General features: G+C 62.3%; 50 protein-coding genes and 3 pseudogenes (1 of these 53 running past the window's edge). 30 read left to right on the top strand and 23 right to left on the bottom strand.

The features are described 5' to 3' along the window. The first annotated feature begins 964 nt into the window (after positions 1 to 964). Positions 965 to 1,576: a hypothetical protein gene (locus tag FJ424_RS10355; protein WP_140645661.1), complete on the top strand. Its 612-nt coding sequence runs from the start codon at positions 965 to 967 to the stop codon at positions 1,574 to 1,576. A 471-nt stretch (positions 1,577 to 2,047) separates the two neighbouring features. Here the strand turns inward: FJ424_RS10355 and FJ424_RS10360 are convergent, their stop codons facing one another. The 3 genes and pseudogenes from FJ424_RS10360 to FJ424_RS10370 form a co-directional block, all read right to left on the bottom strand. Further along, entirely contained in the window at positions 2,048 to 2,512 is a 465-nt protein-coding gene (locus FJ424_RS10360; RefSeq protein ID WP_140659985.1) for a hypothetical protein, read from the bottom strand. Positions 2,513 to 2,922: 410 nt separating this feature from the next. Beyond that, positions 2,923 to 3,123 (bottom strand): annotated as a pseudogene (locus FJ424_RS10365) (transposase zinc-binding domain-containing protein); the annotation flags it as partial. Positions 3,124 to 3,125: 2 nt separating this feature from the next. Continuing rightward, positions 3,126 to 4,033 (bottom strand): annotated as a pseudogene (locus FJ424_RS10370) (tyrosine-type recombinase/integrase). Between FJ424_RS10370 and FJ424_RS10375 the strand changes: the two are divergent. After that, positions 4,032 to 5,303 carry a diguanylate cyclase gene (locus FJ424_RS10375; RefSeq protein WP_140659986.1) on the top strand — a complete coding sequence of 424 codons (1,272 nt, stop codon included), beginning with the start codon at positions 4,032 to 4,034 and terminating at the stop codon, positions 5,301 to 5,303. The pseudogene FJ424_RS10370 and the gene FJ424_RS10375 overlap by 2 nt on opposite strands. A 310-nt stretch (positions 5,304 to 5,613) precedes the next feature. Here the strand turns inward: FJ424_RS10375 and FJ424_RS10380 are convergent, their stop codons facing one another. Continuing rightward, positions 5,614 to 5,934, bottom strand: a complete 321-nt coding sequence (locus FJ424_RS10380; RefSeq protein ID WP_246677200.1) for a YdhR family protein — start codon at positions 5,932 to 5,934, stop codon at positions 5,614 to 5,616. Between the two features lie 220 nt (positions 5,935 to 6,154). Here FJ424_RS10380 and FJ424_RS10385 point away from each other — a divergent pair, with 220 nt between their 5' ends. Next, entirely contained in the window at positions 6,155 to 7,108 is a 954-nt protein-coding gene (locus FJ424_RS10385) for a LysR family transcriptional regulator (protein WP_140786353.1), read from the top strand. A 722-nt stretch (positions 7,109 to 7,830) separates the two neighbouring features. On the opposite strand, the gene FJ424_RS10395 is transcribed toward FJ424_RS10385, so the two are convergent. The 3 genes from FJ424_RS10395 to FJ424_RS10405 form a co-directional block, all read right to left on the bottom strand. Then, entirely contained in the window at positions 7,831 to 9,114 is a 1,284-nt protein-coding gene (locus FJ424_RS10395; RefSeq protein ID WP_246677201.1) for a tyrosine-type recombinase/integrase, read from the bottom strand. A gap of 12 nt (positions 9,115 to 9,126) precedes the next feature. Continuing rightward, positions 9,127 to 9,375 (bottom strand): hypothetical protein, encoded by a 249-nt coding sequence (locus tag FJ424_RS33980; protein WP_140655517.1) that lies wholly within the window; start codon positions 9,373 to 9,375, stop codon positions 9,127 to 9,129. A 590-nt stretch (positions 9,376 to 9,965) separates the two neighbouring features. Next, positions 9,966 to 10,187 (bottom strand): hypothetical protein, encoded by a 222-nt coding sequence (locus FJ424_RS10405; RefSeq protein WP_140655792.1) that lies wholly within the window; start codon positions 10,185 to 10,187, stop codon positions 9,966 to 9,968. A gap of 694 nt (positions 10,188 to 10,881) precedes the next feature. On the opposite strand from FJ424_RS10405, the gene FJ424_RS33985 reads away from it, so the two are divergent. Further along, the gene (locus tag FJ424_RS33985) at positions 10,882 to 11,241 is read left to right on the top strand and encodes a hypothetical protein (RefSeq protein ID WP_246677202.1); all 360 of its coding nucleotides are present in this window, start codon (positions 10,882 to 10,884) and stop codon (positions 11,239 to 11,241) included. A 136-nt stretch (positions 11,242 to 11,377) separates the two neighbouring features. Here the strand turns inward: FJ424_RS33985 and FJ424_RS10420 are convergent, their stop codons facing one another. Together FJ424_RS10420 and FJ424_RS10425 are read right to left on the bottom strand one after the other, a co-directional pair. After that, complete coding sequence (locus FJ424_RS10420; RefSeq protein ID WP_140655798.1) at positions 11,378 to 11,653, bottom strand: hypothetical protein; 276 nt, start codon at positions 11,651 to 11,653, stop codon at positions 11,378 to 11,380. A gap of 165 nt (positions 11,654 to 11,818) precedes the next feature. Continuing rightward, complete coding sequence (locus FJ424_RS10425; RefSeq protein ID WP_095769174.1) at positions 11,819 to 12,028, bottom strand: cold-shock protein; 210 nt, start codon at positions 12,026 to 12,028, stop codon at positions 11,819 to 11,821. Between the two features lie 654 nt (positions 12,029 to 12,682). Here FJ424_RS10425 and FJ424_RS10430 point away from each other — a divergent pair. From FJ424_RS10430 to FJ424_RS10465, 8 genes are all read left to right on the top strand, one after another. Then, on the top strand, positions 12,683 to 13,906 hold the full coding sequence (locus FJ424_RS10430) for a DUF3991 and TOPRIM domain-containing protein (RefSeq protein ID WP_348640114.1): 1,224 nt from the start codon (positions 12,683 to 12,685) through the stop codon (positions 13,904 to 13,906). 44 nt (positions 13,907 to 13,950) lie between these two features. Further along, the gene (locus FJ424_RS10435) at positions 13,951 to 14,550 is read left to right on the top strand and encodes a DUF1419 domain-containing protein (RefSeq protein ID WP_140655521.1); all 600 of its coding nucleotides are present in this window, start codon (positions 13,951 to 13,953) and stop codon (positions 14,548 to 14,550) included. 11 nt (positions 14,551 to 14,561) lie between these two features. Then, entirely contained in the window at positions 14,562 to 14,960 is a 399-nt protein-coding gene (locus FJ424_RS10440; protein ID WP_140655524.1) for a DUF3085 domain-containing protein, read from the top strand. Between the two features lie 83 nt (positions 14,961 to 15,043). Then, positions 15,044 to 20,173: a DEAD/DEAH box helicase family protein gene (locus FJ424_RS10445; RefSeq protein WP_140655529.1), complete on the top strand. Its 5,130-nt coding sequence runs from the start codon at positions 15,044 to 15,046 to the stop codon at positions 20,171 to 20,173. A 295-nt stretch (positions 20,174 to 20,468) separates the two neighbouring features. After that, on the top strand, positions 20,469 to 22,139 hold the full coding sequence (locus FJ424_RS10450; RefSeq protein ID WP_140655532.1) for a ParB N-terminal domain-containing protein: 1,671 nt from the start codon (positions 20,469 to 20,471) through the stop codon (positions 22,137 to 22,139). A gap of 506 nt (positions 22,140 to 22,645) precedes the next feature. Further along, positions 22,646 to 23,233 (top strand): hypothetical protein, encoded by a 588-nt coding sequence (locus FJ424_RS10455; protein WP_095769173.1) that lies wholly within the window; start codon positions 22,646 to 22,648, stop codon positions 23,231 to 23,233. A gap of 584 nt (positions 23,234 to 23,817) precedes the next feature. After that, entirely contained in the window at positions 23,818 to 24,003 is a 186-nt protein-coding gene (locus FJ424_RS10460) for a hypothetical protein (RefSeq protein WP_095769172.1), read from the top strand. 275 nt (positions 24,004 to 24,278) lie between these two features. After that, complete coding sequence (locus tag FJ424_RS10465; RefSeq protein WP_140655804.1) at positions 24,279 to 25,208, top strand: zincin-like metallopeptidase domain-containing protein; 930 nt, start codon at positions 24,279 to 24,281, stop codon at positions 25,206 to 25,208. Positions 25,209 to 25,359: 151 nt separating this feature from the next. Here the strand turns inward: FJ424_RS10465 and dinB are convergent. Beyond that, positions 25,360 to 26,444 (bottom strand): annotated as a pseudogene (gene dinB / locus FJ424_RS10470) (DNA polymerase IV). A gap of 143 nt (positions 26,445 to 26,587) precedes the next feature. Here dinB and FJ424_RS33990 point away from each other — a divergent pair. Beyond that, on the top strand, positions 26,588 to 27,367 hold the full coding sequence (locus FJ424_RS33990; protein ID WP_140655535.1) for a hypothetical protein: 780 nt from the start codon (positions 26,588 to 26,590) through the stop codon (positions 27,365 to 27,367). An 865-nt stretch (positions 27,368 to 28,232) separates the two neighbouring features. Here the strand turns inward: FJ424_RS33990 and FJ424_RS10490 are convergent. Beyond that, positions 28,233 to 29,309 (bottom strand): IclR family transcriptional regulator, encoded by a 1,077-nt coding sequence (locus FJ424_RS10490; protein ID WP_140655538.1) that lies wholly within the window; start codon positions 29,307 to 29,309, stop codon positions 28,233 to 28,235. Between FJ424_RS10490 and FJ424_RS10495 the strand changes: the two genes are divergently transcribed. From FJ424_RS10495 to FJ424_RS10515, 5 genes are all read left to right on the top strand, one after another. Further along, on the top strand, positions 29,300 to 30,409 hold the full coding sequence (locus FJ424_RS10495) for an extracellular solute-binding protein (RefSeq protein WP_140655541.1): 1,110 nt from the start codon (positions 29,300 to 29,302) through the stop codon (positions 30,407 to 30,409). The two genes, FJ424_RS10490 and FJ424_RS10495, sit on opposite strands and share 10 nt — an antisense overlap. Before the next feature lie 96 nt (positions 30,410 to 30,505). Continuing rightward, positions 30,506 to 32,143, top strand: coding sequence for an ABC transporter permease subunit (locus FJ424_RS10500; RefSeq protein WP_140655544.1), 1,638 nt, complete (start codon positions 30,506 to 30,508; stop codon positions 32,141 to 32,143). A gap of 7 nt (positions 32,144 to 32,150) precedes the next feature. Then, complete coding sequence (locus tag FJ424_RS10505; protein WP_140655547.1) at positions 32,151 to 33,248, top strand: ABC transporter ATP-binding protein; 1,098 nt, start codon at positions 32,151 to 32,153, stop codon at positions 33,246 to 33,248. 2 nt (positions 33,249 to 33,250) lie between these two features. Further along, positions 33,251 to 34,414 (top strand): Xaa-Pro peptidase family protein, encoded by a 1,164-nt coding sequence (locus tag FJ424_RS10510; protein ID WP_181182092.1) that lies wholly within the window; start codon positions 33,251 to 33,253, stop codon positions 34,412 to 34,414. After that, positions 34,414 to 35,739: an FAD-binding oxidoreductase gene (locus FJ424_RS10515; protein ID WP_140655553.1), complete on the top strand. Its 1,326-nt coding sequence runs from the start codon at positions 34,414 to 34,416 to the stop codon at positions 35,737 to 35,739. The genes FJ424_RS10510 and FJ424_RS10515 overlap by 1 nt, the downstream gene beginning before the upstream one ends. A gap of 338 nt (positions 35,740 to 36,077) precedes the next feature. Here FJ424_RS10515 and FJ424_RS10520 read toward each other — a convergent pair whose 3' ends face one another. The 10 genes from FJ424_RS10520 to FJ424_RS10565 form a co-directional block, all read right to left on the bottom strand. Beyond that, positions 36,078 to 36,290, bottom strand: a complete 213-nt coding sequence (locus tag FJ424_RS10520) for a LysR substrate-binding domain-containing protein (RefSeq protein ID WP_246677203.1) — start codon at positions 36,288 to 36,290, stop codon at positions 36,078 to 36,080. Positions 36,291 to 36,337: 47 nt separating this feature from the next. Beyond that, a complete protein-coding gene (locus FJ424_RS10525; RefSeq protein ID WP_140655559.1) occupies positions 36,338 to 36,694 on the bottom strand; it encodes a cupin domain-containing protein in 357 nt (118 codons plus the stop codon). Between the two features lie 12 nt (positions 36,695 to 36,706). Continuing rightward, positions 36,707 to 38,146: an FAD-dependent oxidoreductase gene (locus FJ424_RS10530; RefSeq protein ID WP_140655562.1), complete on the bottom strand. Its 1,440-nt coding sequence runs from the start codon at positions 38,144 to 38,146 to the stop codon at positions 36,707 to 36,709. Positions 38,147 to 38,171: 25 nt separating this feature from the next. Then, entirely contained in the window at positions 38,172 to 39,656 is a 1,485-nt protein-coding gene (locus FJ424_RS10535) for an aldehyde dehydrogenase family protein (RefSeq protein WP_140655565.1), read from the bottom strand. Between the two features lie 105 nt (positions 39,657 to 39,761). Then, a complete protein-coding gene (locus FJ424_RS10540) occupies positions 39,762 to 40,862 on the bottom strand; it encodes a histone deacetylase family protein (RefSeq protein ID WP_210239405.1) in 1,101 nt (366 codons plus the stop codon). An 11-nt stretch (positions 40,863 to 40,873) separates the two neighbouring features. Beyond that, on the bottom strand, positions 40,874 to 42,025 hold the full coding sequence (locus FJ424_RS10545; RefSeq protein ID WP_140655570.1) for a Xaa-Pro peptidase family protein: 1,152 nt from the start codon (positions 42,023 to 42,025) through the stop codon (positions 40,874 to 40,876). A gap of 23 nt (positions 42,026 to 42,048) precedes the next feature. Then, positions 42,049 to 42,816, bottom strand: a complete 768-nt coding sequence (locus tag FJ424_RS10550; RefSeq protein ID WP_140655573.1) for an ABC transporter permease — start codon at positions 42,814 to 42,816, stop codon at positions 42,049 to 42,051. Continuing rightward, positions 42,813 to 43,727: an ABC transporter permease gene (locus tag FJ424_RS10555; RefSeq protein WP_246677204.1), complete on the bottom strand. Its 915-nt coding sequence runs from the start codon at positions 43,725 to 43,727 to the stop codon at positions 42,813 to 42,815. The genes FJ424_RS10550 and FJ424_RS10555 overlap by 4 nt, the downstream gene beginning before the upstream one ends. Beyond that, entirely contained in the window at positions 43,720 to 44,733 is a 1,014-nt protein-coding gene (locus FJ424_RS10560) for an ABC transporter substrate-binding protein (RefSeq protein ID WP_210239406.1), read from the bottom strand. The genes FJ424_RS10555 and FJ424_RS10560 overlap by 8 nt, the downstream gene beginning before the upstream one ends. Before the next feature lie 103 nt (positions 44,734 to 44,836). Further along, positions 44,837 to 45,991 (bottom strand): ABC transporter ATP-binding protein, encoded by a 1,155-nt coding sequence (locus FJ424_RS10565; protein WP_140655579.1) that lies wholly within the window; start codon positions 45,989 to 45,991, stop codon positions 44,837 to 44,839. A gap of 84 nt (positions 45,992 to 46,075) precedes the next feature. Here FJ424_RS10565 and FJ424_RS10570 point away from each other — a divergent pair, with 84 nt between their 5' ends. Together FJ424_RS10570 and FJ424_RS10575 are read left to right on the top strand one after the other, a co-directional pair. After that, the gene (locus FJ424_RS10570) at positions 46,076 to 46,948 is read left to right on the top strand and encodes a LysR substrate-binding domain-containing protein (RefSeq protein WP_140655582.1); all 873 of its coding nucleotides are present in this window, start codon (positions 46,076 to 46,078) and stop codon (positions 46,946 to 46,948) included. 734 nt (positions 46,949 to 47,682) lie between these two features. Further along, positions 47,683 to 47,997, top strand: a complete 315-nt coding sequence (locus FJ424_RS10575) for a DUF736 domain-containing protein (protein WP_181182093.1) — start codon at positions 47,683 to 47,685, stop codon at positions 47,995 to 47,997. A gap of 76 nt (positions 47,998 to 48,073) precedes the next feature. Here FJ424_RS10575 and FJ424_RS10580 read toward each other — a convergent pair whose 3' ends face one another. After that, positions 48,074 to 48,259, bottom strand: a complete 186-nt coding sequence (locus FJ424_RS10580; protein WP_140655818.1) for a helix-turn-helix transcriptional regulator — start codon at positions 48,257 to 48,259, stop codon at positions 48,074 to 48,076. 170 nt (positions 48,260 to 48,429) lie between these two features. Between FJ424_RS10580 and FJ424_RS10585 the strand changes: the two genes are divergently transcribed. From FJ424_RS10585 to FJ424_RS10595, 3 genes are all read left to right on the top strand, one after another. Next, complete coding sequence (locus tag FJ424_RS10585) at positions 48,430 to 49,095, top strand: hypothetical protein (protein WP_246677205.1); 666 nt, start codon at positions 48,430 to 48,432, stop codon at positions 49,093 to 49,095. 130 nt (positions 49,096 to 49,225) lie between these two features. Beyond that, positions 49,226 to 49,420, top strand: coding sequence for a DUF6499 domain-containing protein (locus tag FJ424_RS10590; RefSeq protein WP_140655585.1), 195 nt, complete (start codon positions 49,226 to 49,228; stop codon positions 49,418 to 49,420). Between the two features lie 55 nt (positions 49,421 to 49,475). Next, the gene (locus FJ424_RS10595; protein WP_140655588.1) at positions 49,476 to 49,976 is read left to right on the top strand and encodes a DUF2285 domain-containing protein; all 501 of its coding nucleotides are present in this window, start codon (positions 49,476 to 49,478) and stop codon (positions 49,974 to 49,976) included. A gap of 161 nt (positions 49,977 to 50,137) precedes the next feature. On the opposite strand, the gene FJ424_RS10600 is transcribed toward FJ424_RS10595, so the two are convergent. Further along, the gene (locus FJ424_RS10600) at positions 50,138 to 50,782 is read right to left on the bottom strand and encodes a GntR family transcriptional regulator (RefSeq protein ID WP_181182094.1); all 645 of its coding nucleotides are present in this window, start codon (positions 50,780 to 50,782) and stop codon (positions 50,138 to 50,140) included. Between the two features lie 336 nt (positions 50,783 to 51,118). Here FJ424_RS10600 and FJ424_RS10605 point away from each other — a divergent pair, with 336 nt between their 5' ends. The 7 genes in view from FJ424_RS10605 to FJ424_RS10635 are tightly spaced (at most 21 nt apart) and all read left to right on the top strand, a layout consistent with a single transcriptional unit that may run on beyond the window. After that, positions 51,119 to 52,246, top strand: a complete 1,128-nt coding sequence (locus FJ424_RS10605; RefSeq protein WP_140655591.1) for a BMP family ABC transporter substrate-binding protein — start codon at positions 51,119 to 51,121, stop codon at positions 52,244 to 52,246. Between the two features lie 21 nt (positions 52,247 to 52,267). Next, a complete protein-coding gene (locus FJ424_RS10610) occupies positions 52,268 to 53,392 on the top strand; it encodes an ABC transporter permease (protein ID WP_140655594.1) in 1,125 nt (374 codons plus the stop codon). Beyond that, positions 53,392 to 54,318, top strand: coding sequence for an ABC transporter permease (locus tag FJ424_RS10615; protein WP_140655597.1), 927 nt, complete (start codon positions 53,392 to 53,394; stop codon positions 54,316 to 54,318). Before FJ424_RS10610 ends, FJ424_RS10615 begins: the two co-directional genes overlap by 1 nt. A gap of 15 nt (positions 54,319 to 54,333) precedes the next feature. Next, positions 54,334 to 55,035 carry an isochorismatase family cysteine hydrolase gene (locus tag FJ424_RS10620; RefSeq protein WP_140655600.1) on the top strand — a complete coding sequence of 234 codons (702 nt, stop codon included), beginning with the start codon at positions 54,334 to 54,336 and terminating at the stop codon, positions 55,033 to 55,035. A gap of 10 nt (positions 55,036 to 55,045) precedes the next feature. Then, positions 55,046 to 56,578, top strand: a complete 1,533-nt coding sequence (locus FJ424_RS10625; RefSeq protein ID WP_140655603.1) for an ABC transporter ATP-binding protein — start codon at positions 55,046 to 55,048, stop codon at positions 56,576 to 56,578. Next, positions 56,578 to 57,246 carry an isochorismatase family cysteine hydrolase gene (locus tag FJ424_RS10630; RefSeq protein ID WP_140655605.1) on the top strand — a complete coding sequence of 223 codons (669 nt, stop codon included), beginning with the start codon at positions 56,578 to 56,580 and terminating at the stop codon, positions 57,244 to 57,246. The genes FJ424_RS10625 and FJ424_RS10630 overlap by 1 nt, the downstream gene beginning before the upstream one ends. After that, positions 57,239 to 57,314, top strand: partial view of a cupin domain-containing protein gene (locus tag FJ424_RS10635; RefSeq protein WP_140655608.1) — the 5' portion only. It continues 275 nt past the right edge of the window; 76 of the gene's 351 nt are visible here — the first part of the coding sequence; its start codon is at positions 57,239 to 57,241; its stop codon lies beyond the right edge, outside the window. The genes FJ424_RS10630 and FJ424_RS10635 overlap by 8 nt, the downstream gene beginning before the upstream one ends.

The raw sequence follows: 57,314 nt of genomic DNA on the forward strand, positions 1-57,314 counted from the left end.
CCCCCCCCCCCCCCCCCCCCCCCCCGCCCCCCCCCCCCCCCCCCCCCCCCCCCCCCCCCCCCCCCCCACGTGCAGGGCAAATATTTGGGGTACACCATATGAGAAAGTTTCGATAACCTAAATGAAGACTACTCTCTGACGTTATTGATAAGTTGAAAGAAGATAAAATGAATGACCCGCCTGAAGTGCAAGACTTCGTTGTTGAGGATGTTCTGGAACTCACCGATTATTCCGAGTATGGAGCTGTAGTTACCATAGTCGACGTAGGAGGGAGACGTGTTCGCCTTCATGTCAGCATCATCAGAGGTGAACTGCTTTGCGAGCGGATTGCTGACGCGCTGGAGTGCCGGTACGGGACATAAACCTTCGAACACCGAGCGAATGCCCCGATCATTGAATATCCGGATGCGAGTTCAATGGCAAAACAGCGTCCCCGAGACGATCTGTGCTTGCAGGACTTGGCAGACGCGGCGGAGTCCGGCGCCGATAAGGCGCCCGGAGCTGCTATTGGTCGGTCCCGGCCTGACACTTAGCCGAACACCACCTTGTGCTCATGCTCGTTCTTGGCAGTTCCCGCCGTTTCGAAACGCACCCCAAAATGGCTGCTTATGGCGCGACGCGGACCGTACTGCGTTGGACGCATCGGTCCGCTCTTCAGCACGTTCCCCAAACGGACAGTCAGTTGTCGGCCCCATTCCGGTCGAAGCAGGGAAACCGATGCATTGAATCAGCTTTGCCGCTGCTTAAACGCGCACATCGTTTGGGGATGCGGATCTCAGGCGGAATTTCCCCTTATCGTCAATGTCCAATTCCGGGCCGGGCTCCTTTGCAACCAAAACCTCACGGGCACGTTGTGTTTCGGTCCGCAATCAGGAGGAGGATGCCGTGAACGGAATAATCTATCTTGTTGGCCTCGTCGTGATCGTTTTGTTCATTCTATCATTTTTTGGACTTCGGTAAGATCATGGCCAAAATAGCCCCCACGGAAAGCGCTGCAGTAACCCCAAAAGTGGCTACATCGTCCTATCTTGAGTGGGGAGGCATATTTGGTGGGGGTGTCATCGCTTGCGCCATTTCGGTGGTTCTTCTGCAATTCGGGTCGAGCGCTGGTTTGGCGCTGGGTTCTCCGACTCTTCCCAACGGTGGCGCCTCCTGGAATGTGCTGGTGGCCGGGCTGTGGGTAGTTATCGTTGCTATAGCAAGTTCCGCAGCCGGCGGTTATGTAGCTGGACGGATGCGCACGCGCTGGGAAGATAGCAACCAAAGTGAAAGCGAATTCCGCGACGGCATACACGGCATCGCAGTCTGGGCCCTAGCGACACTTGGAGCAGCGTTTTTCTTGGCAATGATTGGTGGGCACGGCGCAGCCGCCGTGGTCAATCGCCCCGACGCGCAACTCAACGAAAGCACGGTGCGCCTTTCAGCCCACATAACTGCCATTTTTAGCTTTGCGACTGCTGCAGGCTCCGCGCTTGGCGCTGCGGCAGCATGGTTTGCAGCGATTGCCGGGGGTGAACACCGCGATGAGGGGATCGCTTTTCACCACGTCGTACCGGTTTTCTTACGCAAGCGTTAGTGCGCAACAATGCACTCGCCCGGCCGGCAAAGCCAAACCGCAGCTGTTCCAAGGTCATTGAGATCATCCGTTGGAGAGTGTCTACTTGTCGCCAAGCTTGGCCAATACCGGACGGGCTGAAAACGGTCCCGGAGCCGACGATATCATCCCGGTCTGTTTCTCCGCCGTCCTTCCAAAGACCCTCGCCGGCGCCTGCGAAGCGGGTCGCTAGTTCTTCTTTCAGACGATCGAAATCCCTTCCGGGGAAGAGTTGACCTTGGTTGTAACAGCATTTGACGAGGTACATAGTAATCACCGCTATGCTGCGGATCTGAGGGGGTTGCTTTCGAGGAGAGTGATCTTCGACTAGCCTGACGAGGCAAAAGGAATACGGGCGGCGCTCGCCCGTATTCTCGCAGTTTGCGATCTCAGGCCCAAATGCATGTGCTTGGACTTTCGCTCGCCGCCTTTTTCAGCTTCTTGAGGCGTCTCTTACTCCCTCGCATGAGTTAAAATGCGAAATACTGGCCAATGGGCAATCCCTTCACGCAATCTGCTGAAAAGCTTGCCTTCTTTGTCGCTGGCAGATCGGACCTGAACGGCAGCCCATCCGGCCTTCATGGTCCCGCCGACGTGGCAGTGGCAAACAATCGCGTGCAGTTGCCAATCCGTTAGCTCGAAGAAGCGTTTCGATTCGCCATAGGTATCGTTCTTCAATCCTTGCGCGCGCAATATTGGATCGGCGAAAGCGATGCTGAGCGCGGAGTCCAGGGACCGCGCCTTGTCACGCACGTCCAGGGTCATGTATTCCGTCCCGGGGAAGGCGGCGAGGCACCGCTCGGGATTTCGCTCGAGCAGCATGGCCCAATGTTCCAAACGCTGACGCCGCGCCATAGTCGGAAAGGATACCTCGACTTCCGCGACCTCATGCAGTTCTTCAAGTGTCTGATGTTTCATGGCCGTCTCCTGTTGGCGAGGCGCTCTGCCTGCAGAATGCACAGGGCGGAATGGGCCTCGGTCGTCCCTATGCAGGCGAACCAGCAGTCCGTCGGGAAGTTCCATTGGCGAGGAAATTTGACAGTGTGCCTGCTTCAATTTCCCGCTGTCTCGGTGCCTTGGACCATCCCGCGCAAAGACTACTGCGATGCCTGGACCAGCCGTCGGAGCAGTGGGTAATCCTTCAGGTCCTTGTAAGGCGTGAGATCTAACTGCCTTGGCACGCAGCGAAGCTGTTCCTCATTGATCGCTTTCTCGGGCCCATTGATGACGCTTTGGTAGTGCCGCCAGGTCAGACCAGCCCCTATGACCGCATCTCTTTCGATGCGCGAGGCGATTTGATGGGCGTGCAGGTAATGAAGCTGCAACTCGTTGCGGCAGGAGTTGTAGGCGATGCGCCACTGGCCGCAGTCCTCGCAGGCGTCGACGTGACCGCAAAGGGCCGCGGTGCGGCAGTGCTCGATCGACGACATCACCTTGAGCTGCTGCAGTGTCAGATGCCCTGCATGGGCGGCCCGGTAGGCGGGCCCGGCAGTGCGGAAGATGTCGGCAACCTCGATCGAGGCGCGCACGCTCAGCCGTCGGGTGAGATCTCGTCCGGCTTGAAGAGGCCAAGCCTGTCGAGCGGGCTCGTGACGGTGCGCACCGTGCGGGTTGCAACCTTGGTATAGAAGGCGGTGCTGTTGAGCTTGGCGTGCCCGAGCAGGACCTGGATGATGCGGATGTGGTGCCGTCCTCCAGCAGGTGGGTGGCGAAGCTGTGACGCAGCGTGTGCGGCCCGACCCGCTTGGCGATGTCGGCCGCCTGCGCTGCCTCGACGATCATGCGATAGAGCTGACGCGTGCTGATCGGCTTCATCGCGTGCTGCCCCGGGAAGAGCCAGCCGTCGCGGTGCGTCACGCCCTGCTGCCGCCCAAACTTCCACCACTCACGCAGAAGCGTGAGCAGATCCTCCGACAGCATGGCGTTGCGATACCGCCCGCCCTTGCCGTGCTCGACGCGCAGCAGCATGCGTTCGCTGTCGACATCGGCGACCTTCAGCATCGACACTTCCGCGACACGCAGGCCGGCGCCATAGGCGACCGAGAGCGCCGCCTGGTGCTCGAGGCAGGTGGTGACGTTGAGCAACCGGGCAACCTCGTCGCGGCTCAGCACCACCGGCAGCTTGCGCGGGTGCGCCAGACGAACGAGCTTGCGCGCCAGATCGGGACGATCGACCGTATGCGTGAAGAAGAAGCGCAGCGCCGACACGATGCTGTTCATGGTCGGCGCGGGGACGCCATCCTCCTGCTGCTCGATCTGGAACCGGCGCAGGTCGACGGCGGTCGCCGTGTCCGGTGAACGCCCAAGAAATGTCGCCAGGCGTCCAATGTCGCGCAGATAGTTGCGTTGCGTCTCCCGGGAGAAACGCCGCATGTTCATGTCGTCGATCAGCCGCTGGCGAAGTGGACTGATCGGTGCATCAAGAACAGGATAGGACATGGTCAGGCTCCTTGTTGAAGAAGCCCGCGATGCTCTGCCGCTGCCGGATTGTTTGAACATCAAAGATGCTGACGGTCGATTTATTGCCGCAAATCCGGCTACCGCACACTCGCTCGGCAAGACGGGTTTTGATTTCTACCCTCCGGAATTGGCGAAGCATTTTCGAGAGGACGAGTTGGCGGTGCTCAGCGGCGGAAATCACGTAACCATCAAGCAACCGGGGCTTCGTCCGGATGGCTCCCCGGGCTGGCTTTCTACGTTGAAGGTACCGGTAAAGAACCATGTGGGCGAGATAGTAGGGCTGATCACCCACAACCGAGACGTGACGCTCCAAAAAACGCTACAGATAAAACTCGAGGAAACTCAGACCCACTTGGATCAAGCGCTAGAGAACATGAATGACGGACTCGCGATGTATGATCCGAACGGGTTCCTTCTCTTCTGCAATCGCCGCTATCGGCAGCTGTTCCCGCGCACCGCGCACCTGCGGGTGCCGGGGGCGAATTTTGCCGATATCATCCGGGCTTCTGTTAAGCTCGGGGAAGAGCCCCTCTGTGCGGGCAAGTCAATGGATGACCACCTCTCTGAGAAACTGACGCAACTCCGCGAGGATGGTGAAGGGCTAATCGAGCTTGGAGACGGGAGAATTTTTTCGTCGCGCACAAAGCTCCTGTCTAACGGCTGCACACTGCAGATGATGTCAGACATAACGGAGCGACGAAGCTTCGAGAAGAACCTGGAACATCAGGCATTGCATGACCCGCTAACGGGCTTGCCAAACCGCGCTTTTTTCAACCGCGAACTCGAAAGACTAATTGCAAAGGCGCGATCTGAAGACGGCGAGCTGGTTGTCGTCCTTCTCGATCTCGACAGGTTTAAGGAGGTTAATGACAACTTCGGTCACGCCGCGGGGGACACGCTTCTGGTCGAGGTCGCTCGGCGTCTGGAGAAAGCAGTCAGGCGAGGTGACATGGCAGCACGGCTGGGCGGCGACGAATTCGGAGTGTTGATGTACGGACCCACCGATGGAACCGGAGACGTCAGCTTGGTATCGCGGATCATGAAGAACTTGGTGCAACCGTTGAAGATCGACGATGTCACGCTTCTTCCCGGAGGTACGATAGGCTATACCGTGTTTCCAAAGGACGAGGCGGACCCAGAAGGGTTGCTTAAGAATGCTGACAGGGCATTGTATCAGGCCAAGGCTAAAGGGCGAGGCAGTTGGAAAGCCTATGAACCAGAAGCGGCGGTGGCGATGAGGCGCCGGTGAGCTGTATAGAGCGAAAGTAGTTCCGCTGGATTATCATGGGGCGGGGGTGACCTGACGGAGGTCACAATGGTTGAAGACGCTGAGAATCGCGGGGAACGGCGGTAGCGAGTGCTGAAAGGCGCTGCGTTCATCACCGGAATTACAAACTCCGAAATCAGTTGCATGATTCGGACCAGAACAGTGGAAGCGCGTGTGCCTGAACGGTTCGTGCTCTACCCACAAGAACGCCCTGCCGCGCTATGAGCGCGGCAGGGCGGCCGGGCCGCCGATAAGGCACGGCCCGCGCCAATCCTGAAGACTTCTTGGGCCGCTAGGCCGCCTTGTTGGCCGGCGCTGCGTTGTCGACGATCACCGGCGTGTCGAACCAGGTGATCTCAGGCGCGCCGCCAAAGAGCTTTGCGACGTGCTCGCGCCACTCCGTGCTGTAGGCCGCCTCGGCCGCGGCGCGCGATTCCCATAGATAGACGCCGCCGGCCGTGCGCCCATCCTCCGCCCGCAGGTAATATTTCCGGATCAATCCCGGCAAATTGCGGTAGCTCGGGGCACTCGACTCGAAACGGCGCGTCGCCTCCTCGAGGCTGATCGGCTGTGGCAGGCGGAATTGCACCACTGTGGTGATAGTATTGCGCACGATGTTTCTCCTCTCTGATCGGGTTATGCGACCTGGCATTCATCCTGACCGTAAGGCGCCCAGACACGGCATAGCCTACGTAAGAGAGACTTGGCTGCTGCCTGTTCTTGTACCATAATCGCCTGCCGGAGGACGGTTACGCTAGCAGCAGCAAAGCCAGGGCTGAATTCGCGAAAACTCGACGCGCTTTGTGCAAATTTGCACAGGACGGAGGCTCGCCATGCAGTGGGATGATTTGAGGGTCTTCCTCGCTGTCGCGCGCAATAAATCGATCAGCGGCGCGGCAAAACGGATCGACGTGCAGCATTCGACGGTCTCGCGCCGCATCAAGGCGCTGGAACAGCAGCTCGGCACGCGCCTGATCGAGCGCAAGGCGTCGGGCTACGAGCTCACCAGCGCGGGCGAGGAGCTGAAGCTCGCTGCCGTCAAAATGGAAGTCGAGGTGCTGGAGGTCGAAGGCGCGCTCGGCGGCGAAGAAGATCGTCCAACAGGCGTACTCCGCGTCGCTGCGATCAACAACATGGCCTCGTCGGTGCTGATGCCGATATTCGCGCGCTTCAGCGCAAAATATCCAGAAATCGAGCTGCACGTGCAGGTCTCGAACAAGTATGTCAGCCTGGCCGAGCGCCAGGCCGATGTTGCGATCCGCCAGACCAACACGCCGCAAGAGACACTGGTCGGCACGTTGCTCGGCAAGGTTGCCTCTGCCGTCTATGGCGAGCGCAACTATGTAGTCTCATTGCGCTCCGGCGCGACGCCGAAATGGCTGGGCGTGGAATGCTGCGCCTTCCACCAGTCGTTGACAAATGCCGCGTGCCCCAACCGCGACTACAGCTTTTTTGTCGACGATACTTTGTTGACTCTCGCGGCGCTGCGCGAGGGAATGGGCCTCGCCTATCTACCGTGCTTCATGGGCGACAATGACGCCCGACTGCTCCGTTATCTCGCCCCGGAGCCGCATCATGATGTCGGCGTCTGGCTGCTCTACCATCCCAATCTCCGACGCACCAAGCGTGTGCGACTGTTTCGCGAACACATGCTGGCGGAAATGGTGAGCCAGCGGGAGCTGTTCGACGGTTTGAAGCCGCGACGTGACGGCCGGAACAATCTCGGCACGATGTCGTCGCCGCAGCCGAAACGCCACGGACGACAGGCTGCGGCCAGTGTGAAATAGAGTTGGCCTCCGTTGCCGTTGCGGCGCAACATGTCGCCTTCTGGCCCTAGGCGGCGGTTTTTGAATGTCCGTTCTTCCTGCGCTCCTGAGGCAGTTGGCACGTCAATACGACGCACTTGCGTACATGCTAAAATAATGAAATACGGCCCGCGAGGGATGACGGCAGGGAATGGGTTGGCATGTATTTTCCTCAGTTTCTCACGGGAATGATAGTGACGTCGGGCGCCTTAGCGGCGCGGGCATATGGCGCGACAGGCTCCCTATGGATCGCGGCCGTCTGGGCCATTCTCACGTTGGTGCTGCTGCAAGTCGGATATTTTGTGCTTGTGCTCGGGATCGTTTATGGGTCGCGAGATAGCGATCGAGCGTCGGATGCAGGTTCTAGCCAGACAGCAAGTCGCGCAGCGCGATAGAGTCCGCGCGGGACTGCAGAACAATTCGCTTCTTACCCCCTGTCTCCCGAAGCCTAATGCTGTGGGGGGCACCGCCATGAAGACTTTGGCCGGCTTGGACTCCGGCGGGCAGGCTTTCGAACTCACGCAACTTCCAGCCCCAGTTCGGGCAGTCAATGAACAGTGAGGTATCCGTGGCCCATGGCCGGGGTGATCTGCCTTGCACTTCCCTGTTAGGCAATGGTCAGTTCCCTGTTAGCTTGCGTAGGGAAATTTCCCTCAAAGTGTTGAATCTCCGGCGAGATTCCTGACCAAAATTTGCCAAGGCACTCAAAACGACCGAAATTTCGCTGTTTTTGGGCGCCTAACAGGGAAAACCGACCAGAGACTGGTTCGCTGGTGACTGCCAGCACCACCATTATCGTTATTTATCAATGGCTTACGGGCAAGTTCGCCAACAGGTTCGCCAAAAGGTTCGCCAAGCATGGGCTTGCGCGTCACAAGACGCACGACTCGATCCATCCCCTGGACCGCCAGCCGAATCTGCGATGCCTCGCGCGAATAGAGTTCGGCATGATCGATGTCGTCGTGACCGAGCACATCCATGAGCTGTCTGGTTGAGGCCTCTGCCTCGGCGAGATAAACGCCAAGCGACTTTCTCAGTCCGTGCAGCGTCAGCCCTTTCGGAAGCCCGGCGAGCTTGCACCAATGAGCCATGGTGCCGGTCAGGGATTTGGCGGAGAAGGGCTGGCCATAAGCCGTGACCAAGACCGTTTCGCCGCGCTTGTCAGCGGCATCGAGGATTTCGGCAAGCATCGGTGTAATCGGAACGAAAAGCCGCTTGCCTCCGGTCCTGGTCTTGTTCTTGGCCTGGGTGATGTCGAAGCCGTCGAACTGACGTTCCTCGCCATCGATCATGACCCTGCGTGTGACCCTCTGGTCCCATCGCAAATCGGCGACATCGCCGCGACGATTGCCCAGCCAAAGCGCGAGGCCATAGCAGGTGCGCGCAGCCGTCCCGAGCGGCCAGCGCTGTTCAAACTTCTGCATTGCTTCGCTTGGCCAAGCCTTCCAGCCTGTGTAGGCGGGACGCCATTCCACAGCTGCGGTGGGATCGATTTCGATCCAATCCAGGCGTATCGCGACATTGACGAGTTTGCGTATCGCGACCAGCAGGTGCTTAGCCTTGTGTGGTGTGGCGATGAAGCGTCCCAGAAGCTCCTCGACGTGCACTCGCCGCAGGTTCTTAACGGGCACATCGCGCCATGTAAGGGGATGGTCATCGACAACCCGCAGGCCCAGAAATTCCTCGATAAGACGGCTGTTCTTGAATTTCGTACTCTCATCATGGGCGAGCCACTTGACCGATGCCTTCAATCTCTGCTCCGCCGCACCGAAGGTTCCCGGCAAGGCAGCACCCGGCATGGTTATAACCAGCGCTTTGTGGATCTTCCGGCCCTCGACCGCGGCTTGATAGGCTTCCTTGAAACCTACATCGTTCGGGGCGGGCAGCGTCACCAGACGTCCGTTGGCGCGGTAGCGCCACCGCGTCGTTCCATGCCGATCCTTGTAGGAAGACAAGCCCGGATATTTATCTTTCAGGCGCTGTTCCATCAGGGGCCTAGACTATTCTCGACGATGATTCCCTTGCAAGAGAAAGTCGACAATATTCTCTTCATCGTCGCCGGGGAGATCGGCGAATGCGGCCTCCAGTTTGAGGCGATCCCAGATTACACGACTATCTATTTTCTTCGGCTTTGGCATGCGGCGGTCGGCGACCATTTGGTCAAATTTGGTTACGCCTACGCCGACATAGCGAGCGGCCTCTTCACGTGAGAGACCCCGAGGAGGGTAGGAGAGGGAGTCACTTTTCATGACCTCGCCGCCGGCATATGTCCGCCTAGTGCACGGACTTCTGTTCAGAGATCAGGATCTAGAGTGCATCAACCGCCGCCGGAAGGGCGCCGATCAAGCACTGCGGCAAATTGCGGTCTCGGCGTATAAATAGGATGGTTGTGTGAGTTCAGGTGTTCGAGTCGGGAGAGCGCTACCGCCTTTCCCCCGGTCAGAGACCATGCGATTTTTCTACAGTGTCGGGCGTGATGGGCCTCTCTCGGTGCCGCTAAGACCTGTAGGGAACGGGAGAGTCTGACCCGAAAGCTATCCACGGCACGTACGGCAGCTTTGCGCCTCAATTCCAGACGCTCAGTTGAGGTTTATGCGGACATGGGGATTAACCGCTGCGCATCACCAGGGCGATCCGCTCATTACGGGACAGATCCATGCACACGGCATGGACAATGAAGACGATCTTTTCAGGGGCGGCGAGAACAGGTCCACCGCCCACGCTGATCTATCCGGCGAAGGCGTGGACGATGGCGAAGCCTACGCCGACAGCAACGCCCGTACCGAAGGCCTACCATGGCGCGGGCCCTCCACTTCTAAACCATGGATACCTGAAGCTGTCAGTTCAGCGTCGGTTCGCCCATCGTCTCGGTAAGAAAGGACGCGGCGATCAAATCGTCCGCGTCGATACGTAAAGAGCCTTCGCCGCGCCCGATAATGGCCGCGACCTTCTGGAAGGTCTTAATCTCATGTTCGGTGATGCTGGCGTCCCGCATCCTGGTTCTCAGATCGGCGACACGCATCCCGAGCAAACGGGATGTTCCGATTTCTCTATTCGACATTTGGTCAGTCCTCCTTCCCCGCCCGTGTCTGTTTCGCCGCCACGCGAATCCGCAGCCTGCCGACAGTCTGGTGTTGCAGTTGGGGAGCATCAGCATGCCCGCTCGTAAGAATCTGCTAATATTATGAATGAATGGTGAATGGCGCGCGGCTGTAGTTCGGCCCTTGGTGCGATCGGGGAAGGCAGGCTTATTGTCCGGTCGCGGGTCGGGCCGGAGAGGCAGCGGCTAGGCGGGTACGCTGCAGAGCAACGCCGCCTGAACGGCGTCGAAGAAGCGACGGACCTCAGCGCGCGCATCGTTGGCGTCTTGGCCCCGTTCGGTCGCGACCGAAAGCAGATGCGTAGCAGTTTCCCGCTAGAGCGTAGCCGCCTCGTCACTCGGAAGGCGAGCAATTGCGTTCGCCACGATTCGAATGGCGGGAAGCTCTCGACTAATTGGGAAGGCATGCACCGACATGGACCGGATGACCCGCAAATGTTCCACGCCGAACCTATCGATCGAAAGGAAATAGAAGCTTAAGGGGGGCGGCCCAAGCCATTCGCCAAGACCGCGTCGCCGATGTTGCCGCTGCCCTTCGCCACGGTTTTGAGTCTGAAACGCGACTCGCTGCCGCGTCAAGATAAGCGGAACCTAATATGCGCCGGCTGCTTATGGCAAAATGAGTACACGCGGCGCAAACTTCCTGGACAAATGGATGACAGAGCATCTGCCGGATGCGGTGACCGACGACCCGGCCGCGATAAACGATCTAGCCGACCAAGCGATGGAAGCTGCAGACCGCGAGGGCATCGCGGTAAGCGAGATCTATGAGGAAGTCGGCAGCGTCTTTGAAGTGATTGCGGCGGCGATGCAGCACCGCGATGCCAGCCTGCTCGAGGCAGAGATCGCCGCCTTTGATCTGTTGGCCGGCCGGTTGTCCCGAGAAGCAAACATCTCCGAGGAGCAAGCCCACGATCTGGTCGGACGTTTTGGCACCGATTGGGAAGTCCTGCTCAACGAAGCCCATTTTATGAAAGAACTTGAAGGCCGCCTTGGGGAGGTGAAGGAACAGTAGGCGCTGCCCCGGCGGGATTGACCGCTGGGGCATTTAGGAACGGACGATTTTCCCCGAAAAATCCTCCACGTGATATCGCGATCATCGTATTCCGCTCGCGTAATCGCCCGGAGTCCGAGCCCGAACACCGTTTGGTTCAGATGCGATCAAAGGTGAAGGACGTTAGAAGGCTAGTGACGAAATTGCTTGCCTTCTCTTTGACGAGAACCTCGGTCCATTCGTCGTTCCCTCGGAGCCTAAGGTCCGTGGAGATGCTGTCTATCGCAGACTCTTCGAGGCGCTTAATATGGGACAAGAATAAAGCCTCGTCGCCTGTTTTATAGATGTCCCGCATGACTAACCGCAGAATTTCCTGGATTGCGATTTGCCACGCGGTATTAATTGTCTGAAGCTCGTTCATTTTGTTTGTCATCGAGATTTCCTCGATCATCTTGGCTTCGGCCCGCCCCCAATATCGATTTATTCGAAGCGCACATTCCGCCGAAATTAAAAAAGGTCAGGCAGATTTGCCTGACCCCATTAGGTCTCGTGCTTTCACAGTGCCAGTACATCCGTGGTCAAAGGAAAGCTGACCCGATCAAACGGCCTGCAGCTTACCGGCCGACATCTTGCCTGACTTGCTGTCCCGCTCAAGTTCGTAGCCAATCTTCTGGCCCTCAACGATCTCACGCATACCGGCACGCTCGACGGCAGAGATATGAACGAACGCGTCGGCGCCGCCGTTGTCAGGCTGGATGAAGCCGAATCCTTTGGTGGAATTGAACCATTTAACTGTGCCAGTGGTCATGATGAACCCTTTCATAGCAATATTGAGCCAAGGCAACGCGAACGCGCTGCATTTGAAGATGACGATTTTGAAAGAAAGTTCGTTCAGGGCGCGTTGCCAAGCGCGCGATAACCAAAGCTCAGCCAGCAATATCGACGACCAGTTCCTATGCTGCCTTGCTAGCTATGTCAACTTTTGGTTTTTTTGGTCGTCGATTGCAACTTATTGATGTACAGGCGATACGAGCTTCGGATTTAGCGTCTTTTGTCGTACTTTCACTGCCAAGGCGCCATCTGCGATGTGGCTTGGCCGGGGAACGTTCGTCAGGCTGATCTCCGGCAAGCTGTGGTAACGAACCAAACTGCCGCGGCCTGACTGAGATCAGGTGAATCGCCAATCATTTCAGGCGTACTCATCGAAGCGAACCGCGCTCAGCTGCGGCCGAACAGGAGCCTGACCGTCCCTTGAGATAGACTCTCTCATGGACGGCGCGACGTATCTCGGTGTGGAAGTCCGAAGAATGCTACGAGTTTCGGACAGGCGTTCGCGCGCAATGCCACGCTGCCCGTCATTGCGAGGTTGCCCGAATCGCTCCGTTTGGGGAAATGGACATCGACGCGGTCGATGCAGTGGCCGCGGAGGAGGAAGCGTCACCGAGACTGACGGCGGCGCACCGTGCCGCTTGCGCGCCAAGTCCGGCAAGGGAAGCTGCGCCGCGGCGCAACCCGCCGCTATCATCTCGTTGCATGCCGCGCCCTTGCCCGCCTTGCTCTTCGCGGCCTCCTGTTCCTGCCCAAATGTTTGGGCGAGAACCGAACAGAAGGGAGGCGCTGCAAAGGTGCGCGGGCGGAAATGGAAAAAGCAGAACTTGAAGGGCTGAAGGACAAGGTGCCCTGCGCTGCGGTGCTGGAGCGCGCGGGGTTCGCCCTCGACACTAAGGAGAGCACGCGCAGGGCGATGAAATATCGCCGTGAGGCGTCGATCATCATCGTAATCCATGACGGCAAGGGTTGGTTCGACCCGCTCGGCGACGGCAAAGGCGATGTCTTTCGGCTGGTCGAACATCTTGAGAAGGTGCCCTTCGTCGAAGCCATGAACGAGGTCGCCAGCCTCGTCGGGTTCGTGCCGTCCGAGTCGGTCTGGCAGCGGGTGTGCCGCGAGCGGGAGCCTGACCTGTCGATACCGGAGCGCTGGCGCGCACGGCGCAGGCCCTGGCGCGGATCGGCGACCTGGCGCTATCTCACCGAGGCCCGTCATCTTCCCGACCGCATCGTCCGCGCCGCAATCAGCGCCGGCGCCCTGCGCGAAGGCCCGCACGGCTCGATGTGGGCTGCCCATATCGACGCCAACGGCACCGTTACCGGCTGGGAAGAACGCGGACCTGACTGGCGCGGCTTTGCCACCGGCGGCGCCAAGGTGCTGTTCCGGCTGGGCAGTCCTGATGCGCTGCGCCTTTGCGTGACCGAAGCCGCGATCGACGCCATGAGCCTTGCCGCGCTTGAGGGCTTTCGCGCCGACACGTTCTATCTCAGCACCGGTGGCGGCTGGTCGCCGGCAGCCGATGCGGCGCTCCGCGCGCTTGCCGCCAAGCCGGGTGTCGAGCTCGTCGCGGCTACCGACAACAACAAACAGGGCGACATCTATGCCGACCGCCTGCTCGGCCTGGGGGAGGAAGCTGGCTGCGACGGCGATCGCCTTCGACCTGTGGCGGACGACTGGAACGCCGATCTGAGAATGAAAGCGGAAGCAGGAGAGGCGGAAGGAGGGAGCTGCCGCATGTCCGCCGGTCGCCTCAAGGGTGAAGCTTCGCCCGGCTCGCGCCGGCCCTTGACCCGCCCGGGCGGAGAGGCGGCCGCGGGGGAGGGGTCCAGAAGGGCCGAAGAAGATGGTGATCCATAGGGGATGAACCGCGCTCCGGCCCGTACAAGGCCAGGAGCCTCCCCATGACCCAATCCGCCATCCGCAAGATCTACTTCGGCGTCGCCGATCGCCGGCAGATGTTCCGCCTCTTCGATCGCCACGCCCAGCGGCCCAATCGGTGGGAGAATGACGACAGCGGCCTGTTCGCCGGCGAGTGGTTCGAGATCGCGCGAGCCGAGCACGATTACATGCTCGACCTGCTGCCGCCGCTCTGGATGCGCGGCGAGATGTTCGCCCTGCGCGAGTTCCTCACCGAGAGCCTGACCAGCGTCTTCTACACACTGCGCATCAACGGCAAGACGCGCTACTTCCCTGCCTATTGCGACCTCGCGCGGCCCCGCTCGCCGGTCGAGATGCGCGACGCCATCGTCGAACGCCAATCCTGGCCAGTGAAGGCGATGACGCGTGCGGAGCGCCTCGAGCATGTCTGGAGCGCGACCCATGACGAGTACCGCGGCTACGCCGGGGAGCGCTTCGGAGCCGAGCATCACGGCAAACGCACCATCCTCGTCTATGGCCTTGGGAAGCCCGAGCAGAAGTTGCTCGATGACCTGACCGATGACGAGATCGCGGCCAAGCTCCCGGTGCATCTCAGGCACCTTCCCGTCCGCGCAGCGGCGTGAGGGGAGCGGCGATGTTTACCTTCCCGATCGTAGCGGTGCGCAAGATCATAGAGCGCGGAATCGAGGATTCGGCGGCCAATGGCGGCTTCCGCGATCCCTACTATGGCACCCGCCCCGGCGAGGGCGAGAGGCCGGGCCTGTGGCTGGTCGGCGACGAGGGCGTCTATATCATGTCCAACGGCAGGCTCGCCGAAGGGGCACGCGCGCTCGTCATCTATGCCGAGCAATGCCACCCCAGGGGCGACATTGACTGGTGGGACTACAAGCGCCGCCACTTCGGTGCCGATGACGGCATCGAGCTCATCGAGGCCGAGCGTCTGCTTCCGCTGTTCGACCGCAACCTGCGGGCTACTCACCTCAACGTCGAACTCACCGAGACCGAAATCGCGCTCTCGCTGATCACCCGCTGACTTCCCAACCCGCGACGTCGATCGCCTGGCCGACCCGCTCGGCCGGGGGCTCGCGCGCGCCTTCACGACGAGGATTTCTCCAGATGCCCAACGACGATCCATTCACGCCCCACCTGTTCAACACCGCCACGCTCCCGTCCGGCCTCGGTTTCGGGGTCACCGCCTTCGGCCACGACTTCGGCGCTGGCGAGCCCGAGGCTAAAGAGACTGCGACGCGCGCCGTGCCGGAGTCACAGCCGGCATCCCCGCCAGTCCACTCGCCGCGCCGCGCGGCCGAGGCCGGGTTGGATGGCAACGACTTCGTCCTCGAGACCGATCGCAGTCTTGGCCGTGGCTGGAAGCAGCGAGCCCGCGATAATCTCGATGCGATACGGCTCGCCGCCGAAATCGGGAGGGCCAATCGGCCGGCGACCCGCGAGGAACAGGCGCGGCTGATCCGCTTCACCGGCTTCGGCGCTTCCGAGCTCGCCAATTCCGTGTTTCGCCGTCCGGGCGACGATGCTTTCCGCGCCGGCTGGGACGCGATGGGCGCCGAGCTCGAGGAGATGGTGTCGAGCACCGAGTACGCCTCGCTCGCGCGCTGCACGCAGTATGCGCACTTCACGCCAGAGTTCATCGTCCGCGCGATGTGGGCAGGCCTCATGCGTCTCGGCTGGCGTGGGGGCAGGGTGCTTGAGCCCGGTATCGGCACGGGATTGTTTGTGGCCCTGGTGCCGGCAAAGCTGCGCGACCAGGTATACGTCACCGGCGTCGAACTCGATCCGGTGACCGCGCTAATTGCCAGGCTACTTCAGCCACGGGCACGCATTCTCAACGCCGACTTCGCCCGCACCGACTTGCCGGCTGACTTCGATCTTGCCATCGGCAACCCACCCTTCTCGGACCGTATCGTCCGCTCGGATCGCGCCTATCGTTCGATGGGGCTGCGCCTGCATGATTACTGCATCGCCCGCTCGATCAACCTGTTGAAGCCCGGCGGTCTCGCGGCGTTCGTCACCAGCTCGGGCACCATGGACAAGACGGATTGTTCGGCACGCGAGCACATCGGCAGGACCGCCGATCTCGTCGCCGCCATCCGCCTGCCCGAGGGCAGCTTCCGGGCCGACGCCGGCACCGATGTCGTGGTGGACGTCCTCTTCTTCCGCAAGCGAGGGCACGGCGAGGCCGAAGGCGATCTGTCGTGGCTCGATACCGACGAGGTCCGACCTGCCGATGGCGACGATGGCGCGATCCGCATCAACCGCTGGTTCGCCCGGCAACCGGATTTCGTGCTCGGCACTCACGCAGCGACGTCGGGACCATTCGGCGAGACGTATACCTGCCTTCCGCATCCGGGGGGCGATCTTGCACAGGCGCTGTCGGATGCGGTCTCCCTTCTCCCGGAAGCTATCTATGACGGCGAGCCTGAGAAAATCGATCCCGATGCCGCCTGCGTCAGCGATGCGCGGGATGACATCGGAGCCGACCGCGGCGGCATGCGCGAGGGCAGCTACTTCATCGCGCCCGACACCGCGCTAACTCAGATGGTCGACGGCGCGCCCGTAACCATCACCGTGCGCAAGGGCCGAGCCGCCCACGGCGTGCCCGCCAAGCACGCCCACATCGTCCGAAAGCTGATCCCGATCCGCGACGCGGTGCGCGAGGTCCTCAAGGCACAGGAGCTCGACCGGCCGTGGAGACCGGCGCAGGTGAAGCTGCGCATCGCCTGGTCCAATTTCGTCCGTGCCTTCGGCCCGATCAACACAACGGTCGTCTCGACTAGCGAGGACCCGGAGACCGGCGAGGTGCGCGAGACGCATCGCCGCCCGAACCTCGCCCCGTTCCTTGACGATCCCGATTGCTGGCTCGTGGCCTCGATTGAGGACTACGAGCTCGAGACGGACACGGCGCGGCCCGGTCCGATCTTCACCGAGCGGGTGATCGCACCGCCCGCGGCCCCGATCATCAATTCGCCAGCAGACGCTCTTGCGGTCGTGCTGAACGAGCGCGGTCATGTCGATATCGATCACATCGCCGAGCTGTTGCATGTCGATCCCGACATGGTCATCGCCGATCTGGGCGACGCCATCTACCGCGATCCGGAGAGCGGCGCCTGGCGGACCGCCGACGACTATCTCTCCGGCCAGGTCCGCGGCAAGCTCAAGGCCGCTGAAGCCGCCGCGGCTCTCGATCCCGCCTTCGAGCGCAACGTTAGCGCCCTGGTCGCTGTCCAGCCCGCCGATGTCGGCCCATCCGACATTACCGCGCGTCTCGGCGCACCCTGGATTCCGGCCGCCGATGTGGTCGCCTTCGTCAGGAAGACGATGGGCGCCGAGATCCGCATCCATCATATGCCGGAACTGGCGTCGTGGACCGTCGACGCACGCCAGCTCGGCTACATGGCGTCCGGCACCTCCGAATGGGGCACCGAGCGCCGGCATGCCGGTGAGCTCGTCTGCGACGCGCTCAACAGCCGCATGCCGCAGATTTTCGACACCGTGAAGGACGGCGACAGCGAACGGCGCGTGCTCAATGTCGTCGACAGCGAGGCGGCCAAGGAGAAGCTCACCAAGATCAAAACGGCCTTCCAAACCTGGATCTGGTCCGATCCCGACCGCGCCGACCGGCTGGCGCGGGTCTATAATGACCGGTTCAACAACATCGCCCCGCGAAGGTTCAACGGAGACCATCTGCAACTTGCGGGCGCCTCAGGCGCCGTTGCTCTTTATGGACACCAGAAGCGCGGCATCTGGCGCATCATATCGGCCGGTTCGACCTATCTCGCGCACGCCGTCGGCGCCGGCAAGACCATGACCATGGCTGCCGCCGTCATGGAGCAGAAGCGGCTCGGACTTATCGCCAAGGCCATGATGGTCGTCCCAGGACATTGCCTGGCGCAGGCCGCGCGCGAGTTCCTGGCGCTCTATCCGACGGCCCGCATCCTCGTCGCCGACGAGACCAATTTCACCAAGGACAAGCGGCGCCGCTTCCTCAGCCGCGCAGCCATGGCGAACTGGGACGCCATCATCATCACGCATTCGGCCTTCCGCTTCATCGGCGTTGCGCCCTCGTTCGAACAGCAGATGATTCAGGACGAGCTCGCGCTCTATGAGGTCCTGCTCACCAAGGTCGAAAAGGGCGATCGCGTGTCGCGCAAGCGGCTAGAGCGGCTGAAGGACGGCCTCAAGGAACGTCTGGAATCGCTCGCCACCCGCAAGGACGACCTGCTCACCATCGCCGAGATCGGCGTCGACCAGATCATCGTCGACGAGGCACAGGAGTTCAGGAAGCTCAGCTTCGCGACGAACATGTCAAGCTTGAAGGGGATCGATCCAAACGGCTCGCAGCGTGCCTGGGACCTTTATGTAAAATCCCGCTTCATCGAGACCAGGAACCCGGGCCGGGCGCTCGTCCTCGCCTCCGGCACACCGATCACCAATACGCTGGGCGAGATGTTCTCGGTGCAGCGCTACCTCGGCTACGCCGCTTTGTCGGAGCGCGGCCTCCACGAGTTCGATGCCTGGGCTTCGACCTTCGGCGACGTCACTACGGAGCTCGAGCTGCAGCCCAACGGCAAATACAAGCCGGTCACCCGCTTCGCCACCTTCGTCAATGTCCCTGAGCTGATCGCCATGTTCCGCAGCTTCGCGGATGTGGTCACGCCCGAGGATCTGCGCGACTATGTCAAGGTGCCAGCGCTCTCGACCGGCACGCGGAGGATCAGGACCTCCAAACCATCTATCGCATTCAAGCGCTACCAGGCTCTCCTCGACGCCCGTATCAAGGCGATCGAACAGCGAGAAGCGCCACCCAAGCCCGGCGACGATATCCTGCTCTCGGTCATTACCGATGGTCGCCATGCCGCGATCGACCTACGCCTCGTCGATCCAGACAGTGACAATGAGCCGGATAACAAGCTCAACGACTTGGTCGCCAATGCCTACCGCATCTGGCGGGACACCGCAGACGCAGCCTATGTCCGGCCGGACGGCAAGCCGTTCGAACTGACTGGCGCCGCGCAGATGATCTTTTCCGATCTCGGCACGCTCAATGTTGAGCGGACCCGGGGCTTCTCGGCCTATCGTTGGATCCGCGACGAGCTGGTGCGCATGGGCGTGCCGGCGGCCGAAATCGCCTTCATGCAGGATTTCAAGAAGTCGGAGGCCAAGCAGCGGCTGTTCGGCGACGTCCGCGCGGGCAAAGTCCGCTTTCTCATCGGCTCGTCTGACACGATGGGCACCGGCGTCAATGCCCAGCTCCGGCTCAAGGCGCTGCATCATCTCGACGTGCCATGGCTACCCTCGCAGATCGAGCAGCGTGAGGGACGCATCTTGCGGCAGGGCAATCAGCACGACATCGTCGACATCTTCGCCTATGCCACCGAGGGCTCGATGGACGCCCAGATGTGGCAGAACAACGAGCGCAAGGCTCGCTTCATCGCCGCTGCACTCTCGGGCGATACCTCGGTGCGCCGGCTCGAAGACCTCGGCGAAGGGCAGGCCAACCAGTTCGCCATGGCCAAGGCGATTGCCTCGGGCGACCCGCGCCTGATGCAGAAGGCCGGCCTCGAGGCCGACATCGCCCGGCTCGAGCGGCTCCGGTCCGCGCATCAGGACGATCAGTTCGCCATTCGCCGACAGATTCGCGACGCCGAGCGCGACATCGAACACTCGACACGTCGCATCGGGGAGATCGGCCAGGACCTCGCGCGGCTGGTTCTGACGACGGGCGCGGCGTTCCGCATGAGCGTGGGCAACGCGACATACGTCGAGCGCAAGCTCGCCGGCCGCGCCCTGATGACCGGTATCCTGACCTTGGTGCAGCTCCAGCATGCCGGTACCCGCACCATCGCCGCGATCGGCGGGTTCGAACTCGAATATCGCGGCGAGCGCTTTGGCCAGGACAGCTATCGCTACGTCGCCATGTTGCTGCGCACCGGCGCGGCGACGGAAGTCGGGTTGCCTGTCACCACCACGCCGCTCGGCGCGATCGCAAAGCTCGAATATATCCTTGGCAATCTCGAGGAGGAACAGGAGCGCGCATGCCACCGGCTTGCGGAGGCCGAGCGGCGGCTCGCGTCCTATCGCTCTCGCGAGGGCAGCACCTTCGCCTTCTCGGGCGAGTTGGCCGACAAGCGCCGCCAGCTCTCCGAAATCGAAAGATCGTTGTCTCAGGACATCGACGGCGTACGCCCCGCATGGGGTACAGGCGGCGTAACCTGCCCCCACGTTTAGAGCCGCCTTCGCCGGCTCGGTGGAGGGCCTTCCCGAACGAGCTGGGAAGCGAGAAAGCAAGGAAGACCGCTCGCGGATCGGGTGGTCCGCCGACGCTGACGCTCAATCGCGCCGGTCGCAATCCCGGCCCGTCATCCTGCGCAGGGCTGAAGAAGCCCCGCTTGGCCAGCCGGGCAGGGATGCTCCGGCGCAATTGCCCCGTCCCGCCCGCTCCGCGGGCCGGGGGATGTCTTCGGAAAGAAGACGAGAAAGGACCGGCGACGGGCCTGTCCGTAACCCTTCAAGGAGCATTCCCATGGAACTGAAGTTTGTCGATCCGCGCTCGCTCAAGGAAAATCCTGACAAGGCGCGCCGCTCCAAGTCCAGCCCGCAGGCCGACGCCCTGCTGCAGGCGACGATCAAGGCGATCGGCGTCGTCGAGCCGCCGATCGTCTTCGCTAAAGGCGATGGCGGCAATGGCTTCGTCATCGATCAGGGTCATCGGCGCGCGAAGCAGGCGGTCGCTGCAGGTCTCGAAGAGATCGCCGTTCTGGTCGTGCCTCGAGCCGAGGATGGCGGTGCGATGCGCTCGCTGGCCACCTCGATCACGCACGAGCAGCTCAACCCGGTCGATCTGTGGCGTGCCATCGAGCGTCTCGTCGCGCTGAACTGGACCGAAGAGTCCATTGCGATCGCCCTTGCGCAGTCGGTGCGCCAGATCAAGAAGCTGCGCCTGCTCGCCAATGTGCTGCCGGCGATGCTCGACGCAATGGCCAAGGGCGATATGCCGAACGAGCAGCAGCTCCGCACTATCGCGGCCGCTTCGCTCGAGGAGCAGAAGGAGGTCTGGAAGGCCAAGAAGCCCAACAGGGGCGATCCGCAGGTGTCGTGGTGGAGCATCGCCAACGGTCTCACCAAGCGACGCATGTACGCGCGCGACGCAAGCTTTGGCGACGAGCTGCGCGAGGCCTACGGCATCGCCTGGGTGGAGGATCTGTTCGCACCGGCCGACCAGGACAGCCGGTACACCACCGAGGTCGACGCTTTCCTCGGTGCCCAGCAGGAGTGGATGACGCAGAACCTGCCCAAGAAGGGCGTCATCACCGAACCGAACGCCTATGGCGAGGTGAAGCTCCCGCCAAAGGCGGAACGCGTCTATGGCACGCCGAAGAAGTCGGATCACGCCGCGATGTATCTCGATCGCGAGGGGAAGGTGAAGACGGTCCACTTCCGTCTGCCCGAGGCCAAGAAGAAGGCCAACGCGACGGAAGCCGCCGAGGCGGTCGTCATGCCGAAGTCGCGTCCCGATGTGACCCGTAAGGGTATCGAGATGATCGGCGACCTGCGCACCGATGCTCTCCATGAGGCGCTGTCGCGGGCGCCGATCGAGGACGACACGCTGTTGGCGTTGCTCGTTCTCGCCTTCGCTGGCCAGAACGTGCGCGTCGATTCCGGTGCCGGCGGCGATCATGGGGTCGCTCGCCGCATGCCTCGGCACGCCGCCACCCTCTTCGATGCCGAGGGCAAGTTCGCCTTCAACGCCGAGACTTTGCGCATCGCAGCCCGGGGTGTCCTCATCGATGCGCTCTCCTGCCGCGAGGGCATGAGCAAGTCGGGCGTGGTGGCGCTCGTCGCAGGCGGCGCGATCGGGGCAGACAGCTTCCTCGCCAATATGGGCACCGAGGACTTCCTTTCCTGTCTGTCGCGTCCAGCGATCGAGGGCTCGTGCGCCGACACGCCGGTTCTGCCGCGGGCCCGCGTAAAGGACACGCGGGCCGCGCTCGTCGAGCACTTCAAGGAAGGGCACTTCGTCCACCCGGCTGCGCTGTTCGCTCCCGATGCGGCAAGCCTGACGGAGTGGCTGTCCAAGAGCACCGTCCCCGAGGCCGATGACGACGTTGGGCCTGAGGTCGACGGCCTGAGTGGAGAGGACCATCCTTCCGAGAAAGGCGGGCTCGAGGAAGGCTACCGCGAGGCCGCCGAATAGACCTCGCCTCCTTTTGATCGCTCTGCCGCCGCCAGGTTCGCCTGGCGGCAGCAGGTGTACGGCCGCGACAGCGAGCGCTGCCGATAACGGTACCTCCGGCGTAGGCCCAAGGCCGTCATGGGGTGACCGTGGTGTACATGTCGAGCCACCTCCGGTCGATGAATCGGCAGGTGGCCATGATCACCTGTCCTTCGGTTCCAATGTCGAAGTCGAGGCCCGTGCCGGTCCTCACTCGGGCTTCATGCGGTCCTGAACCGGCGGCCGTCCGCTTCAAGGCCGCGTTCCGCGCCGCGGGGCGGCCGGATCGGTCCGGTCTCGACATGGCGGGCCCGCGTCCCGCGCGAGGGCTGAAGAAAGCCCTGCTTGGCCGCAGACCTTCCATGCTCGTCTCGGTCCGCCCGGACCCTGAAGCGCCCGTCTTTCCGCCGGTTCTTTTGGTCCGCGCCCGAGAAAGGGCCGGCACGGAGCCGGTCCTGGCCTCGAGAACCAGAAGAAAGGACATGCCAATGACCAAGAAAGCCGCCAATTCCCGCGCAACCGCCCGCGTCGCTCCGTTGCGCAAGGGCACTACCTTCCAAATGGTCCGCCTCGTGTGCCCCGACGCCGCACAGTGCTCGCTCGTCTCGGAGAGTTTTGGCCTCCCGGTGCTCGACAGCGACGGCATTCGCGACTTGCACGAAAAGCTCATCGTGGACACGGCCGCGGCGCTCGACGAGGGGCTGGGCGAACGCGCCATGCAGATACACCTGCAACGCGTCGTCGGTGCCTTTGTCGGCTCCGCCTACGGGGCCGGCCAGTTCTACAGCCGGGCGGTCTCCGAAGCACGGGACGCGACGGCCAAGTCGGCCTGCGACGATCGGAACGAAGACGTCGGTGGACCGGTCGGCTTCGACAGCGCTGCCCAGCGCAAGCGTGAGTTCGCCGCCGATATGGCACTACAGGCCCATGCGCTGCGCATGGCCGCGGAGGGGGCGATCGCCGCCTACGAGCAGGTTGTAGGAGAGGTCTGGAAGCCCTTCGAGCGTCCAGTCGAAAACCCCGGCCAATCCGTCGACCGCAAGGCGGCCGAACTGCAGATGGCAGCTCTCGGGTGAACGTCGAGGGCGGGGCTCCGGTCCCGCCCTCCTTCCATGAGCACGTCCGGCTCATCCGTCCGTCGCATCAACTGCGAAGGGCCTAGCCGATTTTCATGGGCCGAACATGCCGCTTTCGATCATCGCCAAGTGAACGTCGCGAGTGCCGCTCCTGGCGCACGAGGAGAGACGACCTGCTGCCATCCGGTGCGCTCGGGCATTACGGCTGCATCGTCTCCCAACTTTCCGCCCGTGGCAACCAACTCGACAACGACAATCTCTCGCTCTAGCGATTTCATGTGCGCGACTTTGCACCGGGGTTTGCATGTCGCTTCCGGCGCGCGACCGCTGAGGGGAGGGCCGCCGATGCCTGCTCCTTTCGCCAGCCTCGGCCCGATCGGCACCCTGGGCTCCTTCACGGCTCAATCCCCGCTCTCTCGTGATGGCTTTCTTGGTGCGGCTGCGGATCTTCCCCGATCAACCCGCAAGGGGTCCGCTAGCACGCTGCGGCCGCTCGGCTGACGCCTTCGGGTGATCGCGCCCGCCTCCGCACATTGACGGAGCCATCGAGCGGGAATTGGCCCGCTCCAAGATGGAGCCCTTAGATGTCCCACGATCTCATACTCGCCCAAAAGGCCGCCTGGTCCCTCGCCCGCACTCTCATGGTCCCGGTTATCCTCTTCCAGGTCGACAACGAATTTGGCGTCATGCCCGCCTCTGAGCTCGACAACGCCGATGTCGAAATCCTCTTCGAATACGATCCCTATAGCGGGGGCCGGTCGGTTCATTGAACCGGCCTTATCTCCACGGCATTCAGGCGGCGCCCAGCGCCGCCTTTCTGTTTTCTGACGTCCGCTCGCGCCCCGTTCTGGCCCGAGGTCCTGGCGGAGCCAGGCAGTCAGCGCAACGGCTTCGCCGTCCTCCGCTGTCGCTGCGGCCCATGACCATCCCATCGTGCAAGCACGACGGGTCCCCGGTCGGGTGCGCGGCCGGCATTCCTGCTCCGCCTAAGCGGACCCCGTCACGGGGCCGCGATCGGCGCGGCCTCCAACTGGAGGTTCATGAAATGACCAGGAAAGAAAATGCAGATCGCATCGATATCTATGCGCGCATCACCGACCGCATCGTAGCCGAGCTGGAGAAGGGCATCCGTCCTTGGATGCAGCCGTGGCAATCGAGCAATGCCTCCGGCCGCGTCACCCGGCCGCTCAGGCATAATGGTCTGCCCTATAACGGCATGAATGTGCTGCTGCTTTGGTCGGAGGCTGTCGCCCGCGGCTTTTCCAGCCCGATGTGGATGACATTCAAGCAGGCGCTGGAACTTGGCGGCGGGGTTCGCAAGGGCGAGACGGGCTCTGTGGTGGTCTTCGCCAGCCGTTTCACCAGGACGGAGACGGACACTCAGGGCGAGGAAATCGACCGCGAGATCCCGTTCCTCAAGGCGTATTCCGTTTTCAACATTGCGCAAATCGATGGCCTGCCGGACCAGTTTTATCGACGGCAGGCGGAGCCGGTGCGCGATCCGATCGCCCGGATCGAGCATGCCGACCGGTTCTTTGCCAATACTGGGGCGGTAATCCGGCACGGCGGGGATCGCGCCTACTTTGCCCCGGTGACGGACCACATCCAGATGCCGCCATTCCAGACGTTCCGGGACGCCGCGTCATACGTTGCCACGCTCAGTCACGAGGTCACCCATTGGACGTCGGCGCCGCATCGCGTTAACCGCGACCTTAGCCGCTACGCGAAGGATCGCAGCGAGCGAGCGCGCGAGGAACTGATTGCCGAGCTCGGAAGCTGCTTCCTCTGCGCCGATCTTGGTATCGCGCCCGAACTCGAGCCCCGGCCGGACCATGCGAGTTATCTCGGCTCGTGGTTGAAAGTCCTCGCCGACGACAAGCGCGCAATCTTCTCGGCCGCGGCCCATGCGCAGCGCGCCGTGGCTTTCCTGCATGGCCTTCAGCCGGAGGCCGCAGAAGAAGGCGAGGCCGCCTGATGTCCTTCGGAGGACGTGGCCATGTGCCTTCCCCTTTGCTTCGCACGGCCAAGCCCCCCGACAAGCATGACGTCGAAACCTTCCAGATAACTCGCGAAATCGATCCCCACGCGGGTTGATCCGCAGAGCCGGGACAGATTTGCGCGACATCCTAAAGTTCGAACCGAAGTTGCCGTTGTTCCGGCGGCCACACATCGCTTAGCGACGAAAGCGTGATGCCCAACAGCCGGATTCCCTTCTGTACCGGAAACACCGACCTCAGGAGATCGGCTGCGAGAGGTTCGAAGTCAGAGAACTCGATTGGCACCGACACGGTGCGACTGCGCGTGATCTGCTGGAAATCGGCAAATTTGACCTTCAGTGTGATCGTCCGGGCCCGGATGCCCTTGCCTTCACAGTATCCCCAGACCTTGGCTGTCAGCTGCTTGAGTTCGGCGATTGCTGCAGCGAGCTCCAAGATGTCGGCTGCGAAGGTATCCTCGGCGCCGATCGATTTGCGCGGCCGATCCGGCTCGACCGCGCGTTCGTCGATGGCGCGCGCGATCTGATAGTACCAGAGCCCTGACTTGCCGAAATGCTGCTGCAGGAAGGCAAGCGAGCGGTCCTTGAGATCGGCGCCGGTCTTAATGCCCAGCGCCTCCATCTTGGCGGCCGTCGAGGGCCCCACGCCATGAATTTCTTGACTGGCAACGTCTCCACGAAGGCCGGGCCATGGCGGGGCGTGATGACGAACTGGCCGTTTGGCTTGTTCTGGTCGGACGCCATCTTGGCAAGGAATTTGTTGTATGAGATGCCGGCGGAAGCGGTGAGACCGGTCACAAGCACGATCTTCGCCCTGATCATCTCGGCGATCATCGTGGCAGACGAAATGTTGAGCCTGTTCTGCGTCACGTCGAGATAGGCCTCGTCGAGCGAGAGCGGTTCGATGAGATCGGTGTGTTCGGCGAACACCTCGCGGATCTGGGCCGAGACGGACCGGTAGACGTCGAAGCGGGGCGGCACGAAGACCAGCTCGGGGCATTTGCGCTTTGCCGTGACGGACGGCATCGCGGAGCGAACGCCGAAGGCGCGAGCCTCGTAGCTTGCGGCAGCCACCACGCCGCGCGCGGCGGCCCCGCCAACGGCAAGCGGCCTGCCGCGCAGGTCCGGATTGTCGCGCTGTTCGACCGACGCGTAGAACGCATCCATGTCGACATGGATGATCTTACGCTGGTCGGCGCTGCGGTCAGGGGCCATATGCCTGCAGTGCGTTTCGTCAGGACATGTGCTTCGTGCTACCGGATCTACAACTCAGATTGCAAACTCAGCCTGCGCGCAGCCCTGATGAAGACGGGAAATCCGAAAACTGTCCCGGGGAAGGGGACGGAGCACTTGACAGGATGGCCCGCGCAAATGCGTTTCGCAGGATAATGACGGGTTTGGCTGTGGCGGTTGCTGCAGTCGGCATTGGCTATGGTGCTGCCCTGTTCTTCGACAGAGAAGCCAAGCTGCCATCTATCGTGGTGGAGAAGCCGCTGCCGCTGGACAAGCGCACAGACAGGATCGAACCGTCCGAAACGACGCACCAACCCAATTCGGACCGACCCGCTCCGATACCGGAAGCAAGGCCTACCAATCCTTCGCCAGGTCCAGTGGCGGACGGCAATGACAAGACAACGGTGGATTTCAATAAGTTCCTAACGAGGGAAATCGATTTTGAGGGCGCACACTGGACACTCAGGTCCGGGCATTATTTCACCGAAGAGAACGACCCGACTTGGGATCGGGCGTGGTGCTATACCCGTCGGCTCATGAATGGTGTCGATGTGAACGCTGACCTGGTGACCAGATCAACACCGACCGCTGTGCCCGAGGCGCCCATTGCGTCACCTGCGACTCTTGCGTCCATTGGGTTGAATGACAGTTCCGCAATCGAGCTCGCTTCGAAGTGTGCCTGGCTTGATGGCAAAACCTTCAGCGCTGCCGAGTATCAGCTACCGGCTGGTCGGGCCGAGGCTGCCAAAAAGCTGATTGTGCAGGATGGCTGCGACGCGATGGGGTTTGATCTTCCAGGGATGCCGCTCATGAACGCTCGTTCGACCAATGCCAGACGAGGTGCGAAGGTGATGATCAATGTCAGGCCATCACCTATGACAAGAAACATTCCGCCTGCTTTATGAAAGGCGATGCGTCGATCTTGGTGAGGGCTCCAGATGCCGCTGCGGCGGCAAAAGCTTCGGTCGCCAGCAAAGTCCAGCTGTCAAGTCTCGTCTTTTATAAGAACACTGTTGTCGTTGGAGATTCATACTCGAATGAGCCAGGTAGCTACGCCAATTGCGTGTTGGCCTGTGCGGCTGACCAGAAATGCCAAGGCTTCAATTTCGACAGTCCAAACAATATGTGCTCCATGCTGGATCAAGTATCCTCACTGTCGGTCTTTAAGGGCGTGCAGTCCGGATCGAAAGCAGCTGGCAACCAATGACCTCCTGATTGTGTGTCAGTGCTCTCAAATCGCCACATTCTGGGCTTGAGGCAATTATGTACTCCACAGGCACCGACCGCGCGTTTGATTTCCATCGCAGCAATCGAAGTTGAAAGGGATAACCCGCCGCGAAACGTGGGCGGAAGGGGAAAGCGGGGTGCTTACTGCCTGTTCACAGATGTGATGCACGCCAGGCAGCGTGGCGTATTCGGACCTGCCCGACCTTGATTTAGCTTGTCATGCGCAAGAGGCAGAGTCGGTCGGCAGCTTTGCGCCGCACGTCGGACGTTGAAATTGATCTCGGTGTTGCCCAAGAGCGGACTCTTTTGGGGCCGCGGCCACCTTACGGTCGCGTTCCTGGCCAGCAAGCGCACCGTTCGGTGGTCGGGATCGATGGCGTCTGATCGCCAGCATCTAGAAAAGAGAGGTCCGGCGCCGGGCCTCAGCTCGTCGGCCCGTTGACCGGCCCGCATGCAATCAATTCAGGCCCGGCCTTGTCTCCACCCATCGCCGGGTCTTTTTCGTATCGGACGATGAAAGAGCCGACTGCCGATTTTTGCCGCCTAGCGCGATGGCGAGCTGACCGGCCGCCGGGGCGAAAAGAGGGACGAGATCGTTTGCGAGACCTCCGACACTTGCGGCGCGATTTGCGCGCACGCGTCCTCAAATGTCCAGCGCGTGACCGGCACCGAAACGCCGACGGCCGCGATCGCCTGGCCATCGACACCCAGGATCGGTGCGGCGATGTTGATATCGCCGCGGAAGAATTCGCCGAGAGCAAAGGCAAAGCCGGTGTGGCGGGCCTCGTCAACCAGAGCGATGATCTTTGCCCTCTCGGTTATCGTCGCGGGCGTATAGCTGTGGATTTCGGAACGCCCGATGATCTCTTCGGCCTTTGACCTCGGCAGGCCCGAAAGCAGGGCACGACCGGCCGCCGTGCAGTGGATCGGATAACAGCCGCCAACAGGCAACTGCACAGAAATCTGCTGGCGCCCTGGATAGCTGACGGTGAAGATCATGTCGGTGCCATAGGGTTCCGACAGGTTTACCGTCTCGCCGCACTTGATGTTCAGATCGAGCAGATAGGGGCGAGCGCTTTCAACAAGGGTGCTGCTTGTAATGTAGCGCATGCCAAGCCCAAGCGTTCGCGGCGTGAGCGAATATTTCTTGGACTGGGCGTCCTTGCGAAGGTAGCCCAGGCTCTCCAGCGAATAGGTCAGCCGCTGGACGGCGCCCTTGCTGAGGCCGGTGATGGACGCCAGCTCAGGCAGGTTCATCGCGCGCCGGTCCACGCCAAAGGCCTCCAGCACTGCAAAGGCCTTGGCCAGCGACTGGTTGAACAGGGGCGACTCGGCCGCACCTTCGTGCTCGCCTGCGCGATCTATCGCTTGATCCGACATCAGCCACCTCCTGCTTCCACGCTTGACAGGCATCACTAGTAGCGACGAATGCCCGCAATTCCAATATGGTCTATGCATATCGCACAGCGATATGTAAAAATCGTTTGACAGTATGACCATATCGCCTAGAGTGCTGACGGCGCATATAACAAGCAAGAAACTGCGCGCTGCAACGAAGCCGGCGCTTAACGCGGACCATCGCGTCGCGTCCTTTGCATTGGAGGGGTACCATGTCGACAAAACGCATCATTCGTAACTGCCTCGGCGCGGTCGCGGTTTCGGCCGCGCTTGCAAGCGCCACGCCCGCCGCGTTTGCCGGTGAGGACGTCTTTGGCGGCTATTCAGGCCAGGATTTCCTGTTCAACGGCGCCGGTCACAGCGGCACGCTCAAGGGCGGCATCATGGATACCGTCGGCACTGATTTTGCCGGCAAGACCGGCGTCAACATGAGTTTCGACACATTCTGCTGCGGTGTGGCCAAGCTGGAGGCGGCGCAGCAAAGCGGCGATGTCCCATGGCAGATCGTCGCCTTTTCGACCATGAGCGATCTTCGCCTTGCTCAGAAGGCCGACCTGTTGCTCAAGATCGACAAGGCCATCGTGCCGGTCGGTCAGTTGCAGGACGGAACCTACGATGACACCGCCATCTACGGTTATCCCTACGCGGCCGTGGTTGCCTGGAACACGGCCAAGTGGCCTGTTGGCGGCAAGCATCCCAAGGCCATTGAGGATATCTTTGACACGGCCTCCTTCCCGGGAAAGCGCTGTCTCTACAAATACCCGCAATTCGGTGGCACGATGGAAGCCGCACTGCTCGCCGACGGCGTGCCTGCCGACAAGCTTTATCCGCTCGACGTTCAGCGCGCACTCGCCTCGCTCAACAAGATTCGTGACGACATTGTCTGGTGGAGTTCGGGATCGCAAGGTGTCCAGCAGTTGATGTCGGGCGCTTGCGACGTTGCCCTGGTCTGGAACGGCCCGGTATCCGACGCCATCCGCGCGAACAATGCTCCATTTGCCATCGCCTGGGGCCACGCCATCTGGGACTATACGCCGGTCACCATCCCCAAGGGCGTAAAGAACGAGAAGGCCGCACAGGCGTTCCTGAAGCTGATGATAGAAGACCGCGCAGCGCAGGAGAAATTCGTGGCGAAAACTGCCTACGTGCTGATGCCGTTGAAAGATCAGGTCGCCATACCCGATGACGTCAAGCCTTGGGTCCTGGCCGGCGGCAACACCAGCGACGCCATCCGCGAGGGCGATCAGTACTACATGGATAACATCGACGGCATCCTCAAGCAGTTCAACTCTTGGGTCGTCAGCGGCAACATCGCACAATAGGGCCTGACAGCTCTCGGCGGCGGGCCACCGGCCGGCCGCCATTCCCTTCATCTTTCCAGAGCCTATGACCTTAGCGGGCACGGCAAGAGAGGCGACATGCGCCACAGACCCAACAGGGCCGCGCTGCTGGTCCTGCCTGGCCTGCTTTTTCTGACGGCGACATTCCTGTTCCCTCTGAGCGGCGTGCTCTTGCGCAGCTTCGATCCGGACGGACGCCTGTCCTTCGCCGCGCCGCGTTTTGCCTTGGCAAACTATGCCGACCTGGTTGCCGATCCGCTCTACCGGGTCATCTTGCAAAACACCTTTCTGGTCGCGATCGCGGCAACCGCGGCGACGCTGCTGTTGGCCTATCCGGTCTGCTTCTTCATGTCGCGTCTGCCAAAGCGTTGGGCAAGCGCCCTCTTGCTGCTGGCGCTCTTCCCGTTTTGGACTTCGATCCTGGTCAGGCTTTTCGCCTTCACGCAGATCCTGCCGTTGTTTGGCTTGATGTACACGACCACCGCCACGGTCATCGGCATGGTCTACTATCTGCTGCCCTACATGATCGCCGTGCTTTACGCGACCATGATCGGCATCGATGGCGAGCTGATCAACGCTGCGCGCACGTTGGGCGCCAGCTTGAGGCAGGCCTTGCTGCGCATCTTCATGCCGCTGACCCGCCCCGGCGTCATGGTCGGCTCCACCATGGTCTTCGTCATCAGCCTGGGCTTCTTCCTGACCCCGGCAATCCTTGGCGGCGGTGCGGACCTGACGGTTTCGACCTACATCCAGCAGCAGGTCAACATCGCGCGCTGGGGCAACGCCAGCGCCATGGGCACGGCGCTTTTAGCGATCACCCTGGTGCTGTTTTATGGCTTCAGCCGCACCGTCGCCAGAGACGACGCGGTCATCCTCGGCGGTGGCAGCCAAAAGGGCGTATCGAGGACCGAGCGCTTGCAACTCAACTGGCCGATTGGCTTCAGCCTGCTCATCACCGTTGTCGTGTTCGTCTTCCTACTGGCGCCGTTGGCGATCGTAGTCATGCTCTCCGTCACGTCGACGACCTACCTTACTTTTCCGCCGAAAGGGTTTTCCAGCCGCTGGTATGCGGATTTTTTCCATGATCCGGACTGGCTGGCCTCGGCATGGCTCAGCCTGAAGGTCGCGGCGCTGACAGCCATAACCGCGTCCGCCCTCGGTCTGCTCACCGCGATCGGAATCGTGCGCGGCAACCTTCCCTTCGGCCGCGTCATCGCCGCGCTCTTTCTGGCGCCTCTCATCGTCCCGGTGATCCTGATCGCCATTGCGCTTTTCGACCTGGCCAACCGGCTGCATCTGGTCGGAACGGTCGCCGGCTACGTGACCGGCCACACGCTGCTGGCCTTGCCGGTCACCGTGTTGATCGTCAGCAACGCCTTGCGCAGCAGCGGCACCGAAATCGAGCAGGCAGCGCGCACACTTGGCGCTTCTCAGGTGCGTGCCTTCCTGTCCGTGACAGCCCCGATGATCGCGCCGAGCTTGGTCGTGGCGGCCATCTTTGCCTTTGTCACCTCCTGGGACGAGCCCGTCGTGGCGCTGTTTTTGTCGACCGGACGCACGACGCTGCCGGTGCATGTCTTCAATCACATCCAGACCGAGGTCACGCCGACGGTCGCGGCCGTCTCCACGATGCTGATGGCGGTCGTGCTGATCGGCGGCCTGGCATACGCAACATTGGCGGTCGCGCGAACCCGCCGCCTGATCGCGGGGGGCTGAGGCAGCAATGGATAGTTCAGCACCTGGCCGCGGCAGCGCCTTGTCGATCGACAATATCAGTCATCGCTACGGCAACCTGACAGTGCTCAACGACGTCTCGACGCGCATTGCCGGCGGAGAGTTCCTGACGCTGCTCGGCGCCAGTGGCTCGGGCAAGACAACCCTCTTGCGCATCATCGGCGGGTTGATATCGCCGAGCCAGGGCCGCATCCGTGTCGGTGAGCGTGACATAACCGGATTGCCGCCGGAACGCCGCGACATCGGCTTCGTGTTTCAGAACTATGCGTTGTTCCCGCACATGACGGTCGCCGAAAACGTCGCCTTTTCGCTGTCGGTGCGCAGCACCGCCAGGCAGGAAACCGCGCGGCGGGTCAACGAGACCTTGGAGCTGGTCGGGCTCAAGGGCCTGGGCGGCCGCTATCCTGGCCAGCTTTCTGGCGGCCAACAGCAGCGCGTCGCGCTGGCGCGGGCGCTGGTGTTCCGGCCCGGCATGTTGCTGCTCGATGAGCCGCTTGGCGCGCTTGACCGGCATTTGCGCCAGCAATTGGCTGTCGAGCTGCGCAGTCTTCAGCGCCGCAGCAGCATCACAATGGTCTACGTCACCCACGACCAAGAAGAAGCATTCACCATGTCCACCCAGGTCGCGGTCATGACCAATGGCATCATCCGCCAGATGGCGCCGCCAGCAGACCTCTATCGCTCGCCGGACGACCTCCATGTCGCGCGCTTTGTCGGCGACCTCAACGAGGCGGCCTGCGAAGTGACCAGTGTCGCCACGGGCCAGACGCGCATTGACGGACCGCTGGGGCCGCTGCTGTGCGCGCGTGACCACAAAGCCGCTCAAGGAAAAGCCGTTTGCGCGCTGCGTCCCGAACACCTGCTGCTGCGTGCCGGCGAACCGTCAGGCGCGATCAATGAGATCGGCGCGACGGTGCGCGCCAAGATCTTCTGCGGCAGCTGGCACCGTATCGACCTCGAACTTGCGGGCGGCACCATGTGGCGAGCCGAAGGGCGCGGCGAGCCGCCACCAGTCGAGGAGGGCGGCCGCGTCAGCGTCAGTTTCGAGCCGGACCGCCTGATGCTGTTCAGTGAAAAGGGAGCATGACCATGAGAGCAAAGTTTGCGGCGTTCACGCAGGCCGAACACCGAACCCGCCTGCAGCGGGTGCGTGCATTGATGAAGGCTCGCGGTATCGACTATGCGATCAGCATGGCGCCAGAATCGCTGTACTACTACGGCGGCTACGACTCCTGGGTCAGCGTCAACAGCCCGCAGGCGCTCATCTTCACCGCCGACGATGATGAGCCCACCATCGTGCTGCGCGACACGGATCTGTCGCTCGCCTATGAGAGCACCTGGGTCCGCGATATCCGGCCCTATCGCCTGATGTTCGACAATGTCAGCCAGACCATCGCCTCGGTCGCGCGGGAAAAGGGTCTGAGCGGCGGCAAGGTCGCGATTGAAACCCAGACCTATGCCCTGCCGCATGCGCTCGGGCTAGCGCTCGCCGATGCGCTGGCGCCGGCCGAGATCGTCGACGCCACTGCGATGATGGGACTGCCGCGCCTTATCAAATCGCCGGCTGAGTTGGCTTATCTGCGCGAGGCCGCCGGCCACGCCAGGAGCGGCCTGGAGGCGATGCGCCGGACGCTGCGCCCCGGCATGAGCGAGATCGCGCTCGCTGCCGAGATAGAAAACGCCGTGCGCGTATCGGGCAGCGATTATTGGTCGATCCCCACCGAACTGGCGGGTGGCGAGCGGTCGGCCGGCGGACACGCCACGCCGCGGGCGCGCTTGATTGCCAAGGGCGATCTCGTCCACGCCGAGTTCGCCGGTGTCTCGGCCCGCTATCATGCCACGGCAATTCACACCATGGCGGCGGGCGAGCCAGATCAGCGGGCGCGCGCGGTCTACGAAGTCGCCCGCCGAAGCCTTGCGGCCGGCACGGCTGCCATTGCGCCGGGCGCGCACGTCGGTGATATCGAGGAAGCCTCGCTGGAGCCGGTGCGTGCCGCTGGCATGGAAAATGCGGCCGTGATGCGTTTCGGCTATGGTATCGGTGTTGCTTACCCACCCATCTGGCTTGAGCCGTTGCAGATCAGCCGGGGTCCGGACCAACGTCTGGAAAACGGCATGGTCTTTGTGCTGCATGCCTACCTGCAATTCCCCGACGAAGGCCTTGGCGTCATCCTGGGTGGCACCTATGCGCTGACCGAAACTGGCGTTGAGATGCTGGTTGGCAGTGGCGACGCACCGCTAGAGGTCGCGTAATGCCTGTTGCAGTCGAACCGATCAGCGACGATTTTGTCCTCCCTTGGGAAGCCGACGTTGTCGTGATCGGGGGCGGTATCGTCGGTGTCTCGACCGCCTATTTCCTCGCCGAGAGCGGCCAGCGCGTCGTGTTGTGCGAGAAGGGCATCATCGCCGGCGAGCAGTCCAGCCGCAATTGGGGCTGGTGCCGTTCGATGGGTCGCGATCCGCGCGAGATTCCGCTCATGGTGGAGAGCTTGTCGATCTGGCGCACCCTAAACCAGCGCTTGAATGATGAGACAGGATTCCGCCAGACCGGCACCCTCTATATCTGTCCAGATGAGCAGGCCTATGCAAAGCGTGAGGCGTGGCTGCCCCATGCGCGTGAAAACGGCATTGCGTCGGTTATGCTGCGCGGGTCGAAGGTCAACGAAGTGCTCACGGGAGCGGCCGAAAACTGGGCAGGCGCATTGTACACGCCCAGTGACGGGGTGGCCGAGCCAAGCCACGCCACGCCGGCCATCGCCCGGGCAGCCCGCAGGCTTGGCGCAACGATTCTGCAACGTTGCGCTGTGCGTGGTCTGGATATGCAGGCAGGACGTGTTGCGGGCGTTGTGACCGAACGTGGCCGCATTCGCGCCAGCCGTGTCGTGCTCGCAGGTGGCGCTTGGTCTAGCTTGTTCGTTTCGGCGTCCGGCGTCCGCTTCCCACAGCTCAAGGTGGTGGCCACCGTGCTGCGGACAGCGTGGACCGACCAGGGTCCTGGCACCGCAGCATGGGGACCTGGCCTTGCGCTGCGCAAGCGACTGGACGGCGGCTACACGGTTTCCAATGGCATGGTCGCTGCCGACATAGTCCCGGACAGCTTCCGATTCTTCGCCGATTTTATCCCCCTGCTGAAGCAGGAGTGGCTGGGCATGTCGACGCGGCTCAACTCGGCGTTCCTCGACGAGTGGCGTTTAACCCGCAAATGGGCATTGGACGAAACCTCGCCTTTCGAGAAGGTGCGAACACTTGATCCCGAACCATCAGAGAAAGAAGTGAAGGCCGCGCGCCGTAATCTCGAACAATCGTTTCCGGCCTTCCGGTCAGTGCCGACGATCGCCAGTTGGGCAGGCATGATCGACGCCACCCCCGATCTTGTCCCGGCAATCTCCGAGATTGACAGCGTGCCTGGCCTCATCCTGTCTTCCGGATATTCCGGCCATGGTTTTGGAATTGGTCCTGGAGCGGGCAAATTGACCGCACAGATCGCTTCCGGACAGGCGCCATTCGTTGACCCGGCGCCGTTCGGTTTCTCAAGGTTTCTGGATGGCAGAAAGCTCCGTCCTGAGACAGGTTTCTAGGAAGGCAGCACGATGAATCTCGTGACGCTTGGAATAAACCCGGCTACGATTGGAGGCGGCAAGATGGAACCTCTTTGGGCGATTTTTCTCGCCGAGGCGCGGAGCGGTGGCGACGGTGGCCTGGCGCTCCAGGCCGCGTCTTCTGGACCCCGGAAAGCCATCGGCTGGCGCCGCTTGGTTGCGCCAAGGATTGCGACAAGCTGGGCCGTGCTGGCATGGCGCGCTGGCAGATTGCGAGCCGCCTTCAGGGGCCGGAGCAATCAACTGGGCCAGCCCCCGCATAGCGGCGAGACGCGCTAGTCCGGCTCCAGGCAGATGTCGAGAAGCTTTTTCAAACCCTACCCGCCATGCCGCTCCTTGTGGCGGATGGCGATGAACGCCCGTGGCGGTAGGCTCACGGGAAACACGGCAAGCCAACCAGTAGCCACATGAGGATCGGCTGCGCTGCGCGACATGACGCCGGCGCAACGGCCCGCCAGCACAGCTGACAGCACCGCTTCGTTTGATGGTAAGACCAGCGCGATATTGAGCGCCGAGGGATCGAAGCCCATGGTGCGCAGGGCCTGCTCGGTTGGGAAGTGCGGTTTGCCGCAGACAGCTATGACAGGATGAAGAAGACCTTCCTGACGGGCGTCAGGTTCTCCCAGGTGCCCTTGAAACCGGTCGCCACGACGAAGCTCTGGCCCGGACCGAAGGTGCGCGACTGCCCGGCCATGTCGGTCAGCCTTACGCTGCCCTCCAGAATGTGACAGAGCTCGTCATAGTCGCAATCGACACGTTCCACATGGGCTTCGGCTTCCCAGATGCCGGCGGTGGCGCCCTTGCCGGCGTTCTGGAAATGGCGCCAGCTGTGGGCCTTGTAAGGCTGATCAACCACGGCGGGGTCCGAGGTTACGATTTCACGTGCTTCCATCGGGTCGCAATCGAAGGCGATGACGTGCTTGAGCAAAGCCATGATTTGGACCTTTCAGGAATCGAAACCGACGCCGGCCTTATCGAGTGCCTTGTTGAGCAACGACCTGCGGCCGGTCTCGTCCTCGCGGGCCAGTCCGTGCTGCGCCCATCGAATACCCAGCCATCGCATAGGTTCAGGCGGGAATGGGAACGGCGCGCGCCGCAGCATGGCAAGGCGGGTTCGCTTTGTGTCGCGCTTTTCAAGCAAGTCCAGTGTCGTCAGCGCGGCGAAACGGCTGGCGGAGACACCTTGCCCGGTAAAACCCATCGCGTATGCGACACGGTCGCCGCACGACAGCCCTGCAAAGAACGTTGTTCGCGCCGAGGTGTCGATGATGCCGCCCCAGGCATGTGTGAACGGGACATGTGCCAACGACGGCAGCGCCTTTGCGAAATTGTCCGCCAGACGGGCAAAGCTCTGGCTCTCTTTCAAGAACGCATCGTCGCGGCGTGAGCCAAAATGATAGATCGCATCGTAGCCGCCCCACAGGATGCGGTTGTCGGCAGTCTTGCGGATATAGTGAAACTGGTTTCCGCAATCGGCGACGCTGTGCCGGCCGGTCCAGCCGATCGATGCCAGCTCGGCCTCGCTCAAGGGACGGGTGACCAGCGCATAGTCGAAAATGGGGATGATCGACCGGCGCAGACGTCGCAGAAGTGGCGGCGCCGCATTGGTCGCGAGCACGACCTGCGCGGCGCGGATGACGCCGCCAGGGGTCTCCAGCTCGATACCGCCTTGCACCTCCCGCATGGCGCTTACCGCCGTATCTTCATGGACATCGACGGAGTTCGAGCGCACGACACGCAGCAGTTCCGACACCATTTTCCTTGGGTTGATCAAGGCGTAGTTCGGCTCGTACAGTCCTGCCGGGTATAGCGGCGAACTGAATTTTTCGCGCAACGCGTCTCCCGTCAGGATCTGGCAGTCGATGCCGAACCGCCGGTAGTTGCTGGCCCATGACTGCAGGCCTTCGACTTGCCACGGCTTTTGCGCGACGTTGAGCTTGCCGTTGCGCTCGAACTCCACCTCCATCCCGAATTCGGTCAGATCGGCCTCGAACTCATCGAGATTGGCCCTGCCAAGGCGCACCAGTGCTTCCGCTTCGGCCGGCCAGCGCTTCAGCGCGTTGCCGACGCCGTGCGAGATCGAAGGCGCGCAGAACCCGCCGTTGCGGCCCGACGCTCCGTCTCCGCACCTTGCCCGCTCCACGAGGATTATGCGGTCCTGGGGTCGACGCCGTCTTGCCTGCAGCGCGGTCCACAGGCCGGTGAACCCGCCACCGACGATTGCCAGATCACAACGCTGATCACCTGTCACAGGACTACAAGCCGAACGCGAAGGCACCGTGTCGTCCCAGAAGGGATGCCGAACGGCATCGGAAAGTTTGGCCGATATCGGCGGTGCCTCCGCATCGGAATAAAGGTCTGCAAAGTGCCAGGGACTGAATGACATCTACGAGCTGCCTGCCATTGTCGTGTTATGCCGGGGCGCCGAGGTACCAGCCCCAGTTTTCACGATGGTTGAAACGGGTGATCTGCTTGGTCTCGAAACAGGCATCGTAGCCTGCACGGCCGAGCTCGCGGCCGATACCGGACATCTTGTACCCGCCCCACGGCGCCTGCACGAAAGTCGGCTGCGAGCAATTCACCCAGACGACGCCGGCACGCAGCTTCGCCGCCAGGCGTTCGCAGCGATCGAGGTCATCCGACATGATCGCGGCGGCAAGGCCGTAGTCGCTGTCATTGGCAAGCTCCAGCGCTTCTTCTTCCGTGTCGAAGGCGTTGACGCAGACAACGGGACCAAAGACTTCCTCACGCCAGATCATCGCGTCGGTCGGAACGTCGGCGAAAATCGTTGGGCGCAGAAAATAGCCTTGGTCGAAATTCGCGGGACGATCGCCACCGGTTACGAGGCGTGCACCCGTTTCCTTCCCCGTCGCGATGGCGCTCAGCACCTTGTCGTATTGATTTTTCGAGACCAACGGCCCCAGCTTGACGCCGGGCATTTCGCCTGGGCCGATCGGGATCGCCTCCGCCGCGGTCGCTAGGCGCTCGACGAACCGCGCGAAGATTCCGCGCTGCGCCAGGATCCGCGACGTTGCCGAGCAGACCTCGCCCTTGTTCCAGAAAATGCCGAACAGGCTCCACTCAACGGCTTTTTCGATGTCGCAGTCGTCAAAGATGATGAAGGGCGATTTGCCGCCCAGCTCCAGCGAGACCCTGCGGATGCCGGCGCTTGCGGCCTGCATGACCTTGCGGCCGGTGACAAGCGAACCGGTGAAGGCGACCTTGTCGACCAGCCCATGATTGGCCAGGGGCTCACCGGCCTGCGCTCCGGTGCCGGTGACCAGATTGAACACGCCTGCGGGAAGCTCAGCGGCATGGATGATTTCGGCCAGCATCTCGCACGACAACGAGCACAGTTCGGAGGGTTTCAGCACGACCGTGCATCCTGCCGCGAGCGCCGGCGCCACCTTCCAGGCGGCAATCAGCAGCGGGAAGTTCCAGGGCGTGATCGCCGCGACGACACCGGCCGCCTCACGGGCGATCGAAGACTGGAAGCGCGGATCGCCGACATCGACGCCCTCCTGGCGGGCATCATCCTTGGCGGCGAGATTGGCGTAATAGTCAAAGCACAAGGCCGCATCGCCGACATCCCATTGCGCCTCGGCAAGCGGCTTGCCGTTGTCGCGCACCTCGGCAAGAGCGATGTCATTGAGCCGCTCGCGAATACCGTTGGCAATCCGGCGCAGGAATGATGCGCGGACCGCGCCGTTCAAACCGGACCATGACTGTGAATCGAACGCCCGCCGCGCCGCGCGCACCGCGCGCTCGACATCGGCTGCCTGTGCCGCCGCGACCTCGGCGATCGTGGTCTCGCTCGCCGGATCGATCGCGGGAAAATAGGCGCAACCCTCCGGCGGCGTGAATGTGCCGTCGATATAGAGGCGGGTTCGGTGCATCGCGCGCTCCTTTGTGGCTGATCTCGCGTCAGCCGGCACGGCATGAGCGGATGTCGCCAATGGTCGGAAATTGGGAACAGGTATCGTCCACGCCGCCCGGCCTGTTCATTCGACGGCCAGAATCCGTGCCTTGAGACATTCGACGTCACGTTTGGCCCGCCCCTTGCCGTGCGGCATGTAGTCGAGCGGGTCCTTGAGGCCCTCGGGCAGCCCGGCAAATCCCTCGACCGCCGAATGCACGCAGAATGCCGCGTAAGCCGGGTTGTAGCCGCCTTCTTGGACGACAAGCAGGCGTCCCGCGCAAAGTTCATCGGCGAGCGCGCGGGCACGCGATGCCAGTCCATGGAAGCCCGACATGGTGACGAGCTGCCGGCCATTGGGGTCGAATTGCCCGGCATCGACGCCATTTGCAATTATCAGCATGTCGGGCCTGAAGTCGCGCAGTCTTGGCGCCACGATCTCGTCGAAGGCGCCAAGGTAGGCGGCATCCGTGGAGCCCATCGGCAGCGGGACATTGAGATTGAAGCCCGCGCCGTCACCGATGCCTCGTTCCTCGACACCGCCGGTTTCGGGATGGGTCGGACCCCAGGCGCCATGGTCCATGTGCATGGAGACGGTGAGCACGTCGGCGCGGTCGTAGAACCCGGATTGAGTGCCGTTGCCGTGGTGAACGTCCCAGTCGACGATGGCAACGCGGGCAACGCCGTTGGCGATCGCGTCTTCGGCCGCGATGCCGACATGGTTGAAGAAACAGTAGCCATCAGCCATCGCACGTCCCGCATGATGGCCTGGCGGGCGGACAAGCGCAAAAGCCGGCGTTCCCGTTTCCCGGACGTGGCGAGCAGCATCAAGCGGGGTGCCAGCAGCGGCAAGCAGGGCCGGCCAGGCGCCAGGCCTGAGCAAAGTGGTCGAGGTGAAGCGTCGGCCTTCATGGGCAGCCCGCTTTATCTCGCCAACATAGGTGGCGTCATGGAAGCGGACGAGATCCGCTTCCGACGCATGCGTGCCGGTACGCCAGCGCAAGCGGGGCGCAACCGGCCCGCGCTGGAGGACGGATTTCATGTTGCGGATGCGGTCTGGACCCTCCGGATGCGCCATCTGCACGGAAAGCAGCGGATTTTCAGGCGCTTCGAAAAACCCGAACCCGGTGTCGTGGAAAAGGACATCGTCGTGCCAGAAGACGTCCATTGCGGGATCCAGTGACATCGCCGTCTCCCTCAATCGAGAATGGTCAGGGTTGGCGGCAGCTCGGACAGGCTGGCGGAGCCCTTTTCGTTGCAAAGCACGGTATCGCCGAGCTTGAGGCCGAAGCCCTCGTCATAGAGCGACAGGTTGGGTTCCATGGAAAACGACATGTTCGGCTCGAACACGTGATCGTCGGCCTCGTCCAGCATCATGGCCTCGAGCCAGGATGGCGGATAGGCGAGACCCAGGCTGTAGCCGATACGATGGACGCGGGTCTTGGCCAGGTTCATGCGGTTGAGCACTTTGTTGCATGCGGTGTTCGTGCCGCCGACCGGCAGGCCCGGTTTGGCGGCGTCCATTGCCGCGTTGAAGGATTCGGTCAGAAGGTCCGAGACCTCCCTGACGCGGGCAGAGGGATTGCCGACCACGGCGGTGCGCATCAGGATGCTGTGGTAGCGATTGCAGACGCCGGCAAGTTCAATGAGGACCACATCGCCGACGCTGACCACCTGTCGCTGCGGCATGCAGTGCGTCATGGTGCTGCGGCGGCCGGTCGCCACCATCGGTGAGATCGCGCTGTATTCACTGCCGGCCTCGCCGAGCGCCATGGCGATCTCACCGGCGATCTCTACTTCGGAGCGGCCAGGCCGGATCGCCGCGAAGGCCCGTTTCATGGCGTAGTCAGCCATGCGTGCGGCAGAGCGCTGATACTCGATCTCCTGCGGCGACTTGATCAGGCGTTCTTCGGCAACCGCCGTCGAGGCATCGACCAGCGTCGCGTCAGGCAAATAGTTCTGCAGCCGCAGGAACTGATCTGGCGAAAAGGTGAAGGCGTGGGTTTCGATGCCGATGCGGCCATTGCCGTGGCCAGCGTCGATCAGCGCCTTGGCCACCAGTTCAAGCGGATCCTGGTTGGCGATATCGTAGAAGACGGCATCTTCGATCGCGGAGAGTTCATGCACGCAAGGCATTTCGGAGGTGCGGGTGAAAAACAACGCCGGCTGCACTTTTTCCGAGACGATCAACGCCTGGTACCAGAGGAAGCCCAGGCTGTCGAAGCCGGTCAGGTAATTGATGTTGTCGGGGAAATTCACGATGAGCGCATCGAGATTTTTGCTCTTGATGCGGGCGCGCAGCTTCTTCTGGCGGTCGCGATAGGTGGCAAATGAAAATGCAGTCAACATAGTCTCTCTCCTGGTCTTTCGAATTAACGTCTGGCTGAGCGCATCGTCTGCGCGATGAGGGCGATGGTCGTGATGACGATCATGATCACGGAAACGGAAGCGATGACGGGATTGATGTCGAAGCGCAGCCCATCCCAGATGCGCTTCGGCAGCGTCATCACGTTAAGTCCCGAAATGAACAGCGTGACCGCGACTTCGTCCCACGAGATGACAAAGGACAGGAAGGCCGCGCCGAAAATGCCGGTTCTGACATTGGGCAGAAGCACACGCCACAGCGTGGTCCAGGTGCTGGCGCCGAGCGAGCGTGAGGCGTGCTCGAGGGACCGGCTCAGCCGCGAAAAAGCGACCAGCATGGCAATCACCGCGTAGGGCAGGGCGACAATGCAGTGGCCGACCACGAGGCCGGCATAGCTGTCGAGGATGCCAAGCCGGGCCTCGAGATAATAGACGATCATCGCGGAAACGACCTGCGGTGCGACGATCGGGAGCAAGGCGACCGTGACATAGACCGGCGTCCAGCGGCTGTTCATCAGCCACAGCCCGCTGGTCATGGCGACCGACAGGAGCGTGCAAAAGAGAGCGGCAAGCACCGCGACGATGACACTGTCGGCCGCCGAGCCCATCCATTTGGGGTCGGTAAACAGCGTCGCATAATGGCGAAGTGACAGCGCGCCCGTTGGAAACGACAGAAAGCTCGTCGGCGTCAGCGACAGCGGAATGATGACAATCAGCGGCAGCAGCAGGAAGGTGATGACCAGCACGATCGCGGTCCAGCTCGCGATCTGTCTCATGACGCCGTATCCATGAGCCGGCGAATCCCGACGATCTTGATCAGCGCCAGCATCAGCGCCACGACCACCACCATGAGGAAACCGCTGAGGGCGGCGCCAAGGCCCCAGTTGGAGAGCTGAAACATCTGCAGATAGATGTACTCGGCAACCATCACGACGCGTCCGCCACCGAGCACGGCGGGTGTTACGAAAAATCCGAGGCTGAAGACGAAGACGATGATGGTGGCCGCCAGCAGGCCCGAGCTCGACAGGGGCGCCAGGATGTCCTTGAACCCGCGCCAGAAACTGGCGCCGAGGCTGCGCGAGGCTTGCAGAAGCCGGTCATCGATATGTTGCAGGGAAGAAAAGATCGGCAGCACCGCATAAGGCACCAGGAAGTGGACCATGCCGATCATCACGCCGAGTTCATTGCGCGCAAGCGCCAACGGTTCCGTGATCAACCCTGTCGATTGCAGGAAGTTGTTTGCTAGGCCATTGCCGCGAAGGATCATGAGCCAGGCAAATGCCCGGATCAGCGCGGAAAGCCAGAACGGGATCAGCACACCGATCAGCAGGATCCGCTTCTTCCACGGCGAGCCGAAACGGAGGTGATAGGCAAGGAAATAGGCGATCGCGACGCTGATCAAAGTGACAACGAGACAGATTCTCAGCGTGCGCAGGAAGATGGAGACAATGAGCGGGTCTGTCGCGATCTGCACGTAGTTGCCGAAGCCGATGCCGGCAGGCATGCTCACACTCCAGCCCAGCACGCCGACAAGCGGCAGCAGGTAGGCCAGCACCAGCAATGTCGGCAATGGCAAGGCCAGCGACAGGCCAAGCCAGCTCGCTTGACGAGAAGGCATCAGTCTATGTTCCGAGGAAGCGGCCGGCGGAATGTCTCCACCGGCCTGTTGACAGACGGGTTCAACCACTGATCAGGGCGGTGTATTTATCCAGCGCCTGACCGTAGTTCTCGGCGTACCACTTGTTGTCCATCAGGACCGACCGCTCGAAATTCGCGGGCGCGGACGGATTGATCTTCTGCAACTCGGGCGAGAGCAACTGGTTGGCCGCCGGGTTGACCGGGCCCATGCCGTAGACTTCCATCAGCTTTGCCTGGACGGCTGGTTCCTGGGCCATGCGGATGAAGCGCATGGAGGCATCGCGGCCGGCCGGATTGTTCTTGGGAACAAACCAGACGGAAGGCGAAACGACGGCTTGGTCGAATGTATAGTCAATCTGGCCGGAGGTCTGTTTTTTGACGAGCTCGGCGCGGGTGTTCCACACTTGGCCCATGACGATCTCGCCGTCACGCAGCAACTGCTGGCTTTCGGCTCCCGTCTCCCAATGCGTCAGGATATGCGGCTTGAGCTCGGCGATCTTGGCCAAGGCGCGATCGAGATTGAGGGGATAGAGCTCCGAAGGCTTGACGCCATCGGCAAGCAGCGCAATCTCAAGATTGGCGCTCATCCATTTGTAAAGCGAACGCTTGCCGGGATACTTCTTGACGTCCCAGAAATCCGCCCAGCTCTTGGGCGGATCGCCACCAAACTTGCTGGCGTCGAAAGCGATGACATAGCTGTAGATATAGTTGGCTACGCCGTGGTCATGGACGTCCCCGAAGCCGACGAGCGTCTTGTCGATGATATTGTAGTCCAGCTTTTCGAGGAGGTTATCCTTGCCAAGGCGATAGGACGAATACATTTCACCGTCGCAGACGTCCCAACGCACCGCGCCGCTGTCGACCTGCGTCTTGACCGCGCCTTCGCTCGGGCCGCCGCCGTCCACAACCAGTTTGCCGGCATTGAGCTTGCTCCACGGTTCGGCAAAAGCCTGCTCGAAGGCCGTTACGGCGTCGCCGCCCCAATTGGCCACGACCAGCTGATCGGCGGCAAAGGCGGAACGCGGAGGGAAGGCTGTGGCAGCAGCTACGGCCATCGCCGATAACCCGAATTGCCGGCGCGTCATGTTTGGCAGAATGAAGTGCTGTTTTTTATCCGACATCGATATTCCCCTTGGTTGTTATGGTAATGCAGTTTGGTCAGGCGGGTACCAGGTAGCCCGTTCCCTTGGGCCAGCTCAGCCAGTAGCTGCGGCCATCTTCGAGGCCAGTGTTGCGGGCATGCCTGGTGCCGAGCCGGACGCGAAACTGGTTGTCGGCCGGGTCGCCAAGCAGGGCCTCCACCGAGGCGCCGAAATAGGTCGAGCGCAGCAGCCGGACATTGATGGCGTTGAAAGCGCCATCCTGTGGAAGGGCAGCGTGCAACTGGACATCCTCGGGGCGAACGCTGAGTTTACTGTCACGCGCCAACGCCGCATTTTGCGGGCCGCGGCAGATGATCTGCGTCTCGCCATAGTGCGCGTGATAGAGATCGCTCTCGCCGGCGGCCGCAACGCGCGTGACATCGAGCAGATTGGTCTCGCCAACAAATCCTGCGACAAAGGTCGTGGCCGGTTCCTCATATATCTTGGCTGGCGCGGCGATCTGCTCGACTTCGCCCTTGTTGAAAACGGCAACGCGATCGGACAGGGATAAAGCTTCATCCTGATCATGGGTGACAAAGACGAAAGCGGTACCCAGCTCTTGATGTATGCGCGTCAGTTCCGACTGCATCTCGCCGCGAAGGCGTCTGTCCAGCGCGGAAAACGGTTCATCAAGCAGAAGAAGCTTTGGACCGAAAACCAGCGCACGGGCGAGCGCGACGCGCTGCTGTTGCCCGCCTGACAAGCTCTGGATGCGGCGGTCGTCGTAGCCATTGAGCCCGACCGTCGAAAGCATGGCGCGGACCTTGTCTTCGCGTTCGGCCTTGGAGAGCTTGCGCACCACGAGCGGATAGGCGACGTTCTCGGCCACAGTCATGTGCGGAAAGAGCGCATAGCCCTGGAACACAACGCCGAAGCCGCGCTTTTCCGGGGAAAGGCGGGTGAAGTCCTCGCCGCGATGCAAGATACGCCCATGGGTGGGCGTCTCGAAGCCGGCAAGGCACATCAGCGTGGTGCTCTTGCCGGATCCGGAGGGGCCGAGCAGCGTCAGGAATTCACCGTCGCGGACGTCGATGCTGATGTTGCTCAAGGCCTTGAGCGCGCCGAACGTCTTGCTGACATCCTCCATGCGGATGAACGCGCTCTTGTCGTCAGCGATTTGTTGCGCTCCCAGTGCCATGCCGATCCGCTGTGGATTTCTTGATTGTCTCATCACGGTACATTCAATAATCGAATTGACGCAAATCAATAAATCTAGCATATTGCGTTAATCTGATTGACGCATGAAGCGACTGCCATGAACAATGAACTACTCCACCTGACGTCACTGCGGGCTTTCTTCTGCGTGGCGAAGCTTGGCGGTATTCCATCGGCCGCGAGGGATTTGAACGTCACCCCCGGAGCAATCAGACACCACATACGCGCCTTGGAAGATGAGCTTGGGACCCAGCTTGTGGTGCGCAGCCGCAAGGAGTTCTCGCTCACCGCACCGGGTGCTGCGTTTTTCGCCAAGCTGAGCAAGGCGTTCGAGGAGATCCAGAGCGCCTGCCGGACTGCCGCGAGCGACAGTTTCGAAGGGGAGTTGCGCGTGGCCTGCGCACCGGGGCTGGCAGCCCTGCGCCTGATGGGTATCGTTGATCGGTTCGCCGACAGGTTTCCGCGCGTGACGGTGCGGCTGTTTGCCATCGAACAGGCCAGCGAAGCGATGGACGTCGTCGTCTCGTATGGCGAGCGGCCCATCCATGGCACACGATATGCTATTTTGAAGAATGAACGGTACTTTGCGGTTTGCAGCCCGAACCTGTTTTACCGCAATGCTCTGCGATCCGAGGCTGACCTGCAGAACCACGTTCTGTTGCATTCTGACGATGGCGAAGATTGGCAAAGGCTGATCAGCAGCAGCGCGGCAGGGCAGATAACACCGCGACAGCATATGTATTTTCCCAATGCCTACCTGACCTTGCAGGGCGCGCGCGAGGATTGCGGCGTTGCTGTCGGCAGTTCGATGCTGTGCGCCGAAGACCTGCGCCGCGGCTCATTGATCAAGGTTCTCGATCTCGAGATCCCGGCGCCGTATCCTTATTTCGTAATACAACCGAGCGACACAAAACGTCCGGTTGCTGAGGTCTTTTGCGCCATATTGGTCGAGCAACTGGAAAATGTCGGTTGAGCCGGGCATCTCCAGCCTGGTCCGCCGCAGCCCGGACCAGCTATGGCCAGCATGAGACCATTCTGGCGGGCTCCACGCGGCCAGGCCGGCTCTAAGGCCAACAGGGAGAGTGTCTTTCGTCGCCTCCAGTAGCATTCGGATCGCTGGCCAACGTTCTGAAGATCCGCAGCTTATTAGTTTTAGCGTTCACCGGGAACACGATCGGCTACGGAGCGCCTGGTAACTCGAAATCGCTCACCAACTCACGTCGTCAACGGGATTGCCCCAGCCGATCGGCAGATTTCCGAAGAGCGATACCTAACACCAGACAGTCCGATATCGGCCCAACTAAGACGTTCATGGTCGTCGTCATGGGCGCTTGTCACCGGGTAGGCAAAGCCGTTGATGCAGGCAAGCCATCGTAGCTCGGAGACCTGGCCAACTACTCCGCTTTGCTTCTGAGCCATCGACGCCGCCAGTGCCTCCGTCGCCATTTCTCAGAGCGCACCAACGACCTCTCGAACGGGCTGATCTGGCCGAAGGACGGCTGAAGCCTCGACCGCCTATGCCGCAACGGCGCGTCGCGAGTTTCTTCCCCTGGGCGAAGCCCATTCCTCGCGCAGCCAAGAAACGCGCGCCTGCGCCATCCTGCGCTTGGCTGCGGTCGCAAGCGATGCGGCGGCGGTCGCCTTCGGCCACACGATCGCCATCGAGGCCGCATGGTGCGGGCTCGGAAACGAGAACGGAGACTGAAAATGGCTACCATCGGCACCTTCAAAAAGACCAATGCGAACGAGTTCACCGGCGAGATCGTCACCCTCAGCGTCCAGGCCAAGGGCGTGCGCATTATTCCCGACACCCGGGCCAGTGGCGAGAACGCACCAAGCCACCGCGTGGTGGTCGGCAAGGCCGAGATCGGCGCCGCCTGGTCCAAGCGCTCCAACGAGGGTCGCGATTATCTCGGGCTCAAGCTCGACGATCCGAGCTTCACCGCTCCGATCTACGCCAACCTCTTCGCCGACGGCCATAGCCTCATCTGGTCCCGCCCCAACCGCCGCAACGGCGAGTAACAGGTAGCAAGCCCGTTCGGCTTCGGCCGGACGGGCTTAGGCGTCTGACACCGGGCTTCAGCGGTGAAGCCCGGTATCAACGGCTCTTTCGCAACAGAATTCCGTTATTGGGCAGTACTTCAATCCCAGCCTTCTCGAGCGCATTCACAATCGCTAATATGTTGTTTGCGATCGGAATCCGCGCCCCGCGTTCGAAATCAGCGATTGTTTGCCGTGCGACGTTTGCCGCACGGGCCAAATCATCTTGGCTCCATCCCAACATTGCACGCGCGCCGCGACACTGTTCGGGGCTGAAATCCGCAGTCCTGTCCTCAATATTATGATTGACGTCAATCAATTTGTATATTATCCCTGCCCGAACTAGCGGTCGAAGAGGGTGCGCGAACACCCTTTTCGACCTGACCAATGCCAAGCTGTGTGGGAGCTCGGATCATGGCTGATTCCGACAATACCACGACTTTGCCTTCCGTCACGTTTGGACGGGAGATGCAATCTCCGTTGACTAAAGAGCGTGCCGGCCCTTCAGCCGAAGCTCCGTTGACACTTGATCCCGCACTTCTCCTGTCCCTAGCCTGGATCGACGCCCATGTTGGGACGCTGGCTTCCTGTGTCCGACAGCAGCAGGAGGAAGAAAGGCTTTTGGAGCGGGGCGCAATCTTGCCCACCGGCGCAGTTATTGGGGGCGGGGAGGGGGCTAGCGCCGGCTATGTCGATGCGCGGACGGCGGAGCAGGATGATGCTGAGAAGGCCGACGCCCTGTTGGCTGAGATCGCGGCGACCCCGGCACAATCGTTGGCGGGCGTGGTCGCCAAGCTTGCGGTCGTGGTTCGAGAAGCGACGGACAACACCGATATCTTCGAATTTCCGCTGCCGCACATCCGCTCTGCATTGGCCGACCTGCGGCGCCTCACGCATGAGGCGGTCAGCGATCAGCCTGCCGGCTGGCCCGCCGGCGACCGATCGATCGGCTCACTGCTCGAGCAGCCCGCCTCGTCTTTTGCGGCTTGGCGCGCCTTCAGCGCGTGGAGCCAAGGTGATGACGAGGCCTATCGTGTCTGGACGAAAACATTCAAAACACTGCACGGCGCAAGTCAATAGCCCTCGCTGACGTTCCGGCCTGATCGTTCGGCCCCGGGTTCTCTCCTCGTCCATTCGTCAATGACGGAATCCAAGGATTTCGCTTAACGCCGCATCTCCCTATCAAATCCTTGAGAAGGGAAGGATGCGGATGAAGCCGGATACATCGCAGTGGCGTGACCCACAGGCATATGCGTTTATCAACGGCGCCGCCGCCGATGAGATTGCCTGGGAATTCCTGCGACGCAATCCGCAATATCAGCAGGACTTCGCAACCTCCCGCTCGGCTAGGGCGATGCGCGCATTACGCAAGCGCTGGGGTTTGCAGTTTCGCTGCCCGGCCTGACCAGTCCGCGGTCGAGCAGCCCGTCTATTGGGCATCGGAGATCAACCCTGGCGTCGTGAACCTTGTCGAGGTTCCGCCGGATCTGCAACCGCGGGAGGGCAGCGCTTTCGACGTACCGCTGGCCGCGGGCCGGCGTGACGACGTCGGCCTTCACATGCGCTCATCACCGGGCGGCACGCAACTGGCGCTTCTCGGCGACGCCAAGCCAGGCGAACCGCTCGCCGCCATCATACCGCTGGACGATATGGCGCACGACAGTCTCCAAGCCATCGAACGGTTCATCCGCTCGATCCACAGGCAGCACCTTCCCGACACCCGCTTGACTGCGGCCCAGCGGCGGCGCCTTGGCCACATGCTGCGATGCCTCGACGGCCGGGAAGAGCAGGCATCCCATTTCGAGGTCGCGACCGCGTTGTTCGGTCGGCGGCTGGTCACCGCCGCCGACTGGCACGACTCGGCGTTTCGATATCAGACGCATCGTCTCGTGCGCGACGGCTTGAAGATGGTCGAGCGGGGCTATCGCCAATTGCTTCGTGCGCGACGGCGTCCGACCTGAAAGGGCGGCGATGCCGGCCAACTCACTTATTGGCTCGCCTAAAAGCGTAGGCTTACGATTTCGAAGGGAATGCCGCTTTTGCGCCCCATTTTCCCCTTGGGACCAAGCTTCGCAGGCTTGGAAACAGACATCGTCTGCGAGTATCCGGACTGCTCGCAATTTCAGGCCACATCCCGCCGAGCTGGCTTGCGATCATCGGCCGCAAACACCGCGCTCGCCTCGCTGACGATTGAAACATGATCTCGGGCGGCCTTGCCGGCGGCTGCCGCGTCACCGCGCATGATCGCGGTGACGATCGCATCATGCTCCTGCCAGGACTTGGCCAGTCGGCCTGGCAGCATGAACTGTGCGCGCCGGAACGGGGCAAGTCGGTTGCGGGTCGCCACGGTCAAATCATGGATATGCGTGTTGTGGGCGCCCCGATAGAGCCTGTTGTGGAACTCGGTGTTGAAATACTCGTAGTCCTCCTCCGCACCGAGCTGCACCAGGCGCGCCGATGCCTGATGCTCGAGCTCCAGCGAGCGGCGCTCGGCGCCGGTCATCCGCTCGGCAGAAAAGCGGGCGCAGATTGCCTCCAGCTCGGCCATGCTTTCGAACATCGAGGCGAGATACTCCTGCGTGACCATGGCGACGATGGCGCCCCGGTTGGGCCGCCTCTCGACCAGTCCGATTGCGCTCAACTGGCCCAGCGCCTCCCGGACTGGCGTGCGCGAAACGTCGAAGCGGGCGGCAAGCGAACCCTCGTCGAGCCTTTCACCGGGACGCAGATAGCCGGTGACGATGCGGTCGGCGATCGCCCGCACCATCTGATCCACGGTCGTTCCCGACCTGACCAAGCCGCGCTTTCCCGACACGTCTCCTCCGTCCAGCTTATTGCAGGCGCCCGCAACGTGCACGGCCCACGGGCTGTTTCGACTCAAGGCCGCATCTCTGTATGCCTAGATTTTAACCTCGATGTCAAATTGGCCAGTTTTCAGGCAATAAGTGCATGCACTTGCCCTTGGTTTATGCAGGCCTTCTAAACTTGTTCGTTGATTTTATTGCGGAAAATCAGAAAAAGGAACTGGCACGGCGGTTGCATGCACTTTCTTGGACGGCATGTTAACCGACCCAGAAAAGGGTCCCAAAGGGGAGCATTCACTATGACCGACAGATTCATGCTTAACCGCCGCCAACTGCTCAAGACCTCAGCCGCGGGAGCCGCGCTCGGCCTCGCCTCGGCCTCCTTTCCGATCAGCCGTGCCTTCGCCGCCGCCGCCACTGTCGGCTTCATCTATGTCGGCCCGAAGGACGACTATGGCTACAACCAGGCGCATGCCGAGGGGGCGGCCTCGCTGAAGGGCATCGAAGGCATCTCCGTCGTCGAGGAGGAAAACGTTCCCGAGACGGTCGACGTCCAAAAGACGATGGAATCGATGATCAACCTCGACGGCGCTTCGCTGATCTTCCCAACCTCCTTCGGCTATTTCGATCCGCACATGCTGGCCATGTGCGCGAAATTCCCCGACGTGCAGTTTCGCCATTGCGGCGGCATGTGGGACAAGGCCAAGCACCCGATGAATGCCGGCTCCTATTTCGGCTATATCGGCATGGGCCAGTACCTGAACGGCGTCGTCGCCGGCCACACATCGAAGTCGAAGAAGCTCGGTTTCGTCGCCGCCAAGCCCATTCCGCAGGTGCTGCTCAACATCAACTCCTTCCTGCTCGGCGCGCGCTCGGTCGATCCGTCGATCACCTGCCAGGTCATCTTCACCGGCGAATGGTCGCTGGCGGTGAAGGAAGCGGAAGCCACCAACGCGCTGGTCGACCAGGGCGCCGACGTCATCACCTGCCATGTCGACAGCCCGAAAGTAGTGGTCGAGACGGCCGCGGGCCGCGGCGCCTTCGTCTGCGGCTACCACGCCAACCAGAGCCCGCTGGCGCCGGAAAAATACCTCACCGGGGCCGAGTGGAACTGGGCCAAGGTCTACAAGATGTTCGTCGACGACCTCATCGCCGGCACGCCGCTGCCCAATTTCACCCGCGGCGGATTGGCCGACGGCTTCGTCAAGATGAGCCCGCTCGGTCCCGCCGTCGGCGAGCCGGCCCGCAAGCAGTTCGACGCCACCCTGGCCGAGATGATGAAGGGCGGCTTCTCCGTCATCAAGGGCCCGCTGAAGAGCAATAAGGGCGCCGTCGTGGCGACGGAGGGCCAGGCCTTCGTCGAGACAGCCATCGAGCTCGAAAGCATGGACTATCTCGTCGAGGGCGTCGTCGGCTCGACCGCCTGAAGGCGAGCGGAGACGGGGACCATGACCGATACGGTCAGCAGTGCGGAGGCGCCGGCCCTGCTCGGCGCCAGGGGATATCCGGCGGCGCTGGAATGGATCGCGCGGCGGGCGGAGGCTTTCGTCATTCCGCTCGCGGCTCTTGTCGTCGGCATGGCGCTGTTCAGCCTGTTCATCGCCCTGGTCGGCAAGTCCCCGGTCCTGCTTTACGAGACCATGTGGCGGGGCGGCTTCGGCTCGTGGTTCTCCATTCAGAATTCGCTGTCGCGGGCCGCACCGCTGTTGCTGGCGGCGCTGTGCGTGGCACTGCCGGCGCGGCTCGGCCTCGTTGTCATCGGCGGCGAGGGCGCCATCGTGCTCGGTGGCGTCAGCGCCGCTGCCATAGGCGTGGCGCTGAGCGGCGCGCCTTCCTTCATCGTCATTCTTGCCATGGGCGTGGCGGGCCTGGCCGCCGGCGGCATCTGGATCGGTGCCGTCGGCGCGCTCCGCCATTACAGGGCCGTCAACGAGACCATTTCCAGCCTGCTGATGGCCTACATCGCCATCGCCCTGATGAACCAACTGGTGGAGGGGCCGCTGCGCGACCCGGGCTCGCTCAACAAGCCCTCGACCCAGCCGCTCGCCGACATTTACCGCATCGGCAACATTCCGGGCATGGAGGTGCATTGGGGGCTTGCCGTCGGCGTCGTCGCCTGCATGCTCTCCTGGGTGCTGATCGAAAAGACCCGCTGGGGCTTTGCCGCCCGCATCGCCGGCGGCAATGTCAGGGCAGCGCAGGTGCAGGGGCTGGCCGTCGGACCGCTCATCGTGGGCTTTACCGCGCTTGCGGGCGGCTTTGCCGGTCTTGCCGGCATGCTGGAAGTCGCAGCCGTGCAAGGCAGCGCCAACGGCTCGCTCGCCGCCGGCTATGGCTACACCGGCATCCTCGTCGCATTCCTCGCCCGCCACAACCCATTGGCCATCATCCCGGTTGCCATCCTGCTTGGCGGCATCGACGCATCCGGCGGGCTGATCCAGCGCCGCATGGACCTGCCCGACGCCACCGTGCTGCTGCTGCAGGGCATGCTGTTCATCGTCATCCTGCTCAGCGAAACCTTGTACGGCCGCTTCAAGGCCTTCAATCCCGATTTGTGGCGGAGGGCCTCGTGATGGATGCGACCGGGATCGGCCTCTGGGGCGTGCCGCTCGCCATCCTCGGCGGCGCGATCCGCGTGTCGACGCCCTTCATCTTCGTTTCGCTGGGCGAGGCCATCACCGAGCGCTCCGGCCGCATCAATCTGGGGCTGGAAGGCACGCTCGTCTTCGGCGCCATGACCGCATATGCAGTCGCGGTCATGACCAACTCGCCATGGCTCGGCCTGCTGGCCGCCGCGGCCGCCGGCCTTTGCTTCGGCCTGTTCCATGGCTGGATCTGCAAATTCCCGAAAGTCAACGACATCGCCATCGGCATCGCGCTGATGCTGTTCGGCTCGGGGCTCGCCTTCTTCTTCGGCAAGCCGTTCATCAAGCCGAAAGCGCCCAACCTCCCGGCCATTCCCTTCGGCGCCTGGTCCGACATTCCGCAGGTGCAGGCGGCACTCGACGTTAACGTCCTGTTCCTGATCGGTGCGGTGCTTTCGCTGGTCCTGTGGTGGGCGTTCCGCAACACCCGCGCCGGCCTCATCGTGCGCGTCGTCGGCGACAGTTCCGATGCCGCGCGCGCCATGGGCCTCAACCCGAACACCGTGCGCCTCATCGCCACCGGCGTCGGCGGCGCTCTGGCCGGCATCGGCGGCGCCTATCTGTCGCTCTACTATCCCGGCAGCTGGACCGAGCGCATCTCGTCCGGTCAGGGGCTGATGGCGGTGGCGCTGGTCATCTTCGCGCGCTGGAATCCGCTCGGCTGCTTTGCCGCCGCGCTTCTGTTCGGCGGCGCCGGAGCGCTCGGACCGGCGCTGCAGTCGGTCGGCGTCACGCAAGGCTACTATTTGTTCTACGCCGCCCCCTACATCCTCACCCTCATCATCATGATCGCTACCTCGTCGCCGACACGCTCGCTAGCGGGCGCGCCGGGCGAATTGTCGATCACCAAATAGCTGGAGTTTTTTGTCATGAACGCGAGAGCCGAAATCACCCAGCGCTATATCGACGCCGACCCGTATCCGTGGCCTTACAATGGCGAGCTTCGCCCCGATAACACGGCGTTGATCGTCATCGACATGCAGACCGATTTCTGCGGGCCGGGCGGCTATGTCGACCATATGGGATACGACCTGTCGCTGGTGCGCGCGCCGATCGAGCCGATCAAGTCGGTGCTGGCGGCCATGCGCGCGAAAGGCTACACCATCATCCACACCCGCGAGGGCCACCGCCCCGACCTCGCCGACCTGCCCGCCAACAAGCGTTGGCGCTCGCGCCGCATCAATGCCGGCGTCGGCGACCCCGGCCCCTGCGGGCGCATCCTGGTGCGCGGAGAGCCGGGCTGGGACATTATCCCCGACCTCTACCCGGCCGAGGACGAGCCGATCATCGACAAGCCCGGCAAGGGCTCGTTCTGCGCCACCGACCTGGAGCTGATCCTCAACCAGCGCGGCATCGAAAACATCGTGCTCACAGGCATCACCACCGATGTCTGCGTGCACACCACCATGCGCGAGGCCAACGACCGCGGCTTCGAATGCGTGATGCTGGAGGACTGCTGCGGGGCGACCGACTACGGCAATCATCTTGCCGCGATCAAGATGATCAAGATGCAGGGCGGCGTCTTTGGCGCGGTGTCGAGCTCGGCGCCCTTCGTCGCCCAGCTGCCGTAAGGAAACCAGGATGAGCGCGATCACCGGCAACAAGGCCGTCGGCGTCGAGACCATCGGCATGACCATGCGTTTCGGCGCCTTCACGGCGTTGGGCGACGTCTCCATCAAGGTGCCGGCCGGATCGTTCCACGCGCTGCTTGGCGAAAACGGCGCCGGCAAGTCGACGCTGGTCAAATGCATGATGGGTTTTTATCACCCGACCGCCGGCGACATCCTCGTCGACGGCCGCGAGGTCGCGATCGCCAGCCCCAGGGACGCCTCGGCGCTCGGCCTCGGCATGGTCTACCAGCATTTCACGCTTGTCCCGTCGCTGACCGGCGCCGAGAATCTGGTCATTTCGCGTGAGAAGGTTCCCGGCGTGATCGACTGGCGCAAGGAGCGCGGCGAGCTCGCAAAGTTCATGGATCGAATGCCGTTCAAGCTGCCGCTCGACGTCAAGGTGGCCGAGCTCGCTGCCGGCGAGAAGCAGAAGCTGGAGATCATCAAGCAGCTTTATCTCGGCCGCTCCTTCCTGGTGCTGGACGAGCCGACCTCCGTGCTCACCCCCGGCGAGGCGCAGGAAGTGCTTGGCCTGGTGCGCGCCATGACAAGGGCTGGCAACCTGACGGTGCTGATGATCTCGCACAAGTTCCATGAGGTGACGGCATTCGCCGACGACGTCAGCGTGCTGCGCAAGGGCAGGCTGACCGGCACTGGCCGCGTCGTCGACCTCGACCGCAAAGCCATGGCGGCGATGATGATCGGCGACCAGCCGATCGCGGTCCTCGACAGCCGCGCCGAGCCCAGGCCGGACGCCGAGATCGTCCTCAAGGTCAAGGCGCTGAAGGCGCCGGACCGCACCGGGTTGAAGTCGATCCGGATCGAGGATCTCGGCGTGCGTGCCGGCGAGATTGTCGGCATCGCCGGCATTTCCGGCAACGGCCAGAAGGAATTGCTCGAAGTGCTGGCCGGGCAGCGCCCCCGCGATGCCGGCGAGGTCATGGTGCGCGGCGCCACCTATGCGGCAACGCGGGCCGAGGCGCGCGCTCTCAATGTGCGGCTCATTCCAGAGGAGCCACTGAAGAATGCCTGCGCGCCGAAAATGACGGTGGCCGAAAACATTTCTTTCCGCACTTTCGACATCGACGCCAACGGCAAACCGGTGAACTGGATCAGTGCCGGCGCCATCAGGGCATTCAGCGCCAGGCTGGTCGAGCAGTTCAAGGTCAAGACCGCATCCCTTGCCTCGCCGATCGCCTCGCTGTCGGGCGGCAATGTGCAGCGCGCCGTGCTTGCCCGCGAGCTCACCGGCAAGGTCGACCTTCTGATCGTCTCCAATCCGTGCTTCGGCCTCGACTTCTCGGCCGTGGCCGAAATCCGCGCCCGCATCATGAAGGCGCGCAATGCCGGTGCCGCCGTGCTTCTGATGTCGGAGGATCTCGACGAACTGCTCGAGCTCTCGGACCGCATCTTCGTCATGTCGGACGGTGCGCTGGTCTACGAGACGCCGATTGCGCAGGCCAGTGTCCAGACTATCGGCGAGCACATGGCGGGACATCACTAATGGCGGAAATCGCAGCGCAGCCATTTCCGTTCGCGTTCAAGCCGCGGACCATGGCGCTGGTCGTCATCGACATGCAACGCGACTTCGCCGAGCCCGGCGGCTTCGGCGCCAGCCTCGGCAATGACGTCAGCCGGGTGACCGCGATCGTGCCGACCGTGAAGCGATTGATCGACGGCTTTCGCGCCGCCGGCCTTCCGGTGATCCACACGATGGAGTGCCATCGGCCCGACCTTTCCGACCTGCCGCCGGCCAAGCGCAATCGCGGCAATCCGTCGGTCCGTATCGGCGATGCCGGGCCGATGGGCCGCGTGCTGATCGCCGGCGAGCCGGGCACCGCGATCCTCGACGAGCTTGCGCCGCTGCCCGGCGAGATCGTCATCGAGAAGCCGGGCAAGGGCGCCTTCTATGCGACCTCCTTCGGTGATGACCTGAAAAGGCTCGGCGCCGAGCAGCTCGTCTTTGCCGGCGTCACCACCGAAGTCTGCGTGCAGACGACGATGCGCGAGGCCAACGATCGCGGCTATGAGTGCCTGCTCGCCGAGGACGCCACGGAAAGTTATTTTCCCGAGTTCAAGGCGGCGGCGATCGCCATGATCAGGGCACAGGGCGCCATCGTCGGCTGGACGGCGACGACCGACCAGGTGCTCGAGGGAATTGCCAATGCCTAATCTTGCCTTTGCCGGCCTGCTCGACGGCGGCTGGCGCGATCTGACGTTCGAGCCTTTCCGAGACGGCA

This window comes from Mesorhizobium sp. B3-1-8 (assembly GCF_006439495.1).
Classification (GTDB): Bacteria; Pseudomonadota; Alphaproteobacteria; order Rhizobiales; family Rhizobiaceae; genus Mesorhizobium.

Bases quoted from the DNA above. Each gene is read 5' to 3' on its own strand.
- FJ424_RS10355 (WP_140645661.1), top strand. From the start codon at position 965: ATGGCCAAAATAGCCCCCACGGAAAGCGCTGCAGTAACCCCAAAAGTG.
- FJ424_RS10360 (WP_140659985.1), bottom strand. From the start codon at position 2,512: ATGAAACATCAGACACTTGAAGAACTGCATGAGGTCGCGGAAGTCGAG.
- FJ424_RS10375 (WP_140659986.1), top strand. From the start codon at position 4,032: ATGGTCAGGCTCCTTGTTGAAGAAGCCCGCGATGCTCTGCCGCTGCCG.
- FJ424_RS10385 (WP_140786353.1), top strand. From the start codon at position 6,155: ATGCAGTGGGATGATTTGAGGGTCTTCCTCGCTGTCGCGCGCAATAAA.
- FJ424_RS10395 (WP_246677201.1), bottom strand. From the start codon at position 9,114: ATGGAACAGCGCCTGAAAGATAAATATCCGGGCTTGTCTTCCTACAAG.
- FJ424_RS33980 (WP_140655517.1), bottom strand. From the start codon at position 9,375: ATGAAAAGTGACTCCCTCTCCTACCCTCCTCGGGGTCTCTCACGTGAA.
- FJ424_RS10405 (WP_140655792.1), bottom strand. From the start codon at position 10,187: ATGTCGAATAGAGAAATCGGAACATCCCGTTTGCTCGGGATGCGTGTC.
- FJ424_RS33985 (WP_246677202.1), top strand. From the start codon at position 10,882: ATGACAGAGCATCTGCCGGATGCGGTGACCGACGACCCGGCCGCGATA.
- FJ424_RS10420 (WP_140655798.1), bottom strand. From the start codon at position 11,653: ATGACAAACAAAATGAACGAGCTTCAGACAATTAATACCGCGTGGCAA.
- FJ424_RS10425 (WP_095769174.1), bottom strand. From the start codon at position 12,028: ATGACCACTGGCACAGTTAAATGGTTCAATTCCACCAAAGGATTCGGC.
- FJ424_RS10435 (WP_140655521.1), top strand. From the start codon at position 13,951: ATGACCCAATCCGCCATCCGCAAGATCTACTTCGGCGTCGCCGATCGC.
- FJ424_RS10440 (WP_140655524.1), top strand. From the start codon at position 14,562: ATGTTTACCTTCCCGATCGTAGCGGTGCGCAAGATCATAGAGCGCGGA.
- FJ424_RS10445 (WP_140655529.1), top strand. From the start codon at position 15,044: ATGCCCAACGACGATCCATTCACGCCCCACCTGTTCAACACCGCCACG.
- FJ424_RS10450 (WP_140655532.1), top strand. From the start codon at position 20,469: ATGGAACTGAAGTTTGTCGATCCGCGCTCGCTCAAGGAAAATCCTGAC.
- FJ424_RS10455 (WP_095769173.1), top strand. From the start codon at position 22,646: ATGACCAAGAAAGCCGCCAATTCCCGCGCAACCGCCCGCGTCGCTCCG.
- FJ424_RS10460 (WP_095769172.1), top strand. From the start codon at position 23,818: ATGTCCCACGATCTCATACTCGCCCAAAAGGCCGCCTGGTCCCTCGCC.
- FJ424_RS10465 (WP_140655804.1), top strand. From the start codon at position 24,279: ATGACCAGGAAAGAAAATGCAGATCGCATCGATATCTATGCGCGCATC.
- FJ424_RS33990 (WP_140655535.1), top strand. From the start codon at position 26,588: ATGGCCCGCGCAAATGCGTTTCGCAGGATAATGACGGGTTTGGCTGTG.
- FJ424_RS10495 (WP_140655541.1), top strand. From the start codon at position 29,300: ATGTCGACAAAACGCATCATTCGTAACTGCCTCGGCGCGGTCGCGGTT.
- FJ424_RS10500 (WP_140655544.1), top strand. From the start codon at position 30,506: ATGCGCCACAGACCCAACAGGGCCGCGCTGCTGGTCCTGCCTGGCCTG.
- FJ424_RS10505 (WP_140655547.1), top strand. From the start codon at position 32,151: ATGGATAGTTCAGCACCTGGCCGCGGCAGCGCCTTGTCGATCGACAAT.
- FJ424_RS10510 (WP_181182092.1), top strand. From the start codon at position 33,251: ATGAGAGCAAAGTTTGCGGCGTTCACGCAGGCCGAACACCGAACCCGC.
- FJ424_RS10515 (WP_140655553.1), top strand. From the start codon at position 34,414: ATGCCTGTTGCAGTCGAACCGATCAGCGACGATTTTGTCCTCCCTTGG.
- FJ424_RS10520 (WP_246677203.1), bottom strand. From the start codon at position 36,290: ATGGGCTTCGATCCCTCGGCGCTCAATATCGCGCTGGTCTTACCATCA.
- FJ424_RS10525 (WP_140655559.1), bottom strand. From the start codon at position 36,694: ATGGCTTTGCTCAAGCACGTCATCGCCTTCGATTGCGACCCGATGGAA.
- FJ424_RS10530 (WP_140655562.1), bottom strand. From the start codon at position 38,146: ATGTCATTCAGTCCCTGGCACTTTGCAGACCTTTATTCCGATGCGGAG.
- FJ424_RS10535 (WP_140655565.1), bottom strand. From the start codon at position 39,656: ATGCACCGAACCCGCCTCTATATCGACGGCACATTCACGCCGCCGGAG.
- FJ424_RS10540 (WP_210239405.1), bottom strand. From the start codon at position 40,862: ATGTCACTGGATCCCGCAATGGACGTCTTCTGGCACGACGATGTCCTT.
- FJ424_RS10545 (WP_140655570.1), bottom strand. From the start codon at position 42,025: ATGTTGACTGCATTTTCATTTGCCACCTATCGCGACCGCCAGAAGAAG.
- FJ424_RS10550 (WP_140655573.1), bottom strand. From the start codon at position 42,816: ATGAGACAGATCGCGAGCTGGACCGCGATCGTGCTGGTCATCACCTTC.
- FJ424_RS10560 (WP_210239406.1), bottom strand. From the start codon at position 44,733: ATGGCCGTAGCTGCTGCCACAGCCTTCCCTCCGCGTTCCGCCTTTGCC.
- FJ424_RS10565 (WP_140655579.1), bottom strand. From the start codon at position 45,991: ATGAGACAATCAAGAAATCCACAGCGGATCGGCATGGCACTGGGAGCG.
- FJ424_RS10570 (WP_140655582.1), top strand. From the start codon at position 46,076: ATGAACAATGAACTACTCCACCTGACGTCACTGCGGGCTTTCTTCTGC.
- FJ424_RS10575 (WP_181182093.1), top strand. From the start codon at position 47,683: ATGGCTACCATCGGCACCTTCAAAAAGACCAATGCGAACGAGTTCACC.
- FJ424_RS10580 (WP_140655818.1), bottom strand. From the start codon at position 48,259: ATGTTGGGATGGAGCCAAGATGATTTGGCCCGTGCGGCAAACGTCGCA.
- FJ424_RS10585 (WP_246677205.1), top strand. From the start codon at position 48,430: ATGGCTGATTCCGACAATACCACGACTTTGCCTTCCGTCACGTTTGGA.
- FJ424_RS10590 (WP_140655585.1), top strand. From the start codon at position 49,226: ATGAAGCCGGATACATCGCAGTGGCGTGACCCACAGGCATATGCGTTT.
- FJ424_RS10600 (WP_181182094.1), bottom strand. From the start codon at position 50,782: ATGGTGCGGGCGATCGCCGACCGCATCGTCACCGGCTATCTGCGTCCC.
- FJ424_RS10605 (WP_140655591.1), top strand. From the start codon at position 51,119: ATGACCGACAGATTCATGCTTAACCGCCGCCAACTGCTCAAGACCTCA.
- FJ424_RS10610 (WP_140655594.1), top strand. From the start codon at position 52,268: ATGACCGATACGGTCAGCAGTGCGGAGGCGCCGGCCCTGCTCGGCGCC.
- FJ424_RS10615 (WP_140655597.1), top strand. From the start codon at position 53,392: ATGGATGCGACCGGGATCGGCCTCTGGGGCGTGCCGCTCGCCATCCTC.
- FJ424_RS10620 (WP_140655600.1), top strand. From the start codon at position 54,334: ATGAACGCGAGAGCCGAAATCACCCAGCGCTATATCGACGCCGACCCG.
- FJ424_RS10625 (WP_140655603.1), top strand. From the start codon at position 55,046: ATGAGCGCGATCACCGGCAACAAGGCCGTCGGCGTCGAGACCATCGGC.
- FJ424_RS10630 (WP_140655605.1), top strand. From the start codon at position 56,578: ATGGCGGAAATCGCAGCGCAGCCATTTCCGTTCGCGTTCAAGCCGCGG.